General features: G+C 56.9%; 46 protein-coding genes and 6 pseudogenes (2 of these 52 cut by a window edge). 33 read left to right on the top strand and 19 right to left on the bottom strand.

The window, feature by feature from the left end:
• Nucleotides 1-776: the 3' portion of a CobW family GTP-binding protein gene (locus AC1Q8Q_RS13830; protein WP_492615146.1), read on the top strand. 310 nt of this gene lie to the left of the window's left edge; 776 of the gene's 1,086 nt are visible here — the last part of the coding sequence; the start codon falls outside the window, past its left edge; its stop codon occupies nt 774-776.
• Entirely contained in the window at nt 725-2,206 is a 1,482-nt protein-coding gene (locus AC1Q8Q_RS13825) for an amidase (RefSeq protein WP_492615145.1), read from the top strand. The genes AC1Q8Q_RS13830 and AC1Q8Q_RS13825 overlap by 52 nt, the downstream gene beginning before the upstream one ends.
• A gap of 67 nt (nt 2,207-2,273) precedes the next feature.
• On the opposite strand, the gene AC1Q8Q_RS13820 is transcribed toward AC1Q8Q_RS13825, so the two are convergent.
• Together AC1Q8Q_RS13820 and AC1Q8Q_RS13815 are read right to left on the bottom strand one after the other, a co-directional pair.
• A complete protein-coding gene (locus AC1Q8Q_RS13820; RefSeq protein WP_492615144.1) occupies nt 2,274-3,101 on the bottom strand; it encodes an IclR family transcriptional regulator in 828 nt (275 codons plus the stop codon).
• A 1,536-nt stretch (nt 3,102-4,637) separates the two neighbouring features.
• Nucleotides 4,638-5,744, bottom strand: a complete 1,107-nt coding sequence (locus AC1Q8Q_RS13815) for an oxidoreductase (RefSeq protein WP_492615143.1) — start codon at nt 5,742-5,744, stop codon at nt 4,638-4,640.
• Between the two features lie 122 nt (nt 5,745-5,866).
• Here AC1Q8Q_RS13815 and AC1Q8Q_RS13810 point away from each other — a divergent pair, with 122 nt between their 5' ends.
• The 4 genes and pseudogenes from AC1Q8Q_RS13810 to AC1Q8Q_RS13795 all read left to right on the top strand — a co-directional run bounded on the left by AC1Q8Q_RS13810 (nt 5,867) and on the right by AC1Q8Q_RS13795 (nt 9,268).
• A complete protein-coding gene (locus AC1Q8Q_RS13810; RefSeq protein ID WP_492615142.1) occupies nt 5,867-6,748 on the top strand; it encodes a LysR family transcriptional regulator in 882 nt (293 codons plus the stop codon).
• 18 nt (nt 6,749-6,766) lie between these two features.
• Nucleotides 6,767-8,366: pseudogene (locus AC1Q8Q_RS13805) on the top strand (efflux RND transporter permease subunit); the annotation flags it as partial.
• A gap of 81 nt (nt 8,367-8,447) precedes the next feature.
• Nucleotides 8,448-8,798 (top strand): TIM barrel protein, encoded by a 351-nt coding sequence (locus tag AC1Q8Q_RS13800; RefSeq protein ID WP_492615141.1) that lies wholly within the window; start codon nt 8,448-8,450, stop codon nt 8,796-8,798.
• Nucleotides 8,799-8,905: 107 nt separating this feature from the next.
• Nucleotides 8,906-9,268, top strand: a complete 363-nt coding sequence (locus AC1Q8Q_RS13795) for a TIM barrel protein (RefSeq protein WP_492615163.1) — start codon at nt 8,906-8,908, stop codon at nt 9,266-9,268.
• Between the two features lie 554 nt (nt 9,269-9,822).
• Here the strand turns inward: AC1Q8Q_RS13795 and AC1Q8Q_RS13790 are convergent.
• Nucleotides 9,823-10,495: pseudogene (locus AC1Q8Q_RS13790) on the bottom strand (lytic transglycosylase domain-containing protein); the annotation flags it as partial.
• Nucleotides 10,496-10,897: 402 nt separating this feature from the next.
• On the opposite strand from AC1Q8Q_RS13790, the gene AC1Q8Q_RS13785 reads away from it, so the two are divergent.
• From AC1Q8Q_RS13785 to AC1Q8Q_RS13725, 13 genes are all read left to right on the top strand, one after another.
• Complete coding sequence (locus tag AC1Q8Q_RS13785; protein ID WP_492615140.1) at nt 10,898-13,111, top strand: putative bifunctional diguanylate cyclase/phosphodiesterase; 2,214 nt, start codon at nt 10,898-10,900, stop codon at nt 13,109-13,111.
• A 162-nt stretch (nt 13,112-13,273) separates the two neighbouring features.
• Entirely contained in the window at nt 13,274-16,270 is a 2,997-nt protein-coding gene (locus tag AC1Q8Q_RS13780) for a xanthine dehydrogenase family protein molybdopterin-binding subunit (RefSeq protein WP_083348595.1), read from the top strand.
• Nucleotides 16,267-17,073 carry an FAD binding domain-containing protein gene (locus AC1Q8Q_RS13775; protein ID WP_083348596.1) on the top strand — a complete coding sequence of 269 codons (807 nt, stop codon included), beginning with the start codon at nt 16,267-16,269 and terminating at the stop codon, nt 17,071-17,073. Before AC1Q8Q_RS13780 ends, AC1Q8Q_RS13775 begins: the two co-directional genes overlap by 4 nt.
• A 1-nt stretch (nt 17,074) precedes the next feature.
• Nucleotides 17,075-17,575, top strand: coding sequence for a (2Fe-2S)-binding protein (locus tag AC1Q8Q_RS13770; protein WP_008060977.1), 501 nt, complete (start codon nt 17,075-17,077; stop codon nt 17,573-17,575).
• A 5-nt stretch (nt 17,576-17,580) separates the two neighbouring features.
• The gene (locus AC1Q8Q_RS13765) at nt 17,581-19,119 is read left to right on the top strand and encodes an AMP-binding protein (RefSeq protein ID WP_492615139.1); all 1,539 of its coding nucleotides are present in this window, start codon (nt 17,581-17,583) and stop codon (nt 19,117-19,119) included.
• Between the two features lie 19 nt (nt 19,120-19,138).
• A complete protein-coding gene (locus tag AC1Q8Q_RS13760) occupies nt 19,139-19,942 on the top strand; it encodes an enoyl-CoA hydratase/isomerase family protein (protein WP_050511568.1) in 804 nt (267 codons plus the stop codon).
• A 193-nt stretch (nt 19,943-20,135) separates the two neighbouring features.
• Nucleotides 20,136-21,554, top strand: a complete 1,419-nt coding sequence (locus tag AC1Q8Q_RS13755; RefSeq protein ID WP_033040269.1) for a sodium:solute symporter family protein — start codon at nt 20,136-20,138, stop codon at nt 21,552-21,554.
• Nucleotides 21,555-21,628: 74 nt separating this feature from the next.
• Nucleotides 21,629-23,062: a UbiD family decarboxylase gene (locus tag AC1Q8Q_RS13750; protein WP_033040272.1), complete on the top strand. Its 1,434-nt coding sequence runs from the start codon at nt 21,629-21,631 to the stop codon at nt 23,060-23,062.
• Between the two features lie 77 nt (nt 23,063-23,139).
• Complete coding sequence (locus AC1Q8Q_RS13745) at nt 23,140-24,489, top strand: MFS transporter (RefSeq protein ID WP_492615138.1); 1,350 nt, start codon at nt 23,140-23,142, stop codon at nt 24,487-24,489.
• 11 nt (nt 24,490-24,500) lie between these two features.
• A complete protein-coding gene (locus tag AC1Q8Q_RS13740) occupies nt 24,501-25,259 on the top strand; it encodes an SDR family NAD(P)-dependent oxidoreductase (protein ID WP_151141318.1) in 759 nt (252 codons plus the stop codon).
• 14 nt (nt 25,260-25,273) lie between these two features.
• The gene (locus tag AC1Q8Q_RS13735; RefSeq protein WP_492615137.1) at nt 25,274-26,716 is read left to right on the top strand and encodes an aldehyde dehydrogenase family protein; all 1,443 of its coding nucleotides are present in this window, start codon (nt 25,274-25,276) and stop codon (nt 26,714-26,716) included.
• 20 nt (nt 26,717-26,736) lie between these two features.
• Nucleotides 26,737-27,693 carry a LysR family transcriptional regulator gene (locus AC1Q8Q_RS13730; RefSeq protein WP_033040280.1) on the top strand — a complete coding sequence of 319 codons (957 nt, stop codon included), beginning with the start codon at nt 26,737-26,739 and terminating at the stop codon, nt 27,691-27,693.
• A complete protein-coding gene (locus AC1Q8Q_RS13725) occupies nt 27,674-28,297 on the top strand; it encodes a UbiX family flavin prenyltransferase (protein ID WP_020800285.1) in 624 nt (207 codons plus the stop codon). Before AC1Q8Q_RS13730 ends, AC1Q8Q_RS13725 begins: the two co-directional genes overlap by 20 nt.
• 16 nt (nt 28,298-28,313) lie before the next feature.
• Here the strand turns inward: AC1Q8Q_RS13725 and AC1Q8Q_RS13720 are convergent, their stop codons facing one another.
• Nucleotides 28,314-29,093 (bottom strand): alpha/beta fold hydrolase, encoded by a 780-nt coding sequence (locus tag AC1Q8Q_RS13720; RefSeq protein ID WP_033040293.1) that lies wholly within the window; start codon nt 29,091-29,093, stop codon nt 28,314-28,316.
• A gap of 90 nt (nt 29,094-29,183) precedes the next feature.
• Here AC1Q8Q_RS13720 and AC1Q8Q_RS13715 point away from each other — a divergent pair, with 90 nt between their 5' ends.
• Nucleotides 29,184-30,155 (top strand): XdhC family protein, encoded by a 972-nt coding sequence (locus AC1Q8Q_RS13715; RefSeq protein ID WP_033040282.1) that lies wholly within the window; start codon nt 29,184-29,186, stop codon nt 30,153-30,155.
• 188 nt (nt 30,156-30,343) lie between these two features.
• On the top strand, nt 30,344-31,198 hold the full coding sequence (locus AC1Q8Q_RS13710; RefSeq protein WP_492615136.1) for a helix-turn-helix transcriptional regulator: 855 nt from the start codon (nt 30,344-30,346) through the stop codon (nt 31,196-31,198).
• Between the two features lie 354 nt (nt 31,199-31,552).
• Here AC1Q8Q_RS13710 and AC1Q8Q_RS13705 read toward each other — a convergent pair whose 3' ends face one another.
• The 3 genes and pseudogenes from AC1Q8Q_RS13705 to AC1Q8Q_RS13695 form a co-directional block, all read right to left on the bottom strand.
• Entirely contained in the window at nt 31,553-32,305 is a 753-nt protein-coding gene (locus AC1Q8Q_RS13705; protein WP_492615135.1) for an SPOR domain-containing protein, read from the bottom strand.
• A gap of 300 nt (nt 32,306-32,605) precedes the next feature.
• Nucleotides 32,606-32,892, bottom strand: a pseudogene (locus AC1Q8Q_RS13700) (type 2 periplasmic-binding domain-containing protein); the annotation flags it as partial.
• A gap of 144 nt (nt 32,893-33,036) precedes the next feature.
• On the bottom strand, nt 33,037-34,020 hold the full coding sequence (locus AC1Q8Q_RS13695) for an LLM class oxidoreductase (protein ID WP_492615134.1): 984 nt from the start codon (nt 34,018-34,020) through the stop codon (nt 33,037-33,039).
• A gap of 733 nt (nt 34,021-34,753) precedes the next feature.
• Here AC1Q8Q_RS13695 and AC1Q8Q_RS13690 point away from each other — a divergent pair.
• Nucleotides 34,754-36,061 (top strand): OprD family porin, encoded by a 1,308-nt coding sequence (locus AC1Q8Q_RS13690; RefSeq protein ID WP_492615133.1) that lies wholly within the window; start codon nt 34,754-34,756, stop codon nt 36,059-36,061.
• Between the two features lie 169 nt (nt 36,062-36,230).
• Here AC1Q8Q_RS13690 and AC1Q8Q_RS13685 read toward each other — a convergent pair whose 3' ends face one another.
• From AC1Q8Q_RS13685 to AC1Q8Q_RS13675, 3 genes are all read right to left on the bottom strand, one after another.
• The gene (locus tag AC1Q8Q_RS13685) at nt 36,231-37,250 is read right to left on the bottom strand and encodes a zinc-binding alcohol dehydrogenase family protein (protein ID WP_492615132.1); all 1,020 of its coding nucleotides are present in this window, start codon (nt 37,248-37,250) and stop codon (nt 36,231-36,233) included.
• Between the two features lie 10 nt (nt 37,251-37,260).
• Nucleotides 37,261-37,554, bottom strand: coding sequence for a putative quinol monooxygenase (locus tag AC1Q8Q_RS13680; protein ID WP_083348641.1), 294 nt, complete (start codon nt 37,552-37,554; stop codon nt 37,261-37,263).
• A gap of 186 nt (nt 37,555-37,740) precedes the next feature.
• Entirely contained in the window at nt 37,741-38,832 is a 1,092-nt protein-coding gene (locus tag AC1Q8Q_RS13675) for an NADH:flavin oxidoreductase/NADH oxidase (RefSeq protein ID WP_083348642.1), read from the bottom strand.
• An 85-nt stretch (nt 38,833-38,917) separates the two neighbouring features.
• Between AC1Q8Q_RS13675 and AC1Q8Q_RS13670 the strand changes: the two genes are divergently transcribed.
• The gene (locus tag AC1Q8Q_RS13670) at nt 38,918-39,220 is read left to right on the top strand and encodes an ArsR/SmtB family transcription factor (protein ID WP_083350136.1); all 303 of its coding nucleotides are present in this window, start codon (nt 38,918-38,920) and stop codon (nt 39,218-39,220) included.
• Nucleotides 39,221-39,302: 82 nt separating this feature from the next.
• Here the strand turns inward: AC1Q8Q_RS13670 and AC1Q8Q_RS13665 are convergent, their stop codons facing one another.
• Entirely contained in the window at nt 39,303-40,211 is a 909-nt protein-coding gene (locus AC1Q8Q_RS13665) for a LysR family transcriptional regulator (protein WP_151141405.1), read from the bottom strand.
• A gap of 122 nt (nt 40,212-40,333) precedes the next feature.
• On the opposite strand from AC1Q8Q_RS13665, the gene AC1Q8Q_RS13660 reads away from it, so the two are divergent.
• The gene (locus tag AC1Q8Q_RS13660; protein WP_492615131.1) at nt 40,334-41,077 is read left to right on the top strand and encodes an SDR family oxidoreductase; all 744 of its coding nucleotides are present in this window, start codon (nt 40,334-40,336) and stop codon (nt 41,075-41,077) included.
• Between the two features lie 102 nt (nt 41,078-41,179).
• Here the strand turns inward: AC1Q8Q_RS13660 and AC1Q8Q_RS13655 are convergent, their stop codons facing one another.
• A complete protein-coding gene (locus AC1Q8Q_RS13655; protein WP_492615130.1) occupies nt 41,180-42,334 on the bottom strand; it encodes a zinc-dependent alcohol dehydrogenase family protein in 1,155 nt (384 codons plus the stop codon).
• On the opposite strand from AC1Q8Q_RS13655, the gene AC1Q8Q_RS13650 reads away from it, so the two are divergent.
• The gene (locus AC1Q8Q_RS13650) at nt 42,300-43,187 is read left to right on the top strand and encodes a LysR family transcriptional regulator (protein ID WP_492615129.1); all 888 of its coding nucleotides are present in this window, start codon (nt 42,300-42,302) and stop codon (nt 43,185-43,187) included. The genes AC1Q8Q_RS13655 and AC1Q8Q_RS13650 overlap by 35 nt on opposite strands.
• 96 nt (nt 43,188-43,283) lie before the next feature.
• Here AC1Q8Q_RS13650 and AC1Q8Q_RS13645 read toward each other — a convergent pair whose 3' ends face one another.
• Both AC1Q8Q_RS13645 and AC1Q8Q_RS13640 read right to left on the bottom strand, forming a co-directional pair.
• A complete protein-coding gene (locus tag AC1Q8Q_RS13645; protein ID WP_047530947.1) occupies nt 43,284-43,589 on the bottom strand; it encodes an ArsR/SmtB family transcription factor in 306 nt (101 codons plus the stop codon).
• Nucleotides 43,590-43,761: 172 nt separating this feature from the next.
• A complete protein-coding gene (locus AC1Q8Q_RS13640) occupies nt 43,762-44,886 on the bottom strand; it encodes an alkene reductase (RefSeq protein WP_492615128.1) in 1,125 nt (374 codons plus the stop codon).
• Nucleotides 44,887-45,161: 275 nt separating this feature from the next.
• Here AC1Q8Q_RS13640 and AC1Q8Q_RS13635 point away from each other — a divergent pair, with 275 nt between their 5' ends.
• Nucleotides 45,162-45,344, top strand: a complete 183-nt coding sequence (locus AC1Q8Q_RS13635; protein ID WP_240056441.1) for a hypothetical protein — start codon at nt 45,162-45,164, stop codon at nt 45,342-45,344.
• Between the two features lie 110 nt (nt 45,345-45,454).
• A complete protein-coding gene (locus tag AC1Q8Q_RS13630; RefSeq protein WP_492615127.1) occupies nt 45,455-46,270 on the top strand; it encodes a CmcJ/NvfI family oxidoreductase in 816 nt (271 codons plus the stop codon).
• A gap of 141 nt (nt 46,271-46,411) precedes the next feature.
• Here the strand turns inward: AC1Q8Q_RS13630 and AC1Q8Q_RS13625 are convergent, their stop codons facing one another.
• The 4 genes and pseudogenes from AC1Q8Q_RS13625 to AC1Q8Q_RS13610 form a co-directional block, all read right to left on the bottom strand.
• Nucleotides 46,412-47,512 (bottom strand): low temperature requirement protein A, encoded by a 1,101-nt coding sequence (locus AC1Q8Q_RS13625; protein ID WP_492615126.1) that lies wholly within the window; start codon nt 47,510-47,512, stop codon nt 46,412-46,414.
• Nucleotides 47,513-48,032: 520 nt separating this feature from the next.
• Nucleotides 48,033-48,560, bottom strand: coding sequence for a DsbA family protein (locus AC1Q8Q_RS13620; RefSeq protein ID WP_492615125.1), 528 nt, complete (start codon nt 48,558-48,560; stop codon nt 48,033-48,035).
• 11 nt (nt 48,561-48,571) lie between these two features.
• Nucleotides 48,572-49,114: a redoxin domain-containing protein gene (locus AC1Q8Q_RS13615; RefSeq protein WP_492615124.1), complete on the bottom strand. Its 543-nt coding sequence runs from the start codon at nt 49,112-49,114 to the stop codon at nt 48,572-48,574.
• Nucleotides 49,115-49,150: 36 nt separating this feature from the next.
• Nucleotides 49,151-49,425: pseudogene (locus AC1Q8Q_RS13610) on the bottom strand (hypothetical protein); the annotation flags it as partial.
• 419 nt (nt 49,426-49,844) lie between these two features.
• Between AC1Q8Q_RS13610 and AC1Q8Q_RS13605 the strand changes: the two are divergent.
• From AC1Q8Q_RS13605 to AC1Q8Q_RS13595, 3 genes are all read left to right on the top strand, one after another.
• Nucleotides 49,845-52,604, top strand: coding sequence for an ATP-dependent Clp protease ATP-binding subunit (locus tag AC1Q8Q_RS13605; protein ID WP_492615162.1), 2,760 nt, complete (start codon nt 49,845-49,847; stop codon nt 52,602-52,604).
• A 112-nt stretch (nt 52,605-52,716) separates the two neighbouring features.
• Entirely contained in the window at nt 52,717-54,498 is a 1,782-nt protein-coding gene (locus tag AC1Q8Q_RS13600) for a monovalent cation:proton antiporter-2 (CPA2) family protein (protein ID WP_492615123.1), read from the top strand.
• The gene (locus AC1Q8Q_RS13595) at nt 54,488-54,823 is read left to right on the top strand and encodes a hypothetical protein (RefSeq protein WP_492615122.1); all 336 of its coding nucleotides are present in this window, start codon (nt 54,488-54,490) and stop codon (nt 54,821-54,823) included. The genes AC1Q8Q_RS13600 and AC1Q8Q_RS13595 overlap by 11 nt, the downstream gene beginning before the upstream one ends.
• Before the next feature lie 439 nt (nt 54,824-55,262).
• On the opposite strand, the gene AC1Q8Q_RS13590 is transcribed toward AC1Q8Q_RS13595, so the two are convergent.
• Nucleotides 55,263-55,451: a hypothetical protein gene (locus tag AC1Q8Q_RS13590; RefSeq protein WP_492615121.1), complete on the bottom strand. Its 189-nt coding sequence runs from the start codon at nt 55,449-55,451 to the stop codon at nt 55,263-55,265.
• A 547-nt stretch (nt 55,452-55,998) separates the two neighbouring features.
• On the opposite strand from AC1Q8Q_RS13590, the pseudogene AC1Q8Q_RS13585 reads away from it, so the two are divergent.
• From AC1Q8Q_RS13585 to ligD, 3 genes and pseudogenes are all read left to right on the top strand, one after another.
• Nucleotides 55,999-56,333: pseudogene (locus tag AC1Q8Q_RS13585) on the top strand (DNA polymerase ligase N-terminal domain-containing protein); the annotation flags it as partial.
• Nucleotides 56,334-56,463: 130 nt separating this feature from the next.
• A pseudogene (locus AC1Q8Q_RS13580) lies at nt 56,464-57,234 on the top strand (DNA polymerase ligase N-terminal domain-containing protein); the annotation flags it as partial.
• A 431-nt stretch (nt 57,235-57,665) separates the two neighbouring features.
• Nucleotides 57,666-57,671, top strand: partial view of a DNA ligase D gene (gene ligD / locus AC1Q8Q_RS13575; protein WP_492615120.1) — the 5' portion only. The gene runs 2,598 nt beyond the window's last position; only the first 6 of its 2,604 coding nucleotides appear in the window; its start codon is at nt 57,666-57,668; its stop codon lies beyond the right edge, outside the window.

Here is a 57,671-nt window from a genome sequence, read left to right as displayed (position 1 = left end):
TCGTGATTGAAACGACGGGGCTCGCGAACCCGGCGCCCTTGGCGCAGGCGTTCTACACCGACATGTCACTGAGCCTGACCTACCGGCTGGATGCAATCGTTACGCTTGTAGACGCCAAGCACATTACCCTGCAGCTGAGAGACTGTCCTGAGGCCGAGCGACAAATCGCTCTGGCAGACAAGGTGGTGTTGAATAAGCGCGACCTGGTGAGCGATGATGAATTCGGCCAGGCCCTCGCCGCAGTTTCAAAACTGAACCCCTTCGCGCCAAAGGAGTTCACCTCCTTCGGTGAGATCGACATAGACCAGTTGCTTCGTGGGTCGTTCTTTGACCCGGCGACCAAGAACGCCGATCTGAGTGGCTGGCTCGGGGGTGAGGAGGAGTGCGAGCATCATGATGCAGATTGTCATTCTTGCCACCCTCACAAGGGCCATCACCATACCGATGTGTCGGCCATAAGCCTGCGCGACTCGCGCGAAGTCGATTACCAGGAACTGATGAGCTGCCTCCTTCAGTTGACGGAGGAGTACGGGCCGAATCTCTACCGCATCAAGGGATTGATCAGGTTCAGCGGAGTAGGGCGGCCAGTGGTGCTCCAAGGCGTCCAAAACGTGTTCAGTCCTTTGAGCTACGCCGATGCCTGGCCTGGAGGGGTAGCCGAAACTCGCCTGGTGATCATTGGCAAGGAGCTCGATCACAACAACATCAGGGAACGGTTTGAAGAATGCATCGCGAAAGCGCAACCAGTGCTGGATCGAGCTCTGGGAATGATTTGATTCTGAAAAAGGCCCATCAAAGTATGACTTCATACCCATTTCGCTCGGCCCTGGATTTGCTTAACGCTATCGCGAGCAAAGAGATTTCGCCCGTTGAGGTTGTGACGGCGGCCATCGATAGAATGCAGTCACTGGAGCCTCAGTTGAACGCATTTGTGACCCAAACTCCCGAGCTTGCCTTGAGCGCCGCACGGGCTGCCGAGAAAGCCGTCATGGCCGGGGAAAAGCTCGGCGCGCTGCATGGCCTCCCTATCTCGGTCAAAGATCTTATCTCGGTCGGCGGTGTGCGGCAGACTTTCGGGTCTCGCGTCATGGCTGAAAATATCGCAGCCTCGGATTCCCCTTCCGTGGAGCGGATCAAGGCCGCAGGTGCCTGCATCATCGGGACGACCACCACCAGCGAATTCGGCTGCAAGGCGGTCGGCGATTCACCCATGACGGGAATCACTCGCAATCCGTGGAACCTGGGTAAGACTCCGGGAGGCTCAAGTTGTGGGGCCGCTGCCAGCGTAGCGGCCGGTGTGACACCCTTCGCTCTGGGCACTGATGGCGGCGGTTCGATTCGCACACCCGCGTCGTTCACGGGTTTGGTCGGTATCAAGGCTCAGTTTGCCCGGGTTCCAGTCTTTCCAACATCTGCGACGCCGACCTTGGCCCATGTGGGCCCATTGGCCAGGACAGTGCGTGACAGCGCATTGCTGCTAAGGGTGCTGTCCGGCTTTGATCGGCGTGATCCGTTCTCGTTGAGCAGCGATGTCCCAGATTATCTAGCGGCCTGCGAGCTTCCCGTTAAAGGAGTGCGTGTAGCCTGGAGCCCGACGTTAGGCTTTGCGAAACCTGATTCCGAGATCCTCCAGATCACCGAAAACGCTGTGAGGATTCTGGAAAAGTTGGGTTGTGAGGTCATTCAGTTGGAGGAGGGTGTTGGTATTGATCCCGCCAATATTTGGTTGTCCGAGTTCTACGCGGGCATCAGCACCCGATTGAGCGGGGCCATGCGTGATTCGCGAGATCTGCTGGATCCCGCGCTTTGCGAAGTACTTGAGACGGCCAAAGGACAATCCTTCTCTTCTTATTATGAGAACGTCTTTGCACGTTACGCCTTTCGTGAAAAGGTAAGCGCGCTGTTCGAGTCTTTTGATTTGCTGCTATCGCCGACCGTACCTATTGCGGCTTGTGATGTCGGGGTGGACGTTCCCCCGCAGTTCGTTGGTCGAAGTCTCTGCACTTGGCAGTACTACACCTATCCATTCAACGTGACAGGTCAGCCGGCGGCATCGGTTCCGGTGGGCTTCACGGCGGCAGGCCTACCTGTTGGTCTGCAGATAGTCGCAAAGGTGAACCAGGAGAAAGACATCTTCCGGGCCGCCTGTGCATTGGAAGGTGAGCAGTGCCTCTGGAATACCGTGCCGCCCCGGTTCGCGCAGTAGCCTCAGAAAGTCATTCATGAGAAAGGCCAGCTTAGGAAAGCTGGCCTTTTTGTCTATCGGGAGGAACCTAATGCATCAAACCACCTGATTGGTAGATCAGATTCTGGATTGCTCGAGATTCCTGCCGGAGCAGTGAGATAATCTCCTGGTGTTTCGCTGTCGAGATCGAGTCGCAGACCAGGGTGACACTGAGGGCACATAGGGGAGTGCCTTTTTGATCATTGATCACCGTACCCACTCCGCTGAAGCCAGGGATCAGGTTGCCGTCATGTACCGCGTAGCCGATGTCTTGCGATTGGCGAATGATCTTCAAAAGTTTCGGTGTAGAGAGGCCGCCGTATTTGATGAGGCGCTTTGCATTCAAATCGCAGAGGCGGGAGATGTCATCGTCTGGCAGGAGCATCATTAGCGCCAGGCTTCCAGCACCGACTCCCAGTGGCCGGTGAACGCCGATTTCGATGACGGGTGCGTTAACCGGCCGCGTGCCTTCGACGCGCTCGATAGAGATGGCATCGCGATTACTTCTGATGGTGAGGAAGGCCATCTCGCCAGTTGCCTCTGCGAGGCGGGCCATTGAAGGGCGGCACAAGGTCTTAAGCTTGAACTGTGTGGCAGCAGTCAGGCCGAGCTCGAAAAGCCCGTGACCAAGCATATAATGCCGTGTGACCGGATCCTGCATAACCAACCCCTCACGCACCAGGCAAGAGAGTATTCGATGGATAGTCGGACGTTCGAGTTTCAAGATAGTAGAAAGATCGGAGAGACGAATTCCATGGTCGTTATAAGAAGCAATCTCGCGCAGGATATTGGCTGCGCGCTCGATACTTTGAGTTCCAGAAGGCTTGCCGCAAACTGGCTCTAACGTACATGGAGCATTATTGTCAGTCTCAAACATGGGTAGTGTACCCCATACAGTAAAAGATAGTCTGTTAAGCGAAAACCAGAGCTTACCTTCCTGGCAAAGAGCATTGGTTTCCAATCATACGCTTTAGCCTGACTAATGCGTGGAACATCCAATAAACAGAAACAACACAACTTTCATTGCTTTGGGTACGAGCTACAGGATCTCTGCATTAGCGCCGTAGAGTATGTATTTATATGTTTCAGCGACTGCCGAGATCATCGGCCTCGCTCAAAGCACTGCTCAGTAAACCATCATGTTGCCCGTCACGCCAGCTGCTTAGAAGCCCCGAGAGACAGTATCTTCACTCACTGCCTGAATCCTCTGCATCGTTTCCACAGGATTTCGTTGCCGATGCATCGCTTGCTGGAGTCCACCATAGCTGATGCACTGCCCTTCGTGAATGCCATGCTTGATGATGTGAACACCGCCTATTCGGGCTTCGAAACTCGCTTCGAATTGAGGGTGTGTCTGGTGAGGAGGAAGAGGATGCAGAGTCTACTGCTGAGCCCTTATAGGCGCCGAGACATCCGCCAAGTACTCAGACGCGAGAGACATAAGCCTTTTTAGCTGCTGGCAATAACGGATGCCACTCGAGCTCCGACTCTTCCATCAGACTCAACGCCACCTGCCGATCTGCTTCCGGCAGTTCTGCAGCCTGGATTTGGCTGGAGAAGACGTCGGAGAGCCCCACCGAAAACCCCGTCCCATCTCGACTTTGCAAACAATCGTACTGGATGGAGGCCTGGTCATTCAGTTGACGCTACACGACGATCTCAATATACCCACCAGCCAACACATCCTCTGAAGCTCCATATTGGGGGGCTCGGTGCCACCTCGCTGGAGGCATGGTGCCGTTGTTGTGTTGACTGATCTCCTCCGGATCTCTGGAGAGGCCGGCCTCAGGTGTCACAGCGAGGTTCTTTATAGACCGAACAGCCTTGAGAAACTGACTTCTCGCCTGGCTTCCTATGCGAACGGTTTCTTTAAATAGAACTGCTTCAATGATCTAAACCAGCTAGCCACTGCTATCTCAGCCCCCGCGCAGTAGCATACTCGCAGCCTTCGGAGAGCAACATGAGCGTTTCAATGGCGCGGACAAGCTGCAAAAGTACTCCGGCATTGCCCCCTGTGACGGAACGGAGTCGTAAGAAGAACTGGGTGCATTGGCGCTGACAATGTCCAACGCTTCTTCGTCAGGCCTTCGTGAATGGGTGGGTCAGACCATCAACAAATCCTTTTGGGCCGGAGCGTACTACCGGCAGCAACGCGCCAAAGGGAGTACCTACCAAGCTGCCGTACGCGCACTCGCGTCTAATTGGATTCGGATTCTGTACCGGTGCTGGCAGACAAGGACGCCCTAAGAGGAAATCACCTACTGGGATGCCTTGAGGAGGGGTGGTTCACCGCTCCTCAAGAACCTCGATCTAGGTTGGCTGACTTCCTCAGGGCGTGAAGCGGTCGTTGGCCTAGGCAGCTCTGAGCGTAAACGCAAATCTATAGTGTTCGCTCGACGCTTTCCTGTTGGTGTCACGCTAACGTCAATTCACTGTCTTTGATATTCGCAATCGGCCCCAGGATCGAAGCGTCGAATTCGTCTAGCGTGGCGTGGGTTGCCAGGCGGCGGGGAAGATCGGGGTTGGCCAGAGCTGCCTTGCCCAGCGCGATCATATCGGCGCCATCTCGTAACACCTGCTCAGCGCATTGCGATACATCCAGGCCACCATTGGCGATGATCGCCACCTGCGGCGCATACCGGCGGGCCAGCTCAACCAGGCTTGCATTTCCATCTACGAACGCCGGTTTCCAAGCCTCAAGCTCCGTCACATGGATGAAGTCTACGCCAGCGTCGTTGAGCGAGCCAAAGATGACCTCGGCTGCTGCTTCGCCTTCAGGCCATTTGTGTTCGTAGTCATTCACCTTGCTCTGGGAAATGCGTACACCGATGGGCGCAATCTTGCCGATAGCGGCTCTGACTGCCTTGATGACCTCAAGTATCAGAGCGATCCGTCCTGCGACATTACCGCCCCAGCGGTCGTTTCTTTGATTGGTGTAGTCGGTCAGGAATTGATCAAGCAGATAGCCGTTCGCCCCATGGATTTCAACACCGTCGAAGTCAGCGGCACGAGTTGCCAGCACGGCCGCGTGTGCGAATCCGGCGATGGCATCGGCGATGTCCTCATCACTCATCGCTTGGGGTAGCGGATACTGCCCCTCACCGTAATAGAACTTCATCTGCGTTCCTTTCGGTCGAACGGACGAGGGTGCAGCGGTAGCAGTTTTAAATCGGTTGCCCTGGGTCAGCGCTCCAGCGTGCATGAGTTGAGCGAATACCGTGCCATGGTGAGCATGAACAAGATCGGTCACACTACGCCAGGCTTGGGCCTGCTCGACATCGCTGAGCCCCGGTTGAAAGGGGTAACCCTGAGCATACCTCTGATCGGTGTATAGCCCTTCGGTAATGACCAGACCGAATCCGCCTTTGGCGAATCGCGCGTAGTAACGCGCCATCTCAGCGGTAGCCAGGCCTGCCTCCGTAGCACTGACACGCGTCATGGGGGCTACTGCAAGACGATTTCTCAATCTGAGGCGGCCAATATCATACTGAGTTAAAATCTGTTGATTGTAATCAATCATGGGGCTGCCCTCATTTTTTCCAAGATGCTGTTGGATAGCGATTTAGAGGACAATAAACTTGGCTTGAACCGCTGAGAACCCAGCAAAAACGATAAGCCGCTTTATCAAAATTGGATGTAATGATGCAAATTCCAGATGTGGAAGTGTTCAGCACCATTGCCGAAAGCGGCAGTCTTTCGGCAGCCGCTCGACGACTCGGCCTGGCCCCCATGACAGTATCTCGCAGGCTTGCATCGCTTGAGGGTGAGCTAGGTGTTCGGCTGTTTCATCGGACAACTCGCTCCGTATCACTGACAGCCGAAGGCGAAACATTTCTCCCCTTTGCAACGACGCTGTTGGAAGCCAGTGAGGGAGCGAGGGTCAGTTTGAAATCCAATGCCGGAGCTGCCAATGGAGTCTTGAAAGTAACTGCCCCCACAGTGTTCGGACAGGCAGTGATCATGCCGCTGATTCCCGCCCTCTTGGCAGAACACCCGGCGCTGCGGGTTGATCTGACATTATCAGACAGCATTGTGGATATTGTCGGTCTTGGGATCGATGTCGCGGTTCGCATCGCAACCCCGCGAGACTCGGCTTTAATCGCGCGCCCCCTCGCACCGAACCCTAGAGTGCTGTGCGCCAGTCCGATGTATCTGGAGCGTCACGGCATACCCGCTACGATGGACGCACTATTAAGCCACCGCCGCATAGCTTTGCATGGGATGCCTTTCTGGCCGTTCATGCGTGACGGTGAAGCGGTTTCCATGCGGGCAGAGGGCGTTTTTTCGGCCAACAGTGTCGAGGCGGTGCGCACGGCGAGTAGGCAAGGCTTGGGGATGGCGATGCTCACGTACTGGGACATCCGTGATGATCTGGCTGCTGGAAGCCTTTGCTTAGTTGAATTGCAGGATGTTGACCCGGAACAACTCTTCATCACCGCGTTATTGCCCACTCGTCAGCACGTGCCGCATAGAGTAGGAGTGTTCCTTCAGCGCTTGGAGGCGTTGCTCAATCCCCGCGACTAGTGCTCCGTGAATGACCGCTTACGCAGCACATTGTTGGTGTTGCTGTGCTCGATCATTGCGGTTGTTTGGTTACTAGGATTATTGCCCACCTTGGGTTTTGATCTCGATCCATACTCGATCCTCGTCCCGTTCCTGGTGTTTGCGATCGGATTGAGTCATGGCGCCCAGAAAGTGAACGGCATCATGCAGGACATTGGGCGCGGAGCCGACAAGCTCGTGGCCGCAGTTTCACCTTTCGCCGGTTGTTTTTGACTGGGCTGATGGCACTGGTGGCGGACGCCGTAAGTTTTGCCGTGTTGATGATCATCAAAATCCCAGTCATTCAGGATCTAGCTGTCGCCGCGACGATTGGTGTTCTGGCGCTGATTTTCACCAACCTGATTCTGTTACCGATTTTGTTGTCGTACACCGGGTCAGCAAAGCGGCTGCACTGCGTGAAGCGGCGAACGACAAGTTTTCGCAGCTCGATGCTCATCACACCCGCCATCCATTTTGGGCATTTCTGGATCGATTCACCGAGCGTAAAGGGGCGAGTGGTGCAATCATCGTCGTCGTGATTTTAGGAGTGGCAGGTTTTGCGGTCAGTCTTCATGTGAAGATCGGGGATCTGAATCCTGGAGCACCGGAATTGCGTCCTGAGTCGCGATACAACAGCGATAACTGCTTCATGGTCAGTAACTTTTCCGCCAGTAGCGACAAGTATGTTGTGATGGTAAAAACGCCCCAATACTACTGCGCTTATTACCAACCCCTGATGTCAGTTGACGCGCTTGAAGCACAGCTTCAGCAGTTACCGGGAGTCGTGTCCACGACATCATTGGCGGCGTTGAGCAGGCAAGCGGCGGCCGGTATGAATGAAGGCAGCATGACCTGGTACGAGATACCCCGTAACCAGGGATTGTTGAATGCAATCATCACGCGTGCGCCGAGAGAGCTGTTCAACCAGAATTGCGATCTACTTACGGTGTATGTCTATCTAAAGGATCACAAGGCGGACACGCTCACCAGTGTGGTTCAGACCGTCGAGCAGTTCGCGGCGATTCATAATACGGATCAGATCCAGTTCCTGAATGCGGCGGGCAATGCCAGCATTGAAGCGGCCACCAATATTGTGGTGAAGCGTTCGAACGTGCAGATGTTATTCATGGTGTACGCGGCTGTCATCGCGCTTTGCTTCATTACGTTCAGATCCTGGCGTGCGGTCGTATGCACGGTACTGCCGCTGATGCTGACCTCCATTTTGTGTGAGGCCTTGATGGTGGGACTGAACATCGGCGTCAAGGTCGCGACGTTGCCCGTGATCGCGTTGGGGGTGGGTATCGGTGTGGACTACGCGTTGTACATCCTCAGCGTAACACTCACCAATTTGCGAAACGGCTCAAGCCTGTCGGATGCTTACTACCTAGCCCTGCTTTCCACGGGGAAGGTAGTGGTGATGACCGGGATCACGCTGGGTATTGCCGTCCTCACCTGGGTGCTCTCACCTATCAAGTTCCAAGCTGACATGGGCATCTTGCTCGGGTTCATGTTCATCTGGAACATGGTGGGCGCGCTGGTACTGGTTCCGGCACTGGCGCACTTTCTGCTCAAGCCAAAATCTTTTCCTGTAACAGCGTAATCTCCAAGCACGAGTGCGGATTCAGTGATGCTGAATCCGCTTTTCGTGGTGCAACTCAAACACAATGGCTTGATTAATTGAATGATCAAATATGCAGCGAACCTCACCTTGCTCTTCACCGAATGGTCTTTCGAGGATCGATTTAGCGCCGCGCGGGACGCTGGCTTTGAGGCCGTTGAGTTCAGTGTTCCTCGCGACATGGCGGCAGCAGAAATAGCTGGGACTTTGCGTCGCACAGGCCTTCAACAGGTATTGGCAACAGTGCCACTACGACCTGGTAGTAAGGGGCTAGCTGCTCAGTCCGGAAAGGCTCGGGACTTTCGTGAGGATTTTCACCCGGGAATTGAATATGCCGTCGAAGGAGGAAGTCCACTGCTTCATGTGCTATCTGGAGTGGTTGAGCAGAAAAATTACGCTGTATCGGGGGGGTAATTTGACGACAACATGCGCTGGGCCATCGAGGAAGCTGCCCGTCATGACGTAAAGGTTGTGATTGAAGCCATCAATCAAATTTCAGTGCCCGGTTATTTTATTCGAACATTGGCGGGGCCGTCAGCTGGACGCAGAGACTTGAAGGGCTAGGCCTGATTCTGGATCTTTATCATGCTGCGATGGAACGGTTGGATCCTCTTGCTTGCCTCGATCTCCTTCTTCCTAAATCCGACCATTTACAGATTGCCGGCTACCCAGGACGGCATGAGCCTAATATCGGTAATTTGAACCTAGCTAGAGTTCTTGATTTGGTAAATTCACATTCTTATACAGGGTGGGTTGGGTGTGAGTATCAACCTGCTATCGGCACACTCGAAGGTATAAGCTGGCGTGATCGTGTCACATGTCTGATGTTGGGGGCTGGTCTTGGATTTTCAACATCTACGACAACGAAGAGAAGCTGCGTCTGAAGACGACCTATGAAGCCCGAGAGGAAGTCGAGGATGAGTGTCAGCGACTGAATCAGGAGCGCCTTCAAAACGTACTTTCGGAGCGAAAATCCATGGCTGCGATGTAGGTATGAGCAGTCCTACAAACTATCCGGCGCTTGGCGTTCCGAAGCGAGTGGATCACAGGCTCATGGACGCACGACCTACACCACTCTGACGCGGGTGCTCGGCATTCAGGAGCGAACAGACAGCATCTGCCTCGACCCTGGCCTTGAACACACCGTGCTTGCTAGCAGAGCCTCCCTCGACGAGATCCACAACCCGGTACTGCTTGATGCCATCATCCAGCCTGGTTGTTTCGATGACCCTGAATCTTGAATGCATGCTGCGTTCCCTGCTGAAACTGGTGCTTTAGGAGTACCGGTATGACTCCATGATTACAACAATTATGCAGGACTGAGCTGAGACAATTTATGACAGGGCGCAATGATTCTCTGCGTGAGGACAGAGACTTCGCGGGAGGTGGGAGGGGTAGGTTGTGTTCAAATCATTGTGTGCGAGTCATCGCATGCCCATAGATAAGCTGCGGAGTTGCCGTTGAAGTGCTTGAGCAGCCAGGCCAGGTAGAGCACGCCGCCACGAATGTTCTGTCGTGCGTCGAACGGGTCGTCCACGGCGAAGCGCTCGGCGGTGGCGGGCATCAACTGCATCAGCCCCTAGGCGCCGGCTTCGGAAATGGCGTTGGGGCGAAACGCCGATCACTGCGCGGACCAGCGCCCTGTCTACACCAAATTGACCCGAAGCGGCTTCGATCTCCCGCAAATAGGACCGGGTGTCGAGGCGCAGTGAGGCGACCTTGAAATCCTTCGGCGCCATGCACAGATAGCAGCCCTTGATGTAATAGAGTTCAAGGACATCGACCCGTGCGGAGATCCCGACGGGGCGCCGGCTCACATATTGACGAATACCCTTGTGGATGAAGGTCCACACCCGAATCCGCACCGCGCCTGAGTCGTCGTCCTGAACAAGCCGTGGCAGGGCCATTGCCTTGGCGCCGGCACCGGCGTCCGCCATGCCATTGAGGCGAGTGCAGCGGGCGTTGGCGATGGCTTGGCTGGTGTAGCTGATGGCTCCGTCCCTGGCTTGACACCTGAACATGGCGCTGGCGCACAGTGGAGCGACCAGCAAGGCCAGCTCGATGCAGCCAAGAAGGCTCTTGCGAGCCCATCGCCATGCTCTGGAACTCATCACATCGCTCCGCGCCGCCGATCAGATTTGGTACGCCTGTGTGTAACCCGCCTTTTGTTCTGATAGTTATACCCCTTGCAACCGGCCTTGGAACTTGCGTTGACGTTCGGGCTGCCGGTGTTCCCTGGCGAGGCGCAGGCGTGATTGCTCGCACGACGCGTCGTCCCGGCTTGTCGACTTGGCCGGAGGATGTTCTCAGGTTGAGGATTTTCCGCGAGTCGAGAAAAGTGAAATCAGCCAAACGGCGGCAATCTGATCCTGTTTTTTATGTTGGATCTGAGCCTTTTTTTGGTTGGTCGGTGCTCTATAGAGTGCGCGTCCGACGCACTGGACAGTGATCGGCCGCCCACTATTTCAGGCTCTCTGAAGACCGGACAACCTCGAGAGTCTTCAGGAACCACCGTGAATACTCGTCCTGGCTTTGAACGCAAGACATTCCCCGCGTCGCAACGTGACATTCTCGGTATGATCGCGACCGACCATCATCTGGGCGACATACTCTGCGCCATTTGCCAGATGCTCGACGCACAAGCCCCCGAAACCTTCTGCTCTATCCTGCTCACTGATGCCGAGGGTAGACACTTGCTGAGCGGCGCGGCGCCCGGCCTGCCGGTCGAGTACAGCGAGGCGATTCATGGAATGGCCATTGGTCCACAGGAAGGCACCTGCGGCACCGCAGCGTTCCGGCGCGAGCTGGTGGTCACCGAAGACATCGCCCGGGACCCAAACTGGGAGCGTTTCCGCAGCCTGGCGTTGGGGCATAACCTGCGTTCCTGCTGGTCGGTGCCTTTGCTCTCCCATCAAGGCAACGTGTTGGGTACATTTGCCCTGTACCAGAACCGCGTCAATGCGCCGGACGAGGCGCAGATTCAACGACTGGCCTTTGCAGCCCAACTGGCAGTCGTTGCGATCCGCCATGAGCGTGACGGCCAGCGTCTGGAGGCCAGCGAACAACGTTTTCGCTCATTGTTCACCTACAACCCCAACCCGGTGTTCGCCCTCGATTTGGCCGGTAACATCCAGAGTGTGAATCCAGCAGGCCTGAAGCTCAAACCGCAGACTGCAACCGATTTCATTGGCCATCACTTTTCCCATCTGGTGCTCGAAGAAGACCTGCAACGGGTCTCTCAGCATTTTTCCGCAGCCCGCGCCGGAGAACCTCAACGTTTCGAGGCACGGGTATTCGACGAGAGTGAAAAACTGCTGACCCTGGACATCTCTAACCTGCCGATCATGGTCAACGGCGAGATCGTCGGGGTGTTTGGCATAGCCCGGGACATCAGCGAGCAGAAGCATTACGAGCGCCAACTGAGCTTCAACGCCAGCCATGACCGGCTGACCGGTTTGCTTAATCGTGTTTCGCTTGAAGACCGGCTGATTCTGGATTGTCACATCAGTCGTCGGCGCAAGCGTCGTCTGGCGGTAATGTGCATCGATCTGGATGGATTCAAATCCATCAACGATTCGATCGGGCACTACTTCGGCGATCAGGTGCTGATCGAGGTGGCGCAGCGCATGACCCAGCAGGTTCGTCCCGGCGATACCATCGTGCGCATGGGCGGTGATGAATTTATCGTGCTGCTGCCGGACCTGCTTCGTGATGAGGACGTTGTACCGGTGGCCGAGCGCTTGATGGCCAGCATTGCCAGACCCTACTGCATCCAGGGTATTGACCTGCATGTGAGTGCAAGTGTCGGCATCACCCTGAGCGATGGCTACATCGAGCAGCCGATGCAGCTGATCCAGCAGGCTGACATGGCCATGTACAAGGCCAAGCAGCACGGGCGCAACAACTTTCAGTGGTACACCAGCGATCTGAATCAGCGCGTTTGTGAGCATGCGAGCCTGCGCAATGACCTGCAAAAGGCTATCGAAACCCAGTCGTTCAAGCTGCATTATCAACCGCAGATAGACGCGCGCACGGGACGGGTGGTCGGGATCGAAGCGTTACTGCGCTGGGAGCATCCGGAAAAAGGATTTATCTCACCCGCGGTTTTTGTGCCGGTGGCAGAGGACAGTGGTCAGATCATCCCGCTGAGCCTTTGGGTGCTCGATACGGCCTGCGCGCAGCTGCGCCAGCTAAGCGAGCAGGGCATCACGGGCATCTCGATGGCGGTGAATATTTCGCCGATGCATTTTCAGCGTGGCCATTTTGTCCAGTGTGTCCAAGCCACCTTGGAGAAAAATGGCCTGCGTGGTGAGCAGCTGGAGCTGGAGATCACCGAGTCACTTCTGTTGCATAACGCTGAACAGGCGATCGAGACGTTGCATCGGCTGAGGGCGTTGGGGGTGCGCCTTGCGCTGGATGATTTCGGCACCGGTTTTTCCAGCCTCAGCTACCTCAAGCGTTTGCCCATCGACAAGATCAAGATTGACCGTTCGTTTATCCAGGAAATCGCCACCGACCATCACGATGCAGCAATCACCCAAGGCATTATTTCCATGGCCCATCACCTCAGCCTGACGGTGGTCGCCGAAGGCGTGGAAACTGCGTTCCAGGTGGATTTCCTGAAGGGCAGTCGCTGCGATGTTCTTCAGGGTTTTCACTTTGCCAAACCGATGCCCTATGCAGAAATCGAAGCTTTCCTGAGCCATTCCGCTTCCCCATCCCCCTGACCGGCAGTTCTTTCGGGTCCCAGGCCTGAAAATCAGACGCTAAGGCAAATTTTCAGACCCTGGCGCAGAACTCCATCTCCCCAGGCAAGGCGCTCCCTGCGCCTTTCTCACACACTCGGCTCTAACGCTATCGCGCTGCAAAACAACAAGAGCCGCGAAAAAATGACTAGTTTCCAACCTGCTACCGAAAGCCAGACCGGCCACATCGGCGCCCGCCAGGCCCGGGTCGAAGACGCCGCATTGTTGCGCGGCCTCGGCTGCTATGCCGATGACGCTGCCATTCCTCCGGGTACGCTGCATGCGGCGATCATACGTTCGCCCCACGCTCATGCGCGGATCACCTCGGTGGACTTCTCCAAAGCGCTGCTGATGAAAGGCGTGCACGGCGTGCTGGTCGGCGAAGACGTCAAACGCTGGGCGCTGCCTTTCCCGGTAGGTGTACGTCAGCCGATGGAGCACTGGTGCGTCGCCGTCGACAAGGTGCGTTATGTCGGAGAGCCGGTGGCCGTGGTGATCGCTGAGAGCCGCTATCTGGCGGAGGACGCCATCGAAGGTGTGCGCGTTGAATACGAGCGGCTGTCGCCGATCATCGATCCTGAACTGGCCACCGCCGAACAGGCGCCTATCCTGCACGAAGCGGTCGGCAGCAACGTGGTCAACGAACGGCACTTTCGCTATGGCGAGCCGGAACAGGCGTTCGAGCAGGCGCCGCACAAGGTCTCGCTCAAAGTGAAGTTTCCGCGCAGTTCCTGCACACCCATTGAATGCTATGTGGTGCTGGCTCAGTACGAGCGCGCCACTGGCATCTATGACGTGCTGGCCAATTTCCAGGGTCCCTATGCGTTGCACACGGTCATGGCCCGGGCACTGAATGTGCCTGGCAACCGCTTGCGTTTGCGCACACCGAAAGATTCCGGCGGCAGCTTTGGCATCAAGCAAGGCGTGTTCCCTTACGTCGTGATGATGGGCCTGGCGTCACGCAAAGTCGGCGCACCGGTGAAGTGGGTCGAGGACCGTCTGGAACATCTTCAAGGGGCTTCTTCTGCGACCAATCGGGTGACCGAGATTGAAGCGGCGGTAGAAGCCGATGGCCGTATCACCGCGTTGCGTTATGACCAGATCGACGACTGTGGTGCCTACCTGAGAGCGCCCGAACCGGCAACGTTCTACCGCATGCACGGCAACCTGACGGGGGCCTACGCGATCCGCAATTTGCAAGTGCGCAACCGCGTGGTGCTGACCAACAAAACCCCTTCCGGCCTGAACCGTGGTTTCGGTGGCCCGCAGGTGTATTTCGCCTTGGAGCGGCTGCTGCAACACATCGCCGTGCAGTTGCAGCTCGATCCGTTGGACGTGATTCGCCGTAACCTGGTGCCGGCCGATGCCTTCCCTTATCGCGCGGCCGCCGGTGCGTTGCTCGACTCCGGCAATTACCAGGCAGGCATTGCCTTGGCAGTCGCTGATGGCGGTCTCGACGAGTTGCTCAAGCGTCGTGATCAAGCGCGTGCCGAAGGCCGAATCTATGGCATCGGTTATGCCGCCGTCATCGAACCCTCGATTTCCAACATGGGTTACATCACCACCGCGATGACACCCGAAGAGCGGCGCAAGGCCGGTCCGAAAAACGGTGCTGTCGCAACCGCCACCATCAACGTCGGCCCATTGGGTGACGTCAGTGTGCACGTGTCCTCGGCACCGCAGGGGCAGGGCCATCAAACCACTGTCGCTCAGGTCGTCGCCGAAGTGCTGGGGGTGGCGCTGGAATCCATCGTGGTCAACGTCGAACTGGATACCCAGAAGGACGCCTGGTCGATTGCCTCGGGCAACTATTCCAGCCGCTTCGCCGGCGCTGTGGCCGGTGCCGTCTACAAGGCCGCGCTGAAGATCCGCGATCGCCTCGCCGCAATTGCCGCCGAGCAGTTGCAGGCCAGTCCCGAAGATATTCGTTTCGCCGGCGGCAAGATTTTTGTGGTCAATGGCGGGGCGGTGGCGCCATTCCATCGGATTGCCGGTGCGACCCACTGGTCGCCGGGCCTGCTGCCGGAAGGTGAAAGCGGCGGCCTGCGCGAAACCGCCTTCTGGAGCCCGCCGCAACTGGTGGCGCCGGACGACCAGGATCAGGTCAATAGCTCACTGTGCTACGGCTTTGTCTTCGACATCTGTGGTCTGGAAATCGACCGCATGACCGGCGAGATCCACATCGATCGCTACGTCACCTGCCATGACGCCGGCCGCCTGCTCAACCCGGCACTGGTCGATGGACAGATTCGTGGTGGCTTCACCCAGGGCCTCGGCGCGGCGCTGATGGAAGAGTTCGCCTATGGCGAGGACGGCAGCTTCCTCTCCGGGACCTTCGCCGATTATCTGGTGCCGACCGCACCGGAAGTGATCGAACCGGTGATCCTGCACATGGAAACGCCATCGCCATTTACCCCATTGGGCGCCAAGGGGGTGGGCGAGGGCAACAATATGAGCACGCCGGTGTGCATCGCCAACGCGGTGGCCGACGCTCTCGGTCGCTCGGACATCCGTCTGCCACTGACGCCATCGAAAGTACGCACGCTCATTGGCATCGACGAACCGCCACGGCCCGCCGGTATGGAAGCCGATGACAACCTCGACGCAGCCGCCGGTGGACCGGCACTGCGGGCCAACGACTCGGTGGTGATTCCTGCCTCGCCGCAACAGGTGTTCGATACCTTGCTTGACCCGCAGACGCTGGCGGCGATCATTCCCGGTTGCCACGACCTCGTGCTCGAAGGCGAAAACCGTTACCGCGCAGACGTCACCGTCGGCGTCGGCATGATCCGCGCGCGCTTCGAGGCCAAGGTTGCCCTGAGTGATCTGGACCCGCCGCATTCGTTGCGTCTGTCGGGATCCGGCAGCAGCTCCATGGGATCGGCCCAAGGCCAGGCCCAGGTGCGTTTCGTTGAACTGGAAAATGGCCACACACGTCTGGAGTACCAATACCAGGTGGCGGTCAGCGGCAAAGTCGCCGCAGTCGGCGGCCGAATGTTGCAAGGGGCCTCGAAAGTGATCATCGGACAAATATTTACTCGCCTGTCGCAACGGGTCAGCGGCCAAGCCATCTCCACCGGTTGGTGGGCGCGGCTGCGTGCCTCGCTCGGCGTGCTGTTTGGCAAGGGAGGTGCGCAATGAAACCGGCGGCTTTCGATTACGTTCGGGCTGACACCCGTCGTCAGGTGGTTGAGTTGCTCGCCGAGTACGGCCAGGAAGCTCGCATCATCGCCGGTGGCCAATCGCTGATGGCGGTGCTGAACATGCGCCTGGCTCAACCAAAATTGCTGATCGATATCAATCATGTGGATGAGCTGGCCTATATCGAGCTGCGCAACGATTGCCTGGCTGTCGGTGCCGGGGTGCGACAGGCGCAGTTGCTGGCGCGTTCGAGCCTGATGGACGAGGTGCCTTTATTGGCACTGGCCATGCCCTGGATCGGTCACTTCCAGACGCGCAATCGCGGCACCGTCTGTGGCTCAGTGGCTCATGCCGACCCCAGCGCCGAGTTGCCACTGTGCCTTGTGACGCTGGGCGGCGAAATCGTCCTGGAGTCGAAAAAAGGCAAGCGCATCGTCAAGGCTGCCGACTTCTTCCAGGGCATTCTCACCACCGACAAGCGTGCGGATGAACTGGTCGTCGAGGTGCGCTTTCCGCTCAAGCGCGAAGGCATCACCTATCGCTTCCGTGAAATCGCCATGCGCCACGGTGACTTCGCCATTGTTTCCCTGGCCGCGGCCATCGGCACGGACCAGGTCGAACTCGGCATCGGCGGGGTCGCCGACCGTCCGCAACGTCGCAGTCTGCCACGTGGTGCGGCGCTGCCCGACGCGCTCAATCAAACCGCCTGGTCGCTCGATGCACAAGACGACGTGCAGGCCAGTGCTGCCTATCGCCGCCAACTGATTCGCGAGCTGGGTCATCAGCTGATCGAAGGAGCCTGACATGCGTGTAACTGCCGACCAAACCTTTCCGATTCGCCTGGAACTCAATGGCCGCTCCCGCGAAGCGCTGGCCGAGCCGCGCACCCAACTCTGCGACTTCCTGCGCCACGACCTCGGTGCCACCGGTGTCCATGTCGGATGCGAACACGGTGTCTGCGGTGCCTGCACGGTGCTGGTGGACGGAGTCGCCATGCGTTCCTGCCTGATGCTCGCGGTACAGGGGCACGAGCGGCGTATCGAGACCGTCGAGTCCCTGGCCGACGACGACACACTGAGCGACCTGCAACAAGCTTTTCGCCGTCATCACGCCTTGCAGTGCGGCTTTTGCACTGCGGGCATTCTCATGTCCTGCGTGGATTTCCTCGAACGGGTACCCAACCCGGACGAGACCCAGGTACGCGACATGCTTTCGGGGCATCTATGTCGCTGCACGGGCTACACCGGCATCGTCCAGGCCGTGCTCGAAGTCGCCGCCCAGCGCCAAACGAACAAAGGGGTATAACAAAAATGTTCGATCTCGGACGCAGCTTCCTCGCAGCCGTTGAACGCCGACCGTACGCCGTGGCGGTCAGTGACGGTGCATTGAAGAAAACCTATGAAGACTGGTTCGTCGATATCCAGAGCGCAGCCAGGGGCTTGCAACGCCTGGGGCTGCAACGCGGCGACCGAATGCTGGTAGCGATGCAGAACCGCTGGCAAATGGCGACCCTGCATTGGGCCTGTCAGTTTGCGGGCATCGTCATGACCCCGTTGAACTGGCGTTCGACTGCCGATGAGCTGGGCTACTGCATCGAAGATGCGCAAATCCGCGCGTTGGCCTACGACGACGCGACCGTAGCCGCCGTAGCCGGCTGCAGCGCCGCCACAGGGCTGCCACGGATCGCCGCCGGTCTGCGTGCCGCCGACTCCGACCTGAGTTTCGAGGAACTGTGTTCGCAGTCGCCTGCCGGAATCATCCTGCAGGCCGACGCCGAAGACTTTTCACTGCTGCTGTACACCTCCGGCACCACCAGCAAGCCCAAGGGCGTGCTGCGTCGCCACCGTTGCGAACGCGCCGCGGCGGTTGCCCACGTAGCGCAAAACCTTTACCGCCAGAGCGAGTGCACGCTGGGAGTCATGCCGCTTTATCACACGATGGGCGTGCGTTCGTTGTTGTCCATGGCGCTGATCGACGGACATTTTGTCTGTGTGCCGAAGTTCGACGTCGAAGCCACGCTGCAGGCCATCGAGCGGGAAAAAGTCAGCAACCTGTACCTGGTGCCGACGCTCTACCACATGCTCATCGAACACCCGGCCTTCGCCCGCGAGCGAGTCGCCAGTGTGGAGAAAATCGGCTTTGCCGGTGCGCCGATGAGCGACGGCTTGATGCGTCGCGTCGAGGCGGCGTTCCAGCCGCAATTGTTCGTCAATCATTACGGCAGCTCGGAAATCTACACCTTCACCATCGACCAGCAAGCCAGCCGCAAACCCGGCTCGTCAGGGCGTAGTGCAATGAACCAGCGAGTGCGCGTGGTGCCGCTCGATGCAGAAACGGCAGACGTGCAGGCCAATCCGTTGGAGGAGGGCCAGATCATCGCCGACCTGGCGAGTGACGAGGCGTTCGAAGGCTACCTCAACCGCCCCGAAGCGACCGCCAAGGCGTTGCGTGACGGATGGTATTTCACCGGTGACATCGGCTACTTCGATCTGGAGGGCGATCTGTTCGTTACGGGTCGGGTCGATGACTTGATCATCACCGGCGGCGAAAACGTCAGCCCGGCGGAAATCGAAAACATGCTCTCCCTGCACCCGGCAGTGGAAGAAGTGGTAGTGGTCGGCCTGCCCGACGAGCAGTGGGGCAAGATCATTGCCGCGTTCATCAAGCTGCGCGCCGAAGTCTCGGAATGCGACCTCGATGCCCATTGCATTGCTTCGGGCCTGGCCAAATTCAAGCGGCCACGGCGTTACCAGTTCATCGACCAAATTCCAAAATCTCCCGTTGGCAAGGTGCTGCGGCGCGTGCTGCTGGCCCAATTCCAGGAACAGGCCCTGAAGGCCATCAGCTAATCATCCAGAGGACACTCCCATGCAACAACAATCGATCCAGCAATTTCTCGAGACTCAATTCGATGGCTTCCAGGTAGAAGTCGATGTGTCCCGCGAGCGCGCCGACATCATCCTCAACCGGGCGCCGTTGAACGTCATTTCCATGGGGCAGCGCGATCAGCTGCGCCTGGTCTTCGAAGCCCTCGATGCACACAAGGACGTGCGCGTCATCGTGCTACGCTCGGTGGGTGAACACTTCTCCAGCGGCGGCGACATCAAGGGTTTTCTCGAAGCGTCGCCAGAGCACGTTTCCAAGCTGGCCTGGAACGTCGCGGCACCGGCACGTTGCGAAAAACCGGTGATCGTTGCCAACCGCGGTTACACCTTCGGTGTCGGTTTCGAACTGTCCCTGGCCTGCGATTTCCGCATTGCTTCGCAAACCACGCGCTACGCCTTGCCTGAGCAGAATCTGGGTCAGATCCCGGGCTCGGGTGGCTCCGCACGCCTGCAGAAAATCATTGGCATCACCCGTACCAAGCACATGGTGATGCGCGCCAAACGCATTACCGGTGACCAAGCCTATGCCTGGGGTATCGCTACCGAGGTCGTGCCGGACACCGAACTGGAAAGCACCGTCGATGCCTTGGTCGATGAGCTGCGTCGCTTCTCGCCGCTGGCTCAGCGCACGGCAAAAAAACTGATCAACGACAACGAAGATGCGCCGCTGACTGTCGCGATCGAAATGGAAGGTCACTGCTACAGCCGCCTGCGTAGCTCCAAGGACTTCAAGGAAGGCGTCGAAGCGTTTCACGGCAAGCGTGCGGCCGTGTTCATCGGCGAGTAAGTGCGTTCGGCGAGCAGGCCCGGGCGTACGCCGGTAACGGCGTGCGCCCCTGCGCAGCAGGGCCTGCCGCCCCTTCATTGAAACTGATAGGACGCATCAATATTCGTTAATGGAAAACCTGTAGCGAGGCTCTTAGGGTGAGATCGGCTGCACCGAAATCCGTCCAATAAATATAAAAATCGGAGTTCCACTTATGGCTTCTAGCTGGCTGGTACTAACCATCGTCGCCGCCTACATGGTGGTCTTGGCGTTGATCAGTTTCTGGGTTCGACGCTCTACACAAAGTGCGAAAAACTTCACCACCGGAGGCAAGGACTTCCCGGCGGTGCTGATCGGTTTTCTGATGATGTCCGAGTTCATTGGCACTACTGCAAGCATTGGTACGGCTCAGGCAGGTTACACCTATGGCATTTCCGCTGCCTGGAACATCGCCGCCCTGGGTGTCGGTTTCGTGATCTTCTCCATGCTGTTGGCGAAGAAGTACAAGGACCTCGGCGAGAACACCATTTCCGGGGCGCTGGCCCGCACTTATGGCGAGCCGGTACGGTTCGCCACGTCAGTGATCATGATCTGCGCGCTATCGATCGTTGCGGTCTCGATCTATGCCAGCGGCGGGGCAGTTCTCGCGACCTTGCTGGGCATCGAGCGGACGTCGGCAATCATCATCGTCGGTATTGTTTCGGTGCTGTACGTCGGCATCGGTGGCATGCGCTCGGTGATCTATACCAATGTCTTGCACGCATTGATGATGTACGCCGGGATCATCCTCGCCTTGGGTTTTGCCTTGAGCCAGGTCGGCGGCATGGGCGAGTTGGTGGCGCGACTGCCAGCGCCGATGTTCGAAGTCGGTAACGTCGGTTGGCCGAAGATTTTCGCCTGGCTGGTGGCCGGTATCGGCGCGACATTCGCCACCCAGTACGTGGTGCAGGCGGTGAATACCGTCAGCGACGGGCGCAAGGCCCAGCACGCGAGTTTCTACTGTGCCTTGATGTTGATTCCCTACGGCCTGATCGCCGCGATGGTGGGGATGTGCAGTGCGGTGCTGTTTCCGCAGATTCCCTCGTTGCAGGCCTTTCCGCAAATCCTCGGGCACATGCACGAATGGATGGCCGGGATCGTCGTTGCGGGACTGGCCGGGGCGCTGTTCGGCACCATGGCCGCGCTCACCATGGGCATCGCCACGTTGTTGCTCAAGGACTTCTATCAACCGTTCTTCAACCCACAACGAGATGATCGCAAGAACCTCAATTTTGCCCGGACCGCGACCATCATCGCCGGCCTGCTGCCCATCACGCTGGCGCTGTACGCCTCCGACGTTCTGGTGGTGACTTTCCTCGCCAAGGCCTTGCGTGCCTCACTCGCGGTACTGGTGCTGATGGTGTTTTACGCGCCGACATTCGGCACGCGGCAGGGTGCGTTCATCAGCATCATCGCGTCACTGATCATCACCATCGGCTGGTTCCTGATGGGCAATCCCTACGGCATCGACAACGCCTACATCGCACTGGCCACGCCACTCGTGATCATGACCCTGAGCCACTTGCTGCGGGGTGGCAAGCCCGAGCGAGCCGACAGCGCCAAACCCATCGGTGCGAGCGCAACCGGAAGCTGAACCCCAGCGATTTCAACGGGCGTGCCGTCGGGTGACCGGGCATGCCACCAGAACAATAATGACGAGGTAAGGCCATGCAGCCTGTGACTCTTTCCACCCCCGAAGCCGACATGGCCGGGGACCTGCCAGCAGGCGCCAGCCTGCGTGGTTGGCTCGACCATTTGCAGCGCCAGCAGCGCTTGGCAATGATACGCCCCGGCGTGGACCTGCGTTTCGGCGTTGCAGCGATTGCCAATCGCCTGGACGGCAAGAGCGCTTCACTGTTTCCCCAGCCTGGCGGCCACTCGATTGCGGTGGTGTCCGGCCTGCTGTCCGACCGGCAGTGGATGGCCGAAGCCATGGGCGTGGAGTCCGCTGAAGTGTTGGCGCGTTTCGAAGTCGCCAGCCTCAATCCGCTGCCGTGGCGCGAAGTCGGCGATGCAGCTTGTCAGCAAGTGGTGCATCGCGAGATCGACCTCAACAAACTGCTGCCAATTCCCACCCACAACGAGCACGACAGCGGCCCTTACATCACCGCTGGCCTGCTGATTACCCGAAACCCGCGCACCGGGGTACAGAACGTTTCGATTCACCGCTTGCAAGTGAGCAGCCCAAATCGCCTGGGCGCACTGCTGCTGCCACGCCATGCGCTGGCCTTCTTTCAGGAAGTCGAGGCGCTGGGAGAGGATCTGGACGTGGCGGTGGTCATTGGCGCTGATCCGCTGACCTTGCTGGCGTCCCAGGCCATCGTGCCGATCGATCACGACGAACTGGAAATTGCCGGTGCGCTGCATGGCCGGCCGCTGGCGGTGACGCGCTGTGTCACCAACCAGATTCGCGTGCCTGCCGATGCCGAGATCGTCATCGAAGGCCGGTTGCTGGCCAAGGCGCGGGAAATGGAAGGGCCGTTTGGCGAGTTTCCGCAGTACTACGGCGAGCGCGCCGAGCGCCATGTGATCGAAGTCGACGCCGTGACCCATCGTCACAATCCGATTTTTCACACCATCGTCGGCGGCGGCCTGGAGCACTTGCTGCTCGGTGGTATCCCGCGCGAAGCGACCATGCTCGCGTACTTGCGCCGCAGCTTTCCGTGCGTGCGTGACGTGCACCTGAGCAAGGGCGGGGTGTGTCGTTATCACCTTTATGTGCAGATCGACAAACGCTCCGAGGGTGAGGGCAAGAACGTCATCCTCGGCGCGCTGGGCGGTCACTACGACATCAAGCACGTCACCGTGGTGGATCTGGATGTGGACATTCATGACCCCACCGAAGTCGAGTGGGCGATTGCCACCCGTTTCCAGGCCGACCGCGACCTGGTGCTGATCCACGAGTCCCAAGGCTCGAAACTCGACCCCTCCACCCGTGACGGTGTCGGCTCGAAGATGGGCTATGACGCCACGGTGCCGCTGTCGGCACCGACCATGCGCTTCAAACGAATCCAGGTGCCTGGACAACAGGAAGTCGAACTCGACAAGTGGGCGCACGCGGCCCCGCAGGACTGGCAACGCGTGCTCCAGATGCACGATTGAACCGGTGGCTGCTGCTGTCCAGCGGCCTGTTCCCGATAGCACCAACCAGCTCAAGACACATCTTGTGTGAGGCAACCATGACCACGACAACAACAACTGCACCGCCAACCAGCGCCGCTACCGATACACCGCAAATTCCACCGGGCAAGGCTTTGCTCGCGGCATTTGCCTCGACATTCGGCTGGGCGCTGGATTTGTTTGACCTGTTCATTCTGCTCTACGTGGCGCCGATCATCGGCCGCATGTTTTTCCCCTCCGACACCCCGACACTGTCGCTGGCCGCGGTATACGCGTCATTCGCCGTGGCCCTGCTGGTGCGTCCCCTGGGTTCGGCAATCTTCGGCGCGTATGCCGACAAGCACGGCCGCAAGCGAGCGTTGATGGTGTCGATGGTCGGCGTCGGTATTTCCACGGCACTGTTTGGCGCGCTGCCGACCATTCATCAGGCCGGCATATTGGCCCCGATACTGTTTCTGCTATTGCGGGTGATTCAGGGCATTTTCGTTGGCGGCATCGTGGCCTCCACTCACACCATCGGCACCGAATCCATCTCGCCGCGCTATCGCGGCCTGATGTCCGGGTTGATCGGTGGTGCCGGTGCCGGCATGGGCGCGCTGTTGGCGTCGTTCACTTACCTGGTGTTGTCGGAAATTTTCCCCGGGGATGAATTTGACGTCTGGGGCTGGCGCTTCATGTTCTTCTGCGGGCTGCTCAGCACGTTTTTCGGGCTGGTGATGTTCCGCTATCTGGAAGAAACCCCGGTCTGGCAGCAACTGCAACAAGCGCGCAAGACCAAGGGGCCGGAGGTAGTGGTCGTGTCGCCGCTCAAGCGTCTGTTTGGTCGCGAGTACCGCAGCGTGATGCTGGTCAATCTGCTGATTACATTCGGCGGCGGAGCAACGTATTACCTGGCCTGCGGTTATCTGCCGACCTTGCTCAACGTGGTCGCCAAAGTGCCCCATACGCAAACTTCGCAGATGCTCATGTACGGGTCGGTGGCAACCATTGTCGGAGCACTGGCCTTCGGTTACCTGAGTGACCTGATCGGTCGCAAGAAGACCTTCATGCTACTGGGTGTGATTAACCTGGTGAGCTTGCCGATGATGTTCCTCGGTGTCGCCGAGCCGGGTTCGCTGACCCGCACTGCGCTGTATTGCGTGGGCATCGCCTTCATGGGCGGGGCGATCATCGCGCCGATCCTGATCTTCCTCAACGAACGCTTCAGCACCGAGCTGCGCGCCAGCGGCACAGGATTGTCCTGGAACATCGGTTTCGCCCTCGGTGGAACCATGCCGACCTTTGTGTCCCTGTTCAGCAGCAGTCCCGCGCAGATCCCGATGGTGCTGGCGATTTTCGCCGCCGGCCTGTCGGTGATCTACCTGATCGGCAGCGTGGTGATTCCGGAAACCCAAGGCAACTTCAAGTAAAGGAAAACGCAATGAGCAGATTGAATGGAAAAGTCGCGATCATTACCGGTGCCGCGCAAGGCATCGGTGCCACTTATGCCCAGGCCTTGGCGGCCGAGGGTGCGACGGTGGTGCTTTGCGATTTGAACGCGCCTGACGAAACCGCTGCCGCGATCCGCAACAAGGGCGGTACGGCCCTGGCGATCGCTTGTGACGTGACCGACGGTGCCGCCGTGCAAGCGATGGTCGAGGAAGCCGTTGCGCAGTTCAGCGGTGTGCACGTGCTGATCAACAACGCCGCGTTGTTCGCCACCCTGGAGCTCAAACCGTTCGAGCAGACCAGCTCGGCGGAATGGGATCGGATCATGGCGGTCAATGTGCGCGGTTCCTTCGAGTGCGCGAAGGCGGTTATGCCGGTGATGCGCCGTCAGGGCTACGGCAAGATCGTCAACATTGCCTCGGCGACGGCCTTCAAAGGCGCGCCGATGATGGCGGCTTATGTCGCGTCGAAGGGCGCGGTGATTGCCCTGACACGCTCGATAGCGCGAGAAGTCGGCGACGCCGGCATCCGCTGCAACTGCCTGGCGCCTGGCCTGACCATGAGCGCCAACGTCCAGGCCAATGCCGCCTGGGCCGGGGATATTGTGCGCAACAACATTGCCAGCCGCTGCATCAAACGCGAAGCAGTGCCACAGGATCTGATCGGCGCGCTGCTGTTTCTGTCCTGCACCGACAGTGATTTCATGAGCGGCCAGACCCTTGTGGTCGACGGCGGTTCGGTGACCCATTGATTGAAGGAGGATTCATGCAAAGCCAACACTTCATCGATGGACAATGGACCTCAGCGGATCGTTGGACCGACAGTCTCGACCCGGCAAACGGCGAACTGATCGGGTGCTTTGCCGACGGCGGCGAGGCCGAAGCTGAAGCAGCGGTGGCAGCGGCTGCCCGAGCCTTCAACAACCCGCAATGGGCGCAGAATCCACGCCTGCGTCAGCAGCTATTGCTGGAGTGGGCTGCCGCCCTGAAGGCGCGTCAGGAGCAACTCGCGCAATTGCTGACCCGCGAGAACGGCAAGGCATTGGCGCAGTCCCGAGGGGAGATCGGCGGGGCGATTTCCGAGATTCTTTATTATGCCGGCCTGGCCCGGCACAACCCGGGGCACATGCTCGAGGTGGCGCCCGGCGAGTTCTCCAGCATGCTGCGCGAACCCGCCGGGGTGGCCGGGCTGATCATTCCATGGAATGCCCCGGCGGTGCTGCTGGTTCGTGCTCTGGCGCCAGCGATCGCGGCGGGTTGCACAGTGGTGATCAAACCCGCGCCGCAAACCGCGCTGTTCAATGCGGCGATGCTCGAGCCACTGTTCGCATTGCCAGGCCTGCCGGCCGGGGCGGTCAATCTATTTGCCGAGAGCGGGCATGCCGGGGCAGCGCATCTGGTGGCTTCGCCACGGGTGGACGTGCTCAGCTTCACCGGCTCGACCGCGACAGGCCAGCGCATCATGCGCGACTGCGCGGCGACTATGAAGAAGCTCTCGCTGGAACTGGGCGGGAAATCTTGCTGCCTGGTCTTTGAAGATGCCGATATTGCCGCCATCGCGCCGAAACTGGCAGCGGCGGCCACCATTATCTCTGGCCAGCAGTGCACTGCCGCCCGGCGCGTGCTGGTGCATGCCAGCCGTTTTGCCGAAATGAAAACCGCGCTGAGCGCCGCACTGGGGCAGATCCGCCTGGGTAATGGCCTCGATCCAGCGAAGAACATGGGACCGCTGATCGACTGGCAATCCCGGGACAGCGTTGAGCGGCGCATTGGCGAGGCGCTGGACAGCTGTGACGAAGTGCTGCTGGCCGGAGGTCGCCCGCACGGTGAACTCAGCAAAGGCGCATTTCTCGCGCCGTCGTTGATCGCCCATCGCGACAGCAGCGCATTCTTTTGCCAGGAAGAAATTTTTGGCCCGTTGCTGGTACTGGAGTCCTTCGAAGACGAAACAGAGGCTGTAGCGCGCGCCAACCATACCGAGTTCGGTCTGTCCGCGAGTGTCTGGACTGAACAGGGCGCTCGCGCCTGGCGTGTCGCTCGGGCACTGCGCAACGGTACGGTGTGGCTCAACGACCACAACAAATTGTTCGCCGAGGCGGAAACCGGTGGCTACCGAAAGAGCGGTCTGGGGCGCTTGCATGGCGTCGATGCGCTGCTGGATTTCAGCGAGCTCAAACACATTTATCAGAACGTCGGCACGCTTGGTTGAGCGCGAACGCGGGGGTGATCATGGAGCTGCGCCATCTGAAGTATTTTACCTGCCTCTACGAGGAGGGTTCCGTCACCCGGGCGGCGCAGCGCTTGAATATCGTGCAACCGGCGTTGTCGATGCAGATCGCCAGGCTTGAGGAAGAACTCGGGCAGACGTTGTTCGAGCGCAGCTCCAAAGGCATGGCGCCGACCGAGGCCGGAGATCAGGCTTATCGCTTGTTCATGCCGATCCTTGGCCAGCTGCTGGCGGCGCGTCAGACTCTGATCGACCGTAGCGGTCAGATTGGCGGTCGCATCAGCGCCGGGCTGATCGCGTCTGCCGCCAACAATGCGTTGGCCAGTACCCTGGCGCATTTTGTCGAGCATCACCGGCAGGTCGAACTTTGCGTCACCTCGGGCTACAGCCAGGAACTGATCGCGAAGGTCCTGACCGGCATGCTGGATTTCGCGGTCATCAACCAAAGCTTCCAGTATGAGCACCTGATCGGCCACGACATCTTCGATGAGGAATTACTGGTCGCCACCGGTGCAGCCAATCGCCTCAGCGGAGCGCTGCCATTGCCGTTGACCAGTCTGGCGGGGTTCAAACTGGTGCTGCCCTCGCGTCGTCACGGGTTGCGCAGGGTGATCGACCAACACCTTGCCGCCCAAGGCGTTGAAGTCACCCCGCAGTTGGAGGTGGATGATCTGGCGGTCATCGAGGACTTCTTGCGTCGCAGCGACTGGGTCAGCGTGCTGCCGGCAACCGTCCTGCATCGCGGATTGCACGAAGGCGCGTTGCGCGCCTATCCGCTGGCCGCACCCGGGATCAGCCGGCGCATGGTGTGTGTGCACGACGCGCGTCGACCGCTGACCCCGGCGGCAATGTTGTTCATCGAGATGATCGGCAAAACCATGACCACCGCGCTCGACACCATCCATTTCTACAAAGAAGGTCCGATAGAGGAGGGCGACCATGGGCGCTCCGGGAAGTAGCCGGCCGCAGCGGCTGATCGTAGGAATTTCCGGTGCCTCTGGCGCCGTTTATGGCGTGCGTCTGCTGGAGCTGTTGCGCGACACGCCGATTGAAACCCATTTGGTGGTCAGTAAGTCAGCGCTGATTACTTTGGCCCATGAAACCGAGATGTCCTGGTCTCGGCTCAAGACCCTTGCTGACGTCAGCTACGTCAATCAAGACATCGGCGCGGCCATTGCCAGCGGCTCGTTCAAGACCATGGGCATGATCATCGCGCCATGTTCGATACGCAGCTTGTCGGAGATCGCCAGCGGCGTGACCTCGACACTGCTGACCCGCGCCGCCGACGTGGTGCTCAAGGAGCGCCGGCGCCTGGTGTTGATGGTTCGCGAGACGCCATTGCACCGCAATCACCTGCGTAGCATGACCGAGTTATCTGAACTCGGCGCAGTGATCGCTCCGCCAGTGCCAGCGTTCTATGCCAGGCCGACCAGCCTGGAAGACATGGTCGATCACACTGTAGGAAGGGTGCTGGACATGTTCGATATCGAACTGGGGGTCGTGCGTCGCTGGCGCGAACTGCCGGAGCGCGTAGCAACGCTGGATGAGGTGGTCGATGATTGAGTCACGCTCGGTGCATTCAGGCGGGGAGGCGCTCCAGGAATTCGCAGATCAGCTGCAAGGTCCGCTCGGTTGCTTCGGTCTGGGGAAAGTGTCGGCAGTTATCCAGCAACACACAACGGCACGGCCCAGGCACCTGTCGCTCGATGACCACCAGTTGCTCGGGTGTGGCGTAGTGGTCTTCGCGACCTTGAATGACCAGCAGCGGCTTTTCGATACAAGCCAACTGCGCTTCGAGATCGACCAGGGAAAAGTCCGGGTGCAACCAACTGTCGCTCCAACCGTGAAACGCGCCGTCGACATTGGTCCCGTGGTGGCGTGCCAGGCGTTCGCGCAATTCGCCCTGGTGCCAGACCTCAGTGGTGTGGCGAATGCCATCGAGGCTCTGCGCCTCGACAATCACGTGAGGCGCCAGTGCGATGCTGCCCAACACGCGCGGATCGTTGGCGGCGGCATAGGCGAGGACAATGGATGCACCGTCACTGTGACCGAGCAAGACCACTTGCGGCAGTTGCAAGGCATCGAGCAATTGCCGCAGTTCACGAGGGCCGTCGCTGCTCAGGTAGTCCAGCGGACGCGGCAGGGTCACCGGGCTCGATTGCCCATAACCCTGACGGCTGTAAGTGACCACACCACAACCGCTCGCCTGGGCCAGGCGCAGGGGAAAATCTTTCCATTGGCTGGCGCTGCCCAGGCCTTCGTGCAACAGCACCAGCGTCGGTCGCGATGGGTCAGCCCCAGGCAGTTGGCGATATTCCAGCTGCACCGGCCCAAGTTGCAAAAATTGTTGTGGCGACATGTTGAACCAACAATTGAACAGGATTGCTCGCAGGTTACCGTAAACGTAATCCTGCATGCAGCACCACGCATTACTTGAGGTACTGAAAACATGCGCCATCTCGATGTTCAGGTGATCGACCAGGCACTGCAATGGGCACGGTCCGGACAGTCCCAGTGGCTGTGCACGGTGCTCTCCACCTATGGCTCGGCGCCGCGTGCGCCGGGTGCGATGCTGGTGACCAATGGTGCAGGTGAACACGTCGGCTCGCTGTCGGGTGGCTGCGTCGAAGAGGAGTTTCTCGAAAGCCTGACGCGTGGTGAATTACGCGAACCGGCGCAGATCGTCAGTTATGGCGACAGCGTCGAGCAACGCCACCGTCTACGATTGCCCTGTGGGGGTGTGCTGATCGTGCTGGTCGAGCACCGCGCTGCCAGTCTCGAATGGATCGCACACCTGGAGAGTCTGCAAGCGGCGTTACTGGGGCAGCGCCGCCTGCTGCGTCACGTCGAGTTGAGCAGTGGTGCCTTGCGCCTGGACCCGGACACCGGACACGGCAGCGAACGGGTACAAGTCGTCGACGAAAGGGTGCGTATCAGCGTTGGACCGGCCTTGCGACTGATTCTGGCAGGGCTCTCGCCGGTCGCGGAAGTCTGCGCCAGTTTCGCCCGCGCCATCGGCTGCGAAGTCATCGCCTGCGACCCCCGGGAAGAGATGCTGCATGTCCAGCTCGAAGGCGTGGAGATGCAGCGCGTGCTGCCCTCGATGTTCATTGCCGCGGGAGGTTGCCACGCGGCGACCGCGGTGGTGGCGCTGACCCACGATCCGCGAATCGATGATCTGGCGCTGATGGAAGCGGTGCACACCCCGGCGTTCTACATCGGCGCCATGGGGTCCCAGGCAACCTCCGCCAAGCGCGCCGAGCGGCTCAAGCGCATCGGTGGTCTGACGGATGAACAGATCGCCCGCTTGCACATGCCCATCGGGCTCGATCTGGGCAGCAAGGCCCCGGCGGAAATTGCCCTGGCAGTGGTGGCCGATATCCTGCGCGTTTATCACGGGAAAGAACGCCATGCCTTGTAGGGCGGTTTTTCCGACGAACGAGGGGGCTGCGAAAGTCGAGGTAGACGCTTGGTCATTCGCGCGCGATAGTGGCCAGCCAAGTGTTGCTGAACCATGGACCGATCGACGGGCTTGAGAAATAGATAGACGCCCTGATGATATGCATTGAGGCCGATAACAATATCGCTTCAAGCGAGCGGAGGAATCTGATGTCGATAGCCCAACGGGTTTTCCACGGCAGGTTTGGCCGGGTCGCCTTGCTGAATATGGATCATTCGCTGGTCACCCATACCCATTCCGAATGCCATGTGCTGGTCAAAGTGTCTGGCGAGGACACTTACTTCAACGTTAACGGTCGGCGGGTTCCGCTCAGTGATCGCACGGCGGTGCTGGTCAACGCATGGGAGCCGCATTTCTATGATCCGCAGCCGGGTGCCGGTGCTACCGTCATCCTGGCGCTCTACATCGAGCCCGCCTGGCTGGCCACTGCCCAGCAGTCGCTGGCGCTGAGCGGTCGGCCGGACTTTTTTGCCCAGCCGTGCATCGAGCTGTCGAGCCGTAATCGCACCCTGGCCGACATCCTGGTCGCCGAAGCGCATGGTTGCGGGATCGTGCCGAAAGAGCGCTTGGAGTTCATGCTGTTCGACTTCCTGATCGAACTGATCGAGGACTTTTCCAGCTGGCGGCATTTGTCGCATCTGGGGGCGCCGAGCTCAGGTGAATTCCGGGACGCGCGCGTGCGCCGTGGCATCGCCTGGCTGCTTGAGCACCTCGATGATCCGAACCCGATCGACAACGCCGCACGGGCGTGTGGTCTGTCGCGGGCGCACTTCTTTGCGCTGTTCAAGAAAGACACTGGCATGACGCCGACCCTTTTGCTTAACGACGCGCGCATGCGCCGGGCTTTTGCCTGGCTTGAGCGTGAGCGCAGTGGAACATTGGGCCTGTTGTCGGAGAACCTCGGGTTCTCCGAGCAAGGTCATTTCACACGGTTTTTCCGTCAACATATTGGTGCTTCTCCCAGCCAGTATCGGCGTGTAGTGGATTGTTACGCGCCGGTTTGAACCGGGAGGAGGGTGGGGGGGTATTTTGAGCAATACTCCCCTGCAATGAAGTTGGACTTTAATATTGAAAATTAGCGGCTTGAATAGTAACAGGCATTGCTGGGCCTGCCAGTCACTCGGGAAGTCATAAATCTAATTCATACGTTCTTCACGCATCAACGAAAGTTTCTTCTGAGTGTCCGCAGCTTTCAGCGAGGCTGTAGTTCAGCTCGCTGAGTTAAAATTGAATTTGTAAATCGGCGGCCAAGAAAGTCTTCAGGGCGAGTTCGGCTCTCCCTTCCTTTGCAATGCTCTCTTGTGCCCTAAATAAGTAGTCAATTCTTCGAGGTCGGTGCAGCGCTAAATAGGATAGTATCAATTTCCTGCCATCATCCATCCTCTGACACCATGACTTTCACTCAATTCTTTCACGACTCGAGCCGCGTCCTGTTTCTGTTTGTACGGGCCGATGACTACAAAGTTATTTTCTTTACGCGCTACCGGTAATTCCAGCTGTTGAATGGCTTTTTTGGCGCGATGTCGGCTGGGTGTGTTTAACGCAATTTCAATTACCCACAGGCCGGATGAAGACGTGGCTGAAGCAGGTTTTACAGCGTGGGAAATGAAGCCTCTGCACGTCAAACACGGGCGTTCCAGCGTGATTAGCGACCCTGGCACGGTGCGAAAGACATGCCATTGCGGATCAATGGTTTTTTTGCGGGCGAAGAGTGCCAGGAGCAGGCCGGTAAAAGTAATCATACCGCTGAGAATAATCGTCCAGTTGTGTGAGGGTGTGGGCAATGAAGGCAGCTTAAGTACGGGTGATTTGTCTGGCTTTTCGATCAAAAACTGTACGGCGTCAGCCTCCGTTGAATCGGGTGTATGGAATCCGTTTTTCGCAACGGGCGCGAGCTCATCGGAATATTTTGTACTGAGCTCTGTCGCAACTTTATTAGCGGTGTCATCGAGTAATTGTTCGAGCTTTGTCACTTTTTGCTGGATGTATGAATTGTCGACGTTATTTTGACAAATTGGTCCTGTGGACGTGTAGGTCCATAGCAGTGCTGTTAGTTGTCCAAAAACGCCAGTTACCAGGAAGCCCAAGCCAAGATTTCGCACAGCGGCCATCTCCAAATCAGTGAACAGCTATTTGCTCCTGTTTCTGATAAAACAGGGTTTTATTGTTACTCCTGGGATGGTCTAAATTCTTGAGAGCGTCAGCGTGCCCAAGAGCCAAAATTATTGGCTACTTTTTATTGTTTGAAAGAGCATCGGAAGTGCACTTTATAGACTGTTGGTTGACGAAAAAGGCTCAGATAAGCGAAAAAAAATATCAGATGGATTGCAGGGTGATCCATTAAAACACTTGTATTCAAGGTGAATATCGTGGCCAAAGTGCCTTATCCAAGATTCAAGCCATGCCTACGCGCGATGCGGGCACACCAGACTCAACGGCGAAGCTTCGCCAGGATAATCCGGCAGCAGCACAAGCGGACGCTCCGCGGCGATATCTACACTGACATCCAGCCAGGATTTGTAGGCGATACTTCACCCTCCAGTGACCAGCGCCGCACAACATCGGCGTCATCGCTGAACAACGGCCCCGAAACCTGCACGGTTTGCCCGCCCAGGTTCCACTTGTCGTAGACCCGGCCATTTTGCAGATAGAGCAGGCAGGGATGCTTGCTCAAGTCATCCGGCGGTTGCGCGTTTCCATGCATTGGTTTCAGCGCTTCACCGCCAAGGCAAATGACCTGCTCGAAGAGCCGTTGCAACCGATATTCCTTGAACAGGTATCGGCCTGATGATTCGACCTGTTGAACCGCACCACCTCGGCCGGCATGGAAGCGGCCGGCGTATCAATTCGCTTCAGGGCGCGGCTGTACTCCGAATTGCGGAACGATGTGAGTACCCAGTTCCTCAATAACTTGCGCAGCAGGCCGCTTTCCGTATTTGAGATTCAGGATAACGTGGTCCACTCCGATTTCCTCAAGGGACTCGAGCAAAAACCGGAGATGGTAGCGTCCAAGTTTGAACCCCAAATGAATGCGAGTGGGCGGCGTAGACGGGTTCTCATCGAGGTCGATGTAGAGCGACTGAGTGAAGGGCTTATAGACGGAGCCACATTGCTTCATGACCTCCTGCCGCCAATCTTCCACGATCATTCGCTGCATGTTCGGAATGCGTGGATAGTTGATCCATCCGACGCTTTCGCGCGCGATCCAATCCAGTGACTGGCGGCTATTGCCGGTCACGAACATTGGAATGACTTGGGTTGTGGGTTTCGGAATGAGGTCTGCACCCCGCATCTCACCACCGCTCCAGCGAATGGGCTCAAAGCTGGTGCTGTGGGCTCTGCGAATCACCTCGTAGTGCTCCCGAAAGATTTCTCCGCGCCTTTCGGGATCGACGCCAAAAGCCGAAAACTCCACTGGGCGATCGCCGGAAGCTACCCCCAGTATCAAGCGACCTGCGCTCAACTGATCAACGCTGGCTGATGCCTTGGCCGTGTGCAGAGGATGGTGTACAGGGAGGGCAATGGATGCGGTGCCAAGCGCTATCTCCGACGTATGAGCAGCCATGTAGCCCAGGTAAACCCAAGGGTCGAACAGTTGGCCAACATCGCCGAAGCCAGGGTCCCGCAGAGGCACGTCGCGAAACCAGAGTGCGCAGAAGCCCAGAGCCTCCGCTCGTTTGGCCAATTCGACCTGGTTGAGCATGCTCGGAGTGTCCCCATCGAAGGCCTCCAAAGGAAAGAACAATCCAATGCTCAAATGACCCTGAGTGAAGGTTCGGCTGAACCCTCGGTGCTGCTGATAAGGAATCGTGCTCGGCCGATACATACTCATCTTCCTCAATGGGAGAAACGTGAACAGCGCCCCTGTTTAAGAGGTGCTGCCGCATCGGTCGCTTGGGAACGACAGGTGGGGTCATGGGTGCAGTCTTCGCCCGTTGCGCCGTGCGTGCTGGTCGGGTCGACCGGAGTGAGGGGCCAGTTGCTGGCAATACGCGCGGGCAGGTCCGGTTTGGCGATGAGCGGACGGTCAAAATAAATCAGATCGTTCCAGCCCGATACATCGCCTGAGCAAAAGCATGGGGACCATCCAGCAAGAATAGGCGGCTTTGCGGGGAACCGCCATGTTGGTCGTCCGTCTCGGTACCAATTGTGTCCGGCCCCAGTCCTGAAATTCAGACGATAAGATAAATTTTCAGACCCCAACGCAGAACTCCATCTCTCCAGGCAAGGCACTCTCGACGCCTTTCTCACACACTCGGCACTAATGCTATCGCGCTGCATAACAACAAGAGCCGCGAAAATGAGTAGCGTTGGGACTTCGGCTCGAGGCATGATTTCAAGGCTGACTAGTGGTCTGCACGGTTAATTCGTTGATCTATTTAAATTGTTCAAAAATTTGTTCTGACTTTTTTGATTAATAAACTTACCGCTCAGGCCGCTAGCTCATTTATCTAAATATACCTGAACACTATCTACCGTTCCTTCGTCTGCATTGCGTTGGCCTGAAAGATTTTGCGTTGCTTCTATTACTTGAAAATAACAAATGGAGCGCTATATAAGTGAGTCGAAAAATAATTGCTGCGAGTTCGTTGTTTCTTAGTGTCACCCTGAGTGCCCAGGCGCATGCTGACTTCCTAAGTGATAGCAAAGCCACCTTGGGAATGAGAAACTTCTATTTCAATAACGACAACCGCGATGGCGTTGCCGCCCCTTCCAAAACCGAAGAATGGGCGCAGGGTTTCATGTTGGACTTCAAATCGGGCTATACCGATGGAATAGTTGGTTTTGGTGTCGATAGTCTGGGGTTGCTGGGGGTTACCCTGGACAGCAGCAAAGGACGGCATGTCGGCAGCACCATGATGCCTTCTGACAGTGACAACCGTGCCGTCGACGAGTGGAGCCGGCTGGGGCTGACCGGCAAAGTCAAAATGTCGAAAACTGAATTTCGCTACGGCACTTTGATTCCGAAACTCCCAATTCTGGTCGCCAACGATGGGCGCGTGCTTCCACAAACTTTCGAGGGCGGTCAAATCACTTCGAGCGAGTTCAAGGGGCTGACCTTGACTGGAGGTCGGATCGAACATGCAACAGGACGGGGTTCGACCGATCAGACGGGGTTGGCCGTTGCTGGTGGTACGCGTGAAAGCAATCAGTTTGACTTCGCCGGGGGCGATTGGAACGTCACCAAGGATCTGACAGCCCAGTACTACTACGCCAACCTCGATAACTACTATAAACAGCATTTTTTGGGATTAATTCACACCCTGGCGCTCTCGGACAATCAGTCCCTTAAAACCGACCTGCGCTACTTCAACACTGACTCCTCAGGTGCAAATAGCGCCGGTACGTCAGGCTACAGAATGAGTGGCTACACCAAAAACGGTGATGGAGAGATCGACAACCGTACCTGGAGTGCCGCGTTGATTTACACACTGGGAGGCCACGCGATTACTGCGGGGTACCAAAGTGTGTCGGATGGCAGCAACTTCACTCAACTCAGTCAGGGTAGCCTGGTAGACAAGGGCGCCGGTGGAGCAAGCCTGTATCTGTATACAGACCGCCTGATCCAAAGTTTCGCCCGCGCAGGCGAGCGCACAGTTTTCGGTCAGTACGCTTACGACTTCGCCGCTCTGGGTGTCCCTGGCCTGAAAGGCTCGGTCATGTACCTCTCCGGCGATAATATTAAAACGACGTCAGGCGACAACCAAAAGGAATGGGAAAGAGACATTAGCCTGGACTACGTCCTTCAGTCCGGAGCGCTCAAAGGCGTCGGGTTCGGCTGGCGTAACGGCAAGTCCAACAGCGAAGCGGCTCGTAACGTAGATCAGAACCGAGTTTTTGTAAGCTATAGCATTCCGCTTTTCTAACGAGTGTCATGAGCGCCCGATAACCTGGCCAGTCAGTATGTCAAAGCGGCATACAGACTGGCGTTACCATGGCGTTTGTTCGATCTGTCCAGTTTATCGATAATCGAACTAACCGCTCAGGACACTGGATAGTGGGGCAGGCAGTTTAATTTATTCTGTCTACACCCTCTTAGAAGCCTTCCAGCACGATCTTGCCCTTCGCCTTGCCGCTTTCCAGTAGAGCATGGGCACGACGAAGATTTTCTGCGTTGATGCGCCCATAGTTATCGCCAACGGTGGTGCGCAACTCACCTGTATCAACGCGCCGTGCAACTTCGTTGAGGATGTTGTGCTGCTCCTGCATGTCCTCTGTCTCGTAAAGCGAGCGGGTGTACATCAGCTCCCAGTGCAACGACAGGCTCTTACGCTTCATCGGCACGACGTCAAGCGTGGCCGGGTCATCGATCAGGCCCAGCCGGCCCTGAGGTTTGAGCGACTCGATGATTTGCTCGAAGTGCCTATCGGTCTGGGTCAGGCTTGCGACATAGCTGACTTGTGCGATACCGATGCGCTTGAGCTCTTCGCTGAGTGGCTTGGTATGGTCGATGACATGATGCGCACCAAGCTCGGTGACCCAGGACTGGGTTTCAGGGCGCGAAGCCGTACCAATGATCGTCAACCCGGTTAACTGACGCGCCAGCTGAGTCAGGATTGAACCCACCCCGCCTGCAGCGCCGATGATCAGCAGCGTTTCGCCCCGGTCGGTGGTATCGCGTGCAACACCGAGGCGATCAAACAGTAATTCCCAAGCGGTCAAGGACGTCAGTGGCAATGCCGCAGCCTGGCTGAATTCAAGCGACTGGGGCATTGAACCGACGATACGCTCATCCACCAGTTGCAGCTCACAGTTGCTGCCCGGGCGGATCAGCGATCCGGCGTACCAGACCCTGTCACCGGGCTTGAATAGCGTCACGTCGCTGCCGACCGACTTGACCACGCCGGCAGCGTCCCAACCGAGGATACGCGGCTGGCTTTCGTCCTCGTGCGGTACGTAGCCCTGCCGCACCTTGGTATCGACAGGATTGACCGATACGGCCTTTACCTCTACGAGCAAGTCGCGCGGCCCCGGAACTGGCTCGGGTATATCGATCTCCACCAAGGCGTCGGGATGTTCAATAGGCAGGCATTTGAAATGTGCAATGGCTTTCATTCTATGCTCCTCAGGAGATGCGATACATTTTCGTGATGGTGAGCTTTTCAGCAGCACGTTCGATGAAAGGGAGTGCTGACTGAAAATGCGGTGTCGCTTCGTGAGCAGTCTGCGCCGCTTCGTCCCGCCACTGCTCGATCATGTGGAAAGTGCGAGCTTGCTCGGCATCACGATGGAGGTCGTACTGGATACAGTCCGCTTCGCCTCGGCTTGGGCCTTGCAGGCCCTGCAACGTTTGCTCGAGCTCGGTTTCGAAGCCAGCCTTGGCGACCAAAGTGGCAATCAGTGTTAGAGGGGTAGTCATCAAACCTCCTGTCTGCGTGCGATATAAAGGGGGAACGCATTGGCTGGCACGGGTGTATCGAAGATGTCCATGCCGGCCATGCGGCCAAAAACCTGAATCTGGGTGGGAGCGCGACAACAATCTTGCCCACTTGGGCATTCGACTAAGTTGATAGCCCTAAGGCCATGCGAGCTCGCTCTGGCGGGATCACTTGTAGCGTTCAAGCCAATGTGCATAAGGAGCGGGCAAGGTCCAGGCAGCACGCTCTACACCCAGCTCCTGGGCGGCTGAATAGGACCAGTTAGGATTGCCCAGGTGCGCCCGGCCAATCATCGCCAGGTCCAGTTGACCACTCCTCACCGCTTCTTCGGCGACGCTCGGCGTGCCGAAGCCCCATGCCGAGGCCACCGCAATCCCCGTCTCGCGCCGTACCCGCTGGGTAACTTCGCCCATGAAACCGGGGGCCCAAGGAATGTTGGATTCAGGGATGGTGAACCCGATACTGACGCTGAGCAAGTCCAATCCACCGTCCTTGAAGCGACGTGTCAGTTCGATAGCCTCTGACAAGGTCTGTTCATCCCGGCCGTCGTATTCGATGACACCCAGGCGAGCGGTCAGCGGCAAGTGCTCTGGCCATACTTCGCGAACCGCCGCCAGTGTTTCCAGCAGAAAGCGGCTACGGTTATCGAAGTTTCCGCCATAGGCGTCGTCACGAAGGTTGGAGTGTTCAGAGAGGAATGACTGGGCCAGATAGCCATGGGCGAAATGCAACTCTAACCACTCGAAGCCAGCGTCACGTGCACGGCGAGCGGCTGAGACAAAATCCTCGCGCACCCGGGCGATATCCTCCAGCGTCATGGCTTTCGGCTGCTTGGCGAGATGAGCGCCAAAGGCAACTGCCGACGGGGCGATGGTCTGCCAGCCACGCGAATCATCCTCGCCGATATGATCGTCGCCTTCCCAAGGACGGTTCGCACTGGCCTTGCGCCCCGCGTGGGCAATCTGGATACCTGGCACTGCGCCGGCAGCCTTGATCGATTGCACCACAGGCACGAAGGCACGGGCGAGTTCATCGTTCCAGATACCAGCGCAGCCAGGCGTGATCCGTCCTTCGGGCGACACGGCAGTCGCCTCGACGACCACCAGTCCTGCCCCGCCACGCGCGAGGGTGGCATAGTGCACAGTGTGCCAATCGTTGATCAGGCCATCATTGGCCGAGTACATGCACATGGGGGGAATCGCGATCCGGTTGCGAAGGGAGACATCCTTGAGCGTGAAAGGTTGGAACAGCGCAGACATTAGGTCTTTCTCCGAGGGATACTATTTCTGTTGTTCGATAATATTCGAACTATTGACATAGAGCAAACCCGTGTATGATTCGCTCATGCGCCCCTTCAAACACCTTCCTCTCAGCGAATTCGTTCTTGAGCGTCTGTTTTACGCCTTGAGCGACCCTGTACGCCTGGAGATTGTCCGGCGCCTCGCCGAACTGGGAGAGGCCAGCTGTGGCGAGCTGGACGGTGGTCGCGCGAAGTCCACCATGTCCCATCATTTTCGGGTGCTGCGAGATGCCGGCCTGGTTCAAACCCAGACCATCGGCACGACCCACATGAACTCGTTGCGTAGGGAAGACTTGAGTAACCGTTTTCCGGGCCTGCTGGAAACGATCCTGTCCCAGCGCGACTAATGTTGCTGTGGGTCACTCAGTGATGTATGCCCGAAGGGACAGCGTAATACTCCACCCAAACAAGCCCTTGTTCAGAACTGTTTCAGCGCTTGCTCTGCGCAAAAACCTGCGGATCGGAAAAACAGTTGACCAGGTGGTCGTACACCAGCCTCACTCGTGGTGCCACGGGCCCTGATTGCGGACGATATATGATCAATTCGGAAGGCGGCGGGGCATCGTGCTGCATGACCTCGACCAGACGCCCTTCAGACAGGTAGGGTTCTGCCAGATAACCGGGCATTTGCCCAAAGGCGAGCCCGGCCAGAACAATCTCTCGCTCGGTTTCTGGGTCGTCGCAGGTAAATGCCGGGGAGGCAGGCAGGAACGCTTGTCCCTCGGCAAGCACCCACGGCCAGGGCCGGCCGTTGTTGCGATCGATCAGCATCGACAGGGGTAAGCATTTCAGATCCTCGATATTGCCAGGGCGTTGCACGGTGTCGAGCAGTGACGGCGCCGCAACGATTTTCAGGTCCACATTGGCCACCGTTCTGGCGATATAGCGCCGATCCCGCACAGCTCCGACACGAATACCGATGTCGATCTTGTTGGCCACCGCGTCGGTGAGCTGGTCATCCAGGCTCAGGTCGATGCTCAGGCCCGGATTCTCCCGCATCAGCGGTTTCAGAAACTCGATCAGATACAGCTTGCCGATGGCGTGGGGGGCCGTGATGCCGACGATGCCTTTTGCCTCCTGTGTACTGTGGGCGATAAACAACTGATCCACCCGCTCCAGGGTTTCCCGGGCTTGCAAGGCGAAATTGGCACCAAAAGCGGTGACATGAACCTGCCGCGTGCTGCGGTGGAACAACAGCTCCCCAAGCGTGCGCTCCAGTTCTTTGATGGCGCGTGTCACGGTCTGCGGAGAAGTGCCGAGGCGGGTGGCTGCATCGCGAAACGTGGTCGATTGCGCTGCCACCGAGAAGATCCGAATCAGCTCCATGCGATTGAGCATTGCCGTCAACTCCAGTTCCAAAAAATGGAATTCTCAAATCCGAACTCTTCCATTTTATGACGAATAAAACCAGCGCAGACTGCACCCGTCAACCCAAGCAGGTCTCAACAGGAGCGCTGAACATGAGTAAAAACATCAAGGGTAAAGTGGTCGTCATCACCGGTGCGAGTAGCGGTCTGGGCGAAGCCACCGCGCGTCATCTGGCAGCGCTCGGCGCCCACGTGGTTCTTGGCGCCCGTCGCCAGGATCGTCTGGACGCGATTGTCCGGGAGATCGCCGCAGCAGGCGGAAAGGCGATTGCCCATCCGATCGATGTCACACGCAAAGAGGACTTGTCTGCGCTGGTCGCCAAGGCTGTCGAGGCATTCGGTCGGATCGATGTGATGATCAACAATGCAGGGCTGATGGCGATCTCTCCGATTTCGCAGCTGCGCGTCGAAGAGTGGGATCGCATGATCGACATCAACATCAAGGGCGTGTTGTATGGCATCGCGGCCGCGTTGCCGCTTTTCGAACAACAGGCCAGCGGTCACTTCATCAACATCTCGTCGGTTGCCGGCATTAAGGTATTCAGCCCCGGTGGCTCGGTGTACAGCGGCACCAAGTTCGCGGTGCGCGCCATTTCCGATGGCCTGCGTCATGAAGTCGGCGGGAATATTCGCACTACGACCATCGAGCCGGGCGCGGTGGATTCCGAGCTCAAGTTCGGCAGCGGGCACCAGCCGAGCGCCGAGGTCGTTGGCGAATTTTACAAGATGGCCATCCCGGCTGATTCGGTTGCACGGGCCATCGCATACGCGATCGAGCAACCTGCCGATGTCGACATCAACGAAATCGTTCTGCGTCCGACTGCGCAGGACTTCTGATAGCAACCCTTTGCCGTTTGCGCCCTTGCGAAAAGGTACGGGCGCGAGCGACTAAGTTTTAGCGCTATTGAAATACTTCGAATGTCTGGCCTTGAGCCCTCGTTATGCCACCCCCACCAACTTAGCCTGTCGCTCAATGACGACTTTGCCAATAGCATTGCCTGACTCAAGACGCACATGTGCCGCGCTGACACCCGCAACAGTGAAGTCATGGCGCTCATCAATCAGTGGTTTGACAAGGCCGCGATCAACCAAGGCAGCTAGTCTTTGCAGGATCTCGCCATGGTGCTTGCGGTCTTCATTATGAATGATCGAAATAGCCATGAATACAAAGTCGAGCCTCAATGCCTTGAAGTGCATTTCGGTCAGATCGTAGCGGTCGTAACCGATGATCGAGACGACATGACCTTTAAGCTTCGCGGCTTTCAGTGAGTTTTGTAAGACCTCACCGCCCAAGGTATCGAAGACCGTATCGAATCCTTTTCCTTCGGTGATTCGCTGGCTGTATTCCTGGGGCGTTTCGCTGTTATAGAAAATAATCTCATCGGCGCCCAGCCGACGGGCAATTTCCGCTTTTTCTGGCGTTGAAACCGTCGTCGAAACCCTGGCCCCCAGGACCTTCGCCAATTGAATGCCGATGTGCCCAACTCCACCGGTGCCACCATGCACCAAGACGTTGTCATTGGGTTTGATCGAGGCTCGGTCAATCAGCGCCTCCCAGGCCGTAATTGCCACGAGGGGCAAGCTGGCTGCTTCGCCAAAAGAGAGCGACTTGGGTTTTAGAGCAAGCATCTCGGCATCGGCCTCCATCTGATCTGCCAGCGCACCGGGAATCCCCACGATGCCACCGAAACAGCCATAGACTTCATCGCCTACGTCAAAGCGAGTCACACCAGCACCGACAGAGCTGACGACCCCTGAAACATCGATGTGAAGAATTGCCGGAAAAGTCAGACCGGCTGTACCTTCGCTGCCCCGACGAATTTTTGTGTCCACTGGATTAACGCTTGTCGCCCGGACATCGATAATCACATGACCTGGGCGAGCAACGGGATTTTCCGTATTGATTTCTACGAAAAGGTCTGAGTTACCATGCTCATTTATCACAATAGCCTTCAAGGCTTGAACTCCGAGGAACAATAAGCCAACAAATTTATCATCAGTAAAATTGGATAAATACGTTAGAATTGTTGAATCTTTCGGTCTTTTTGGTTGGTAATAAGTGCTGGATTCCATCGATGAACTGCGTTTGTTCATTGCCGTTTTTGAGGAGGGATCTATCCGTGCAGCTTCCGAACGATTGGGGATGACTGCTGCAGGCGGAAGCAAGCGTCTTCTGGCCCTTGAAGACAGCGTTGGTCGGAGACTTTTTAACCGCACCACCCGCAAGCTAAGTCCCACTTCGGACGGTGAGAAGCTTTATCAACACGCACTAAGCATCCTGGAAAGCGTCGAAAAGGCCGAGCGAGGATTTTTCCAGAAGACCGAGATTACCGGTCATCTACGCATAACCGCTTCCGCGACATTTGCCCAAGGTTATTTATCGAGCGTCGTGAGCAGTTATCTCAAACGCTATCCTGGCGTTATCGTTGATCTACACCCGACAGATCAACTGGTTGATTTGGCCGCCCATGGTACCGACCTTGCGATTCGGCACGGAGTATTGGCCGATTCATCCCTGATCGCGCAGAGGATTTCTGCGTCCCGACGCCTGATTTGCGCCGCCCCCCAATATTGGGGAAAACAGGGCGTGCCTACCTCTCTAAAAGACTTGACCACGCTGGACGGCCTCATCGTCGGAAAAGATTCCAGTTGGACTATGTCCCGAGGGGGCGTTAAAAAAACGTGCAAAATACGCAACCGTTTTTCATCCAGTTTGGGGGAAGTGGTTCGCCAGATGGCAATTGATGGGCATGGAGTAGCGCTGCTGATGGACTGGCATGTACGAGATGATCTTGATTCAGGAAAGCTGGTGGAAGCATTTTCCGATTGGGCCATTGAGCCCCCGGTGGGAATCTATGCGGTATACCCTTCAAGAGAAAACATCGCTCCGACTGTTCTCAGTTTTATTGCTCATCTCAAAGAGTGGGTGGCGGCCCACCCCGTTTAAACTGAGCGCTGATGGGCGACAATCCACCTTTTGAAGCGCTTTCGTTAAGGGAAAGCTTTGGGCGCCGCCGGTAAACGGTCCTCGGGTAGCCTGGACCTAGATCTTTTCTTGCAGCGCTTTGAAAAAGGCATCGATATTTTCGTCGTGGCGTTTGTAATAGGTCCAAGGGCCTATCCGCTGCGAGGTTACCAGGTGCGCGCGCTGCAGGGTTGTGAGGTAAAGCGATGTAGTGGACTGCGAAAGGCCCGTGCGCTCCTGGATGATGCTGACGCACACGCCTACTGTTTCCGGGTCGACTTCCTGCTCGGGAAAGTTCGTCCTGGGATCCTTGAGCCAATTGAGGATGTCAAGGCGCGTCGGGTTCGCCAAGGCTTTCAGGGCTTCGTTGATGTCAATGTTCATAAAATTGGCGATACCTGTTTTTCGCGATATTGCGATATCTTCGTCGTTCGCACGGAGAATTGGAAGGCACCCAAAGTGGCCTCTGCGTCCGTTTGTTGCCAGGCAAGATGTTCCCTTCCTCGGTCAGCAAGCGTAAGCCGCGCCCTGGAGTCTGGGACGCGGCGCGGATTGCTCAGGGGCGATAGCTCGGATAGTCGGTGTAGCCCTTGTCGGTACCGCCATACATGCTTGTCGGGTCGACCGGATTGAGCGGCCAGTCGTTGGCGATACGGGCGGGCAGGTCGGGGTTGGCGATGAAAGGACGACCAAACGCGATCAGATCCCCCCAACCCGCCTGGATGACACGATTTCCGCGTTCGGCGGTGTACCTGCCGGCATAGAGAATCTTGCCGCTGAAGATACTGCGAATATCCTCCCGGAACGCTTCAGGTAGATCGGGTGCGTCCTCCCAGTCGGCCTCGGCAAGCGACAGATAGGCGATACCCACTTCCTCGAGAATCTTCACCGCTTCTACATAGGTCTGATGGGGATCTTCCTCGACCAGGCCGAGGTAGACGCGATCTTCATCGGTGCTCGCGAATAGCGGGGCGAAGCGTACGCCCATGCGCTCCTTGCCTACGACGCCAGCAACTGCCTGGGTGATTTCGCGCAGGAAGCGCAGTCGATTTTGCAACGAGCCACCATATTCATCATCACGCTGGTTTGTGTGGGCGGAAATGAACTGGTTCACCAGGTAGCCGTTCGCGCAGTGCAGTTCCACCCCGTCGAACCCGGCGTCCAGGGCATTGCGGGCCGCCTGGGCATAGAGCTGGACCAGTTCTTTCACCTCTGTGGTGGAAAGCGCGCGCGGGGTCGATGGATCGGCCAGTGCGCCCGTGCCGGGACCGGTCTCGATGAATACCTTGACGTTGTCCGCCTTGATGGCTGACGGCGCGACCGGCGCTTCACCGCCGGGCTGCAGGGACGTATGCGACACTCGGCCGACATGCCAAAGTTGAGCGAAGATCACACCCCCTTCGGCGTGAACGGCGTCGGTGATTTTGCGCCAGCCTTCGATCTGCTCGGCGCTGTAAATGCCGGGAGTCCAGGCGTAGCCCTGACCACGAGGCTCGATCTGGGTGCCTTCGGTCACCATGAATCCCGCGCCAGTACGCTGGCGGTAATACGTGGCCATGAGATCGTTCGGAATGTTGCCAGGCTGGGAGCTACGCGAACGGGTAAGTGGTGGCAAAACGATTCGATTCTTGAGGGTGTAGGGCCCCAGCTGTGCGGTTTTGAAGAGCGCGGACTGTGTCATTTCATTTACCTGCATATATAGAAATATCGATGTATTAAGCTAAATGGATGCGGATCCACGGGATCAGAGCAAACCGTAAGGCGCTTCGTTGAGGTGTTCACCCACATCTTCTGCATTTGGCGCTTCCTGAGATACGGGGGGTGGCTTCGAACTCAGACTATTTGTGATATCGAGATATGTCAATATCTAGTTTTTTCTTTCTCAATTTGGTCAGCTATCGCAGGTTGCTCAGATCGAGATACTGATCAATGCTGCGCAAAAGATGATGTGTTGGGATGCGATCTTCCATCCGGATATCCACCGTATTTGCGCTGCTGGTTCAGAACTTCGATGTAGTAGTCGCCCTAGGCGCGGGCCTGGAGTCCGACGCGCCAGTACTGGTCAAGCTGCACGTCGGTGCCGAGGTAGGTATGTCCTTTTCTACCGGTCGGGGACCATGCACCTCGGGGTGCATTTGAAAGTGTCCCTTGGAAGGCATACGATCGAGGATGAGGCAGTTTACAGGCAAGCTACAGCGCCGCCACGGTGACACCACGCCGAATGCGGTCAGCAGACCGGGAGGCGTTACTTGAAGTGCACAACTGATATGCCCGCTAGCGTCATCACAAAACTCACCTACCTGGTCAAGCACGATGCGAAGCCCTATGTGCATACCGAGGCTCTGACCGGTAACAGTGAACCGCACTACTTTGCTGAGCAGGAGGAGCGCGAGGTCACGATACACAACGGTCGTCCGTTGGCAGACAGCCTTTCTCTGGACAAGCAGGGGTTTGAACTCCATCGGCGGGATACGGTGGTCGACGATCTCTACGACGATACCTCAGTGGAAAGCGTCTACTATGACGAGGTCAGGGCCTTGATCAAGGAGTTGACGGGCGCGAGCCGGGTCGTCATCTTCGACCACACCAGGCGCAGCGACGCCGAGCGGCGGGATATTCGCGGGCCAGCCAGCCGTGTGCATAATGACTACACAGACCGCTCGGGACCTGAGCGTATTCGCGACGTGCTGGGCCAGGATCAGGCCGCCGCACTGGTGTCGGTGGCCCAGATTAACCTCTGGCGCCCGATGAGCGGGCCCGTCAAGCGCTCACCGCTGGCGGTGCTGGATGCCTCGACGCTCGACCCCAATGACCTGCTGGCCACCGATTTGGTCTATCCGGATCGTATCGGTGAGATCTACCACCTGGCCTACAATCCGCAACAGCGCTGGTACTATTTTCCGGACATGCGCCGTGACGAAGTCTTGCTGATCAAGGGGTATGACTCACGTCACGACGGCCGTGCCCGCTTCACGCCCCATACCGCCTTCAAGGACCCCAATACGCCGCCGGGAGCCCCGCCGCGTGAGAGTATCGAAGTTCGCACCCTGGCCTTCTTTGATTAGGTTTTTGCCGCTTGGCGCGGGCCTCCCGCCGCGCGGTGTTTGCCCCCGTGCTTTCCAGGCGACCACCCGCTTTGGTTGGTAGGGATGTATTGATGTGCGCGGATAGCTGATCCACCCGTGATATGGCCCAACTTTAAAGATTCAACGATACCGGAAGTTTAGTAAAACATAACAGATCATGGTTGCTGTCAGGCCGACCAATATGTACTCGACGCGCGGTAGGAATATAACCAAACCACCAAGAGAAAACACGATCAAGGTGTTTTGTAGTATGTATTTCCTTATTTTAGGTACCGCTATGAAGTAGCCATATTGCTTGCCTAAGAAAAATAAGGCCATGCCGATGATTGACGTAATCTGGAAATCGCGCATCGCAATGTCATTCAGGATCGCATGCCTGATCAAATTTGCGAGAAGTGCTAGCCCCATAAATAGAAAAAGGTGCGAGTAGATTAAGGAGTGTCCACTCATACTACTTTCATTTTTGCTCAGTAGGTAAAAGCTATCAAAATAGATCCACCAGATACTGCAAATCATGATAAATCCGGTGATTGCCGCCATCACATTATAACGATCCCATTGAATGTCAGATAACCCTCCAGAAAGGCTAATTACCGACTCGCCCAATAAGATGAGGGTGAGTAAACCTAGTCGTTCAACCAAGTGTTCTGTATGTGCGGGCAATGGCTTTAGCTTACCCCAAGAAAATAAAGGGAGCAGAATGTCAAGAAAAATCCCAATGTAAGCGACAAGGTAACGCATGGGTGGGTCAAAAAGAATGGATGAAAGACTAACAACTGCGCTAACTAACAGGGCGAAGCCAAGCCTGGAGGAGAATTCGCTACGGTGATCGAATTTATTTATGGACGAAATGTACATAATACTGATGATGGCACGTATACCAAAATAGCAGGCAATAACAAACGCATAGTTTACTTCCAATTCTTCCCCGATCCGTGCAGACAGCACAATGAGCAGCAACATTAAAAATAATGTTGCCAATCGGTGAAGGTTACTGTCTGTATCAAACCTATTTGAGTAAATCGTGTGGCTGGACCAGATCCACCATAATGGAACAAAAAGCAGTAAAAATGTCCATAATTGCTCCTGTTCAAAATGGCCGTGATGAAGATGTCCGAGAGTATGCGTAACCTTGCCAATTGCAACAACAAAAATCAGGTCAAAAAACAACTCTAACCATGTGGCGTGTCGATTTTTTTCATAATACTTCAAAGATTTCATTCGCTGCTGGCTCCGTGGGCACCTCTTTAATGTAGAAGGAAAATAACGGATAAGCGAACGGGTGGACGGGAATAGGCGTCAACCTTGGGGGGCGGTCGCAAAAACTGAGTGCAACACCTGACCTAGTCCACCACCACGTCTGTTAGTACGGTCATTACAGAATCCAGCGTGCCATCGGGCCGATAGCAACATTGCGCACGGGCGGACCTTAGCGGGCAACTGGGCTGCTGTTCCGCCAACCATTCATTCAGCGCCTCGACCAGGACACGGGCCTCGACTATGGAATCTTCCGAGCTGTCAAAAATTAACATCGCCATTTTTTATGTCCTTGGTTCGCTGGGCTGATATTTTCGTGCCGCTGCTTTATGAGCGATGCTTATCGCTGGCAGCACCGTGGATTCTTCAATCTCCCGAATTGAAATATTATCGAATGCACACCTGGTGCGCTGCGCAATGGGGCACGTTCGCCCTCGGCTACGGTGTGGGTGATGCCAAGCGATTTCACTATCTAGCGATTTCGTCAACTCACTAACGAAAGCTCAATCATCTGACTCATCTCGGTGAACTCTGGAGCCCCGTCATAGCGAAGCCCGTCAATGTAAAACGCTGGGGTGCCATTCACGCCGCTCCGTACGCCGCCATTAAAATCGGATTTTATTTTGGGTAGGTAAGTGCCGTCTTGCATAGCAACATAGAGTTCTTCGCTGGAGAGGCCGTGTTTTAGAGCGATGGCCCCAAACAGCGGTAGGCCCAATCGATCTTGGTTTTCATACAATTCGTCGTGAGCATCCCAGAAGAATCCTCGACTCCCGGCATACTCAGCGGTGACAGCTGCACCCATCGCATGCGGGTGAGCGGTGGTCAGTGGAAAGTTACGGAACACAAACAGCAGATCATCGCGAAAATGCTGCTGTAGCTTTTTGACGACCCAATACGCTTCACCGCAATAGGGACATTCATAGTCGCCAAATTCCACCAGTGTGACCTTGGCATGCGCACTTCCCTGGCGATGGTCGTTTTCACTTACCGGGACTTTGAGAGTGGCCATGTGATCACCTGTTAATTTTTGGCTGGCGTGCTTTGTGGCGAATTCGCCAGCGCATCCAGCGCATCCAGAATGCCGTCCGCCCCAGGGTTGATTGCCATTGGTGAGATGTAGCTCCAGGCGATCACTCCCTCCTTGTCAATCACGAACAGCGCCCGCTTACAAACTCCCAGGTGAGAGTCGTACGCTCCATACTGTCGCGCCACAGCCCCTTTGGGCTCGAAATCGGCCAGCAGGCTGAAGTGAAAATTCCGATCCTTGGAAAAGGCCTGATGACACCAAGCGCTGTCAACCGAGATACCCAGTAGCGTCGCACTGTATTCTCTGAATGTGGGTAGCAACTGGTTGTACAAGGTCAGCTGGTCACCACAAACCGAAGTCCAGTCTGCGGGATAAAACGCCAGTATCACGGGATTTCCCTTTAGCTCGCGTAGCGACAACTGCTGATCAGGGGTCGCGTACAGCGAGAAGCCGGGCGCGACAGTGCCGGCTGACAGCGGCCCCTGAACCAGGTCGTCACTCGTTTCTTTTGCAACATCCAATTCTGAAGTGTTCATTGCTTGAGCCCTGATAGATGGATGGTTGGGGTGTGCTCAGCGGGAAACGACTTGCCCGGCGGGATAACTCCATCCACCATCAAGGGATTTATAAAGGCAACGATGCCTCGATCTCAGCCTGAGCCTGAGTGTTTTCGGCAGCGAGACGTTCACGTTCCGCGTCAATAAACAGGAGGAAATCTGCCGTGCTTTCGCGGTATTGGATTAAGGGCCAGGTGGGTAGCGCAACGGAAGGATTCGCTCTGGCTCACCAATGACTATAGTCGTTGTTGTCGCCTTCCGTAGTCGCTGAACGCGTTTTCGGTTTCCTCAGCAAGGCCTCGCGCGCTCGTTCTGTTGCCCATCCGCCTTCACCGTAAACGCCCAGTCATCTCATTGCTGATCGATTCGCCCCTGCGAATTCCGACATCGAAGCGTTGCTCGATCACGCTGGTGATTCCATAGCCTCATTTGCTGATTAGTGGCTGGTTTACGACTGGCGGTATTTTGAGCACGAATTTATCAGACGTCGTTCGTCGGTATCCTGGGTCGCCCATAGCGTGTTTTGATGAGAACCGACTATCTTGATTGGATGGCGTCGTCTGTCGTGACTGCCATTCCCTGCAACATAATCGTCTTCCTGTACAAGCTCAGCGTAATGCGGATCTCATGTCCCAGCCTCTTGAGCATCGTTTACAGGGAAGTAGATCCATCTGAATGAGTTCGTGTTATCCACCTTTGGAGACAACTCATCATGGCTACTCTCTGTGAAATATGTAATGCGAGACCAGCGGTTGCGCGCGTGACCGTATCGCAAAATGGCCAAGCCAGGACAATGTCCGTTTGCGACCACGATTACCGTCAACTCCTACGTCATCAAAGCATGTTGAATCCATTCGACTCTCTGCTGGGCGGGGGGGTGTCTCGCTTTTTCGACAGCATGGGTGGCGCAAAGGATCAGGGGGGCGATGACTTCAGGCTCTCTGCGCAAGTACCTCGAGAATCTGTCGATGCAACCGATGCATTCAGTTCCCAAACGCTGGAAATCCTGCAGCGCGCCGGAGAGAAAGCCCATGAGCTGAACCGCAGCGATCTCGATACCGAGCATCTGTTGTACGTGCTGGCGGATACCGATGTTGGTGCGGCTTTGCTCAAGGAGCTGAAGCTTTCTGCGGACGATATCAAAGGTTACATCGATCAACATGCGCAGAGGGGCACTGCCGGGGTTTCAGTCGATCAGATGACCATTTCTCCGCGCTTGAAGAAAGTGTTCAATTTTGCGTTCCAGGCATCTCGTGATTTAGGGCATTCGTACGTTGGCCCCGAACATTTGTTGATCGGGCTTGCTTCTGTTCCAGAAAGTATTGCCGGGGCTTTGCTTAAAAAATACGGCGTAACACCTGAAACCCTGCGGCAGAAGGTGGTCAAGGTGGTGGGTAAGGGGGCTGAAGATGGGCGAGTCGATACCCCGACGGGAACACCGACACTCGACAAGTTCGGTCGCGACCTGACTTCCTTGGCTCGCGAGGGCAAGCTGGATCCCGTACTAGGACGTGCGCAGGAAATCGAAAATACCATTGAGGTGCTGGCACGACGCAGAAAAAACAATCCAGTGCTTATTGGTGAACCCGGCGTTGGTAAGACAGCCATCGTTGAAGGGCTTGCACAGCGGATCGTCAAGGGTGATGTCCCTGAGATTTTGCGCGATAGACGACTCGTTGAAGTCAATCTGAACTCAATGGTTGCGGGCTCCAAATATCGTGGTGAATTCGAGGAACGAGCCAAGCAACTGCTTGATGAAGTCTCCGCAAAAAGCTCGGAGCTTATCCTGTTTATCGACGAGTTACATACGATCGTTGGCGCGGGGCAGGGTGGTGAAGAGGGTGGCCTGGACATCGCCAACGTCTTGAAGCCCGCGTTGGCACGTGGGGAGCTTAGTTTGATCGGTGCGACGACACTCAATGAGTATCAAAAGCACATCGAAAAAGACGCAGCGCTTGAGCGACGTTTTCAGCCCGTGCTGATATCCGAGCCCACCGTCGAACAAACCATCATTATCCTACGTGGGCTGCGCGATAAGCTTGAGGCTCATCACCAGGTCACATTCGCCGATGAAGCATTTGTGGCGGCAGCTGAGCTGTCCGATCGTTACATCACATCGCGTTTTTTGCCGGATAAAGCCATTGACCTGATCGATCAGGCGGCGGCACGTGTTCGAATCAGTTCCTCCTCAAGGCCGGCTGGCATTCAGGAGCTGGAAGCCGAAATTACGCAACTTAAACGTGAACAGGATTATGCATCTTCCCGTAAACGTTTTGATGAATCTAAAGGCTTCGAAGAACGCATTGGTCAAAAACAAGCGCAACTGGAAGACGAAACGGAAGCTTGGCAGCGCAAGACGGGTTCCGAAACCCTTGAGGTGACCCTGGAGTCAATTGCCGAGGTGCTGTCCCGTCTCACTGGTATTCCTGTGACCGAGCTTACGCAGGAAGAGCGTCAAAAATTGTTGAATATGGAAGACACGTTGCGTGATCGGCTGGTCGGGCAGGAGGATGCCGTTCTCGCGGTCAGCGATGCTGTTCGTTTGTCTCGAGCCGGGCTTGGCCAAGCGAACAGACCTATTGCCACGTTTCTCTTTCTTGGCCCTACGGGCGTCGGCAAAACTGAACTCGCAAAAGCGTTGGCGGAAACGGTGTTTGGTGACGAGCAATCGATCATTCGTATTGATATGTCAGAGTACATGGAGCGTCATGCGGTTGCCCGGTTGATCGGTGCACCACCCGGTTACGTGGGATATGACGAAGGCGGTCAGTTGACAGAGCGTGTCCGTCGCAAGCCCTACAGTGTAATTCTGCTCGACGAGATCGAGAAGGCGCATCCCGATGTGAGCAACGTATTGCTGCAGGTATTCGACGATGGGCGTCTCACGGACGGTAAGGGTCGTGTTGTGGACTTCAGCAATACGATCATCATTGCCACCAGCAACCTGGGCTCTCCCATTATCATGGAGAATCTTGAGCGCCCGGAAGATGAACGCCTTACGGATAAAGCGTTACGTAATGAATTAATGGGCGTCTTGAAAGGGCATTTTCGTCCCGAATTCCTGAACCGTATTGATGACATCATCGTGTTCCATGCCCTTACCCGTGACAACATCCGAGCTATTGTGAGCATTCAGCTTGATCGGGTCATTCGAACCGCAGCGGCGCAAAACATCACTGTGAGAATTGATGGTTCACTCATTGATTATCTGGCGGATGTTGGCTATCAGCCTGAGTTTGGCGCGCGCGAGTTGAAACGTCAGATTCGCCAGGCCGTCGAAACGCGGCTTGCGAAGGAAATGCTCGCTGGCAAGCTGGAAGCCGGCGACAGCGTTGAGTTGGGTTACGACACGGGGCGTAGCGAAGTGATCTTCAAAAAGGTGGAGGTGGATGCGCCAAAGACCTCCGCAAAGAGTAGTCCGCCAGACCAGCCAGATGATCTGGCACCTACTGCGGAGACTGGGACTTAGCCTCAACACACTCGCGTCACCTGGGAGCGGGTCTGTTGATCCCGAGAACTCTGCTCAACACGCCTGGCCGTGGTCGCATTACCGGTCCTGATGTGGGATGAGGGTCAATGCCATGGTCGCTGAAGGCAATGCAGGACAATTACTGGGTGTCGTCACGTTGCTCGCCGCCGCCGTGGTGGCAGTGCCGCTGCTCAAACGCATCGGGCTCGGCTCAGTGGTCGGCTACCTGGCGGCGGGACTGATGATTGGTCCCTTCGGACTGCAGCTGATCGACGATCCCCACACCATCGTTGATGTCGCCGAGCTGGGTGTGGCGATGTTTCTTTTTGTGATCGGACTGGAGATGAAACCCTCGCACCTATGGGATCTGCGTCGACAGATCTTTGGGCTGGGCAGCCTGCAGGTGGTGGTCTGTGCGGTTCTGCTCACTTTTGTCGGCATGGCCTTTGGTTTCCCTTGGCAGGTGTCATTTGTGAGCGCGGCGGGTTTTGTACTTTCATCCACCGCAATCATTATGCAAGTCCTCTCGGAGCGCGGTGACATCACCGAGCCGAGGGGGCAGCACATAGTGTCCATTTTGCTGTTTGAGGATCTGATGATCGCGCCGTTACTGGCGGCGGTCGCATTTCTGGCGCCCACTGAGTGGGTGCATGAACCCACATCCCCCCTTTGGCAACGCATAGGTACCGCAGGCCTGTCCCTGGGTGCATTGGTGGCCATCGGATTGTGGCTGCTCGATCCCCTGTTTCGAGTATTGGCCCATGCCAAAGCGCGCGAGGTAATGACTGCCGCTGCGCTGCTGGTGGTGTTGGGCGCAGCGCTGCTGATGGAAATTGGCGGCCTTTCAATGGCTATGGGGGCTTTCGTTGCCGGTGTGCTGCTGTCGGAATCCACATTCCGCCACCAGTTGGAGGCCGACATAGAACCGTTTCGAGGCCTGCTGCTGGGGCTGTTTTTCCTCGGCGTCGGCATGTCGTTGGATCTGCAGGCGGTGGTCCAGGCGTGGAGGCTCATCGCCTCTGGTGTGCTGGCGCTGATGGTGGCCAAGGCACTGTGTATTTATGGGGTCGCGCGTCTGGCGAAAAGCGGTCATGACGACGCGCTGGATCGCGCCGTGCTGATGGCGCAGGGGGGCGAATTTGCTTTTGTGCTGTTTGCCGAAGCGCTCAAGCTCAGGGTCATCAGTCCTGAAGTCAACGCCAACATGACGGCGATCGTGGTGCTCTCCATGGCGCTTACACCGGTGACTTTATTGCTGTACAAACGGTTCGCTCGCGCGCAGACGGTTTCCATGGATGGTGTGGAAGCCGCACACAATCTGCAATGCAATGTACTCATCATCGGTTTTGGCCGAGTGGGGCAGATTGCCTGCCAGGCGCCGCTCGCTCAGGGAGCGAAAATTTCTATCATCGATATTAATCCGGAGGTCATCCGCGCCGTGACACCCTATGGTTTCAAGGTCTATTACGGCGATGGCGCCCGTCATGAAATACTGCACGCTGCCGGTGCCCATCACGCCCGCGCCATCATTATTTGTGTGGACGATAAAAAAGCTGCGACACGCATTGTCGAAAGTACGCGGCACTACTGCCCGCAGGTGAAATTGGTGGTGCGCGCTTTTGACCGCGAACATGCGCTGGAATTGGTCAAACACGACGCCGACTACATAGTGCGGGAAACCTTTGAGTCGGCCCTGTTGCTCGGCCGTCAGGCCGTGGTGACTCTCGGGGCGTCGGAGCACGAAGCCAACGAGGTGATCGACGAAGTGCGCAAACGCGATGCCGAACGTTTTGCCTTGGAAACATCGGGCGGCCTGTTTGCCGGACGAGCGTTGGTACTGGGGAATATTGGGCGCATTGATCCGCCGAACCAGGAAGCGCGGGATGCTCAGTGAGCAATCGGACCGGATAGCGGGCATTATGGTTGTACGGGAAGTAGTATGGGGCTTCCTCGGGGCGATGGTTACATTCACCGATGACGCCATATTCTTCGGCCTTAAGTTGTGTGAAGACTTACAAGCCTATGGGGCGCTGATTGCCGAAAAGCACAAGAAAAAATTTGGCGGGGAAGCACCAGGCATTGCGTCTGTTGACCTTACGCAGGCCCATCAGGAGGACTTGCTCCCGAAAGAAGAAAACTATGAACGTTGGCTTTGCGGCTTCCAAGCCACTCCCGAGAACAAACGCCGCTGGTGGCAGAAGGTCAAGAAAGTCGCGTGACTTCATGCTCCAGCAGGATTTGTTCTGCCCCATAAAGCAGTTCAGGGGCGTAGTAGTTATCCCTTGCATCCGCACGTCAGAAGCGGCGGGCCTGCTTGTTCGATTTATAAACTAATGACTTCATTTTATTTTCTAATGATCATCGAAGGGTAGGTAAGCAGTAATTTCAATGGGCTGTGTAAACTAAAAGTTTCTAGTGACTACTATGGAAAGCTTCAGCAGTATCGAATGCTTTGTGCGTAGCGTCTGGTACTGCACCTTCGCCGATGCGTATGCCCCTGAGGATCATCCAAGTGCAAACACCAAAGCACTATCGATGCACCGGCGAACGCCGCTACGTTGTTCCTTCACCAAAAACAGCGGCAATCAGTAACTCAGCGCAGCGAGCAAAAATTAAAAGGTAGCCGATGCTTCCGATCCAGGCGCTCACCCAGTAGCCTCAGGCTGAGTTGAAACTCAGGTATTCGCCACCCAAGGCACCAGCGTAGGTAAATAAACCATTATCTAGCGTCGGTTGGCGGTTGGATAAGGTCAGGCGGATCAGCGACAGCGTGCCGTCGCAGAATCGCCCCGGCCCCCCGCAGTTGCTGCCATAATTTGTGGCAGGCTGAAGGTCACTGTCAATCATCGAGCCTTATACCAGAGCACTCCGTAGGCTCAGGGATCTCGACCTTGCTCAAATTTCTCCAAGGCTAGGGGAAGAGCCAGTCGACGAAACAGCCATTGGGGGGCCTTGCAGATGCGTACCCATGAGAGACCTTCACAAAACGAGATTTGCTGCACTCACGAATGAGCGAGGAAACTGGCTCTAATTTCTGCGTGAGCGCGCAAAGCCTTTTTTGATTTAGATAAGAAAACGGGCGAACACCGAGTTTATCCATGGGCTATATCCGAGGATTGACTGAAGCCAACATGCTGATCGTGGCCTGTTGTCAAGGCATTCACACCGAGCGGCACCTGTGCCATATGGCTCATTTGAGCCTGGTGTATCGCTAATTTTTTCAACGAACTACTTCACTCCTGAACTGATGCATGACTGCTCAAGGGAGAAGCTCTGCTGTGGACGCGACCATTATCTAAATGGACCCTCCTCGCCGGTCTGGCCTACCGGTTGAACCTTCCCTCACATAGTAGGGGTCTCAAGACAACAGAGTGCTGATTTTGTTTTTACTCTCATGGAAGGCACCATAGAAAAGCAACTTGAAAAGTACAACAACATGCGGGACTTCGAAGAGAACCCCGAACCTGCCGGCGTCGCCAAATCTGCGAAAGGCAAACGTAAGGGTAAAGCGTACGTACTGAAGTTCTGCATTCAGAATCACGATGCTTCCCGGCTCCATTACGACTTCAGATTAGAGCTCGAAGGTACGCTCATAAGCTGGGCGATTCCAAAAGGGCCTTGCCTCGATCCGACAGTTCAACGGCTATCCGTTCACGTCGAGGACCATCCCTTCGAGTATTCGACGTTGAGGGAACCATTCCTGAGGGGCACTACGGAGAGGTAATCGTATCCGGGGCCTGCAGTGCCATCAACTCAGCAGCTTTCGGCCAGCGCGGCGCACTAAGTGAACCTTCTCACACCTATTCGATGTCTCAAGACAACAGCAGGTCGATGTTGTTTGCACTTTGGGGAGGGCACCATGGATAAGCAACTCGAAAAATACAACAGTATGCGTAACTTCGAAGAGAGCCCCGAACCTGCCGGCGTCGCCAAATCTGCGAAAGGCAAACGTAAGGGTAAAGCACATGCCTTGCAGTTCTGCATCCAGAAGCACGATGCTTCGCGCCTGCATTACGACTTCCGCTTGGAGTTAGATGGTGCGCTCAAGAGCTGGGCGGTACCCAAAGGTCCGTCGCTGGACCCCAAGGTCAAGCGCCTGGCGGTGCATGTCGAAGACCATCCGCTGGATTACGCCACCTTTGAAGGTAGCATCCCCGAAGGCCATTACGGTGCCGGCGATGTCATCGTCTGGGACCGTGGCGTGTGGATTCCCCAGGACGACCCGGTCGAGGCCTATGCCAAAGGCCGGCTCAAGTTCGAACTGCAAGGTGAGAAGCTCGCCGGCCTGTGGAACCTGGTTCGCACGCACATGCCGGGCAAGCAGGAGCAATGGTTTCTAATCAAGCATCAGGACGGTGCCGCCCGGCCGGAAAGTGATTACGACGTGGTGGTCGCCGAACCCGACAGCGTGCTCAGCGAACGGACTCTCGTCGCCAAGACACCCAAGACACCCAAAGCATCCAAGGCCACCAAAGCCAAGTCCATCAAGCAGCCCGCGTCGCCTGCACGCAAAGAACAATCCGCGCCACTCACAGGCGCGCGCAAGGCCGAACTGCCTGACCAGATCAAGCCGGAGCTGGCGACGCTGGTGGAAAAGGCCCCGGGCGGACAGTGGAGTTATGAAGTCAAGCACAAATAGGCACCACCTCAAGTGTTGCGTTTCAGGTGTCTTATTTTGCTAGGCCGATGTTAGTGGTGTTGCGATTGAAAAAAATCCTTTGTTGCGTTTCGGTTCAATGCCCTTCACCAAAACTCACCGGAGTGAATTTCAACATGTTGCGTTTGGAATGAGGCGACAGGGCGGACAGGCTTCACTGGTTGCGACTGCAATCCTCATTGTCCTTGTCACCGCGCTGATTTGAGCAAATTTGCACTCTGCTTGACTAGCAATTGCTCTTCCAGATTAGCGCAGATTTGGTGAATTCGGACCCGTAGCCGTGGCCTGAAGTGCCATCAATTCAGTAGACGTCCAGCGCGGCGAACCAAGTGAACCTTCTCACACCTATTCGAGGTCTCAAGACAACAGCAGGTCGATGTTATCTGCACTTTGGGGAGGGCATCATGGAA

Source organism: Pseudomonas sp. GW823-FHT06B06 (genome assembly GCF_058795195.1).
This window is presented reverse-complemented; position numbering and strand designations above follow the sequence as displayed.

Coding starts and splice junctions, on each gene's coding strand:
- AC1Q8Q_RS13695 (WP_492615134.1), bottom strand. CDS start 34,020: ATGTATCGGCCGAGCACGATTCCTTATCAGCAGCACCGAGGGTTCAGC.
- AC1Q8Q_RS13675 (WP_083348642.1), bottom strand. CDS start 38,832: ATGTCTGCGCTGTTCCAACCTTTCACGCTCAAGGATGTCTCCCTTCGC.
- AC1Q8Q_RS13615 (WP_492615124.1), bottom strand. CDS start 49,114: ATGAACACTTCAGAATTGGATGTTGCAAAAGAAACGAGTGACGACCTG.
- AC1Q8Q_RS13665 (WP_151141405.1), bottom strand. CDS start 40,211: ATGCTCAATCGCATGGAGCTGATTCGGATCTTCTCGGTGGCAGCGCAA.
- AC1Q8Q_RS13755 (WP_033040269.1), top strand. CDS start 20,136: ATGGCTTCTAGCTGGCTGGTACTAACCATCGTCGCCGCCTACATGGTG.
- AC1Q8Q_RS13620 (WP_492615125.1), bottom strand. CDS start 48,560: ATGGCCACTCTCAAAGTCCCGGTAAGTGAAAACGACCATCGCCAGGGA.
- AC1Q8Q_RS13745 (WP_492615138.1), top strand. CDS start 23,140: ATGACCACGACAACAACAACTGCACCGCCAACCAGCGCCGCTACCGAT.
- AC1Q8Q_RS13625 (WP_492615126.1), bottom strand. CDS start 47,512: ATGAAATCTTTGAAGTATTATGAAAAAAATCGACACGCCACATGGTTA.
- AC1Q8Q_RS13775 (WP_083348596.1), top strand. CDS start 16,267: ATGAAACCGGCGGCTTTCGATTACGTTCGGGCTGACACCCGTCGTCAG.
- AC1Q8Q_RS13800 (WP_492615141.1), top strand. CDS start 8,448: ATGATCAAATATGCAGCGAACCTCACCTTGCTCTTCACCGAATGGTCT.
- AC1Q8Q_RS13645 (WP_047530947.1), bottom strand. CDS start 43,589: ATGAACATTGACATCAACGAAGCCCTGAAAGCCTTGGCGAACCCGACG.
- AC1Q8Q_RS13780 (WP_083348595.1), top strand. CDS start 13,274: ATGACTAGTTTCCAACCTGCTACCGAAAGCCAGACCGGCCACATCGGC.
- AC1Q8Q_RS13710 (WP_492615136.1), top strand. CDS start 30,344: ATGTCGATAGCCCAACGGGTTTTCCACGGCAGGTTTGGCCGGGTCGCC.
- AC1Q8Q_RS13765 (WP_492615139.1), top strand. CDS start 17,581: ATGTTCGATCTCGGACGCAGCTTCCTCGCAGCCGTTGAACGCCGACCG.
- AC1Q8Q_RS13810 (WP_492615142.1), top strand. CDS start 5,867: ATGCAAATTCCAGATGTGGAAGTGTTCAGCACCATTGCCGAAAGCGGC.
- AC1Q8Q_RS13740 (WP_151141318.1), top strand. CDS start 24,501: ATGAGCAGATTGAATGGAAAAGTCGCGATCATTACCGGTGCCGCGCAA.
- AC1Q8Q_RS13680 (WP_083348641.1), bottom strand. CDS start 37,554: ATGACTACCCCTCTAACACTGATTGCCACTTTGGTCGCCAAGGCTGGC.
- AC1Q8Q_RS13720 (WP_033040293.1), bottom strand. CDS start 29,093: ATGTCGCCACAACAATTTTTGCAACTTGGGCCGGTGCAGCTGGAATAT.
- AC1Q8Q_RS13600 (WP_492615123.1), top strand. CDS start 52,717: ATGGTCGCTGAAGGCAATGCAGGACAATTACTGGGTGTCGTCACGTTG.
- AC1Q8Q_RS13655 (WP_492615130.1), bottom strand. CDS start 42,334: ATGAACAAACGCAGTTCATCGATGGAATCCAGCACTTATTACCAACCA.
- AC1Q8Q_RS13660 (WP_492615131.1), top strand. CDS start 40,334: ATGAGTAAAAACATCAAGGGTAAAGTGGTCGTCATCACCGGTGCGAGT.
- AC1Q8Q_RS13670 (WP_083350136.1), top strand. CDS start 38,918: ATGCGCCCCTTCAAACACCTTCCTCTCAGCGAATTCGTTCTTGAGCGT.
- AC1Q8Q_RS13735 (WP_492615137.1), top strand. CDS start 25,274: ATGCAAAGCCAACACTTCATCGATGGACAATGGACCTCAGCGGATCGT.
- AC1Q8Q_RS13635 (WP_240056441.1), top strand. CDS start 45,162: ATGCGATCTTCCATCCGGATATCCACCGTATTTGCGCTGCTGGTTCAG.
- AC1Q8Q_RS13725 (WP_020800285.1), top strand. CDS start 27,674: ATGGGCGCTCCGGGAAGTAGCCGGCCGCAGCGGCTGATCGTAGGAATT.
- AC1Q8Q_RS13730 (WP_033040280.1), top strand. CDS start 26,737: ATGGAGCTGCGCCATCTGAAGTATTTTACCTGCCTCTACGAGGAGGGT.
- AC1Q8Q_RS13750 (WP_033040272.1), top strand. CDS start 21,629: ATGCAGCCTGTGACTCTTTCCACCCCCGAAGCCGACATGGCCGGGGAC.
- AC1Q8Q_RS13820 (WP_492615144.1), bottom strand. CDS start 3,101: ATGTTTGAGACTGACAATAATGCTCCATGTACGTTAGAGCCAGTTTGC.
- AC1Q8Q_RS13715 (WP_033040282.1), top strand. CDS start 29,184: ATGCGCCATCTCGATGTTCAGGTGATCGACCAGGCACTGCAATGGGCA.
- AC1Q8Q_RS13825 (WP_492615145.1), top strand. CDS start 725: ATGCATCGCGAAAGCGCAACCAGTGCTGGATCGAGCTCTGGGAATGAT.
- AC1Q8Q_RS13590 (WP_492615121.1), bottom strand. CDS start 55,451: ATGATTGACAGTGACCTTCAGCCTGCCACAAATTATGGCAGCAACTGC.
- AC1Q8Q_RS13685 (WP_492615132.1), bottom strand. CDS start 37,250: ATGAAAGCCATTGCACATTTCAAATGCCTGCCTATTGAACATCCCGAC.
- AC1Q8Q_RS13595 (WP_492615122.1), top strand. CDS start 54,488: ATGCTCAGTGAGCAATCGGACCGGATAGCGGGCATTATGGTTGTACGG.
- AC1Q8Q_RS13760 (WP_050511568.1), top strand. CDS start 19,139: ATGCAACAACAATCGATCCAGCAATTTCTCGAGACTCAATTCGATGGC.
- AC1Q8Q_RS13815 (WP_492615143.1), bottom strand. CDS start 5,744: ATGATTGATTACAATCAACAGATTTTAACTCAGTATGATATTGGCCGC.
- AC1Q8Q_RS13705 (WP_492615135.1), bottom strand. CDS start 32,305: ATGGCCGCTGTGCGAAATCTTGGCTTGGGCTTCCTGGTAACTGGCGTT.
- AC1Q8Q_RS13770 (WP_008060977.1), top strand. CDS start 17,075: ATGCGTGTAACTGCCGACCAAACCTTTCCGATTCGCCTGGAACTCAAT.
- AC1Q8Q_RS13640 (WP_492615128.1), bottom strand. CDS start 44,886: ATGACACAGTCCGCGCTCTTCAAAACCGCACAGCTGGGGCCCTACACC.